General features: G+C 42.6%; 43 protein-coding genes, 1 other RNA gene and 2 pseudogenes. 32 read left to right on the top strand and 14 right to left on the bottom strand.

All coding sequences use genetic code 11. The features are described from left to right. Positions 1–128 precede the first annotated feature (128 nt). From L1272_RS15395 to L1272_RS15365, 7 genes and pseudogenes are all read left to right on the top strand, one after another. Positions 129–260: pseudogene (locus L1272_RS15395) on the top strand (envelope stress response membrane protein PspC); the annotation flags it as partial. Positions 261–322: 62 nt separating this feature from the next. Then, positions 323–1735: a YcjX family protein gene (locus L1272_RS15390; protein ID WP_235373796.1), complete on the top strand. Its 1413-nt coding sequence runs from the start codon at positions 323–325 to the stop codon at positions 1733–1735. Continuing rightward, the gene (locus L1272_RS15385; RefSeq protein ID WP_235373795.1) at positions 1732–2766 is read left to right on the top strand and encodes a TIGR01620 family protein; all 1035 of its coding nucleotides are present in this window, start codon (positions 1732–1734) and stop codon (positions 2764–2766) included. Before L1272_RS15390 ends, L1272_RS15385 begins: the two co-directional genes overlap by 4 nt. A gap of 134 nt (positions 2767–2900) precedes the next feature. Next, positions 2901–4082: a methionine gamma-lyase gene (gene megL, locus L1272_RS15380; RefSeq protein ID WP_235373794.1), complete on the top strand. Its 1182-nt coding sequence runs from the start codon at positions 2901–2903 to the stop codon at positions 4080–4082. Positions 4083–4308: 226 nt separating this feature from the next. Next, on the top strand, positions 4309–5106 hold the full coding sequence (gene phhA / locus L1272_RS15375; RefSeq protein WP_054553132.1) for a phenylalanine 4-monooxygenase: 798 nt from the start codon (positions 4309–4311) through the stop codon (positions 5104–5106). Between the two features lie 9 nt (positions 5107–5115). After that, the gene (locus L1272_RS15370) at positions 5116–5460 is read left to right on the top strand and encodes a 4a-hydroxytetrahydrobiopterin dehydratase (RefSeq protein ID WP_235373793.1); all 345 of its coding nucleotides are present in this window, start codon (positions 5116–5118) and stop codon (positions 5458–5460) included. Between the two features lie 120 nt (positions 5461–5580). Further along, complete coding sequence (locus L1272_RS15365) at positions 5581–6150, top strand: hypothetical protein (RefSeq protein WP_235373792.1); 570 nt, start codon at positions 5581–5583, stop codon at positions 6148–6150. 211 nt (positions 6151–6361) lie between these two features. Here the strand turns inward: L1272_RS15365 and L1272_RS15355 are convergent, their stop codons facing one another. After that, complete coding sequence (locus L1272_RS15355; protein ID WP_138617117.1) at positions 6362–6604, bottom strand: type II toxin-antitoxin system Phd/YefM family antitoxin; 243 nt, start codon at positions 6602–6604, stop codon at positions 6362–6364. Between the two features lie 145 nt (positions 6605–6749). Here L1272_RS15355 and L1272_RS15350 point away from each other — a divergent pair, with 145 nt between their 5' ends. Together L1272_RS15350 and L1272_RS15345 are read left to right on the top strand one after the other, a co-directional pair. Next, positions 6750–7097 (top strand): hypothetical protein, encoded by a 348-nt coding sequence (locus L1272_RS15350; RefSeq protein WP_166341574.1) that lies wholly within the window; start codon positions 6750–6752, stop codon positions 7095–7097. A gap of 105 nt (positions 7098–7202) precedes the next feature. After that, complete coding sequence (locus L1272_RS15345) at positions 7203–7601, top strand: hypothetical protein (RefSeq protein WP_138617122.1); 399 nt, start codon at positions 7203–7205, stop codon at positions 7599–7601. 124 nt (positions 7602–7725) lie between these two features. Here L1272_RS15345 and L1272_RS15340 read toward each other — a convergent pair whose 3' ends face one another. The 5 genes from L1272_RS15340 to map all read right to left on the bottom strand — a co-directional run bounded on the left by L1272_RS15340 (position 7726) and on the right by map (position 16479). Beyond that, complete coding sequence (locus L1272_RS15340; protein ID WP_235373798.1) at positions 7726–8802, bottom strand: efflux RND transporter periplasmic adaptor subunit; 1077 nt, start codon at positions 8800–8802, stop codon at positions 7726–7728. Between the two features lie 11 nt (positions 8803–8813). Then, positions 8814–11924, bottom strand: a complete 3111-nt coding sequence (locus tag L1272_RS15335) for an efflux RND transporter permease subunit (RefSeq protein ID WP_235373791.1) — start codon at positions 11922–11924, stop codon at positions 8814–8816. A gap of 277 nt (positions 11925–12201) precedes the next feature. After that, positions 12202–13029, bottom strand: coding sequence for a 2,3,4,5-tetrahydropyridine-2,6-dicarboxylate N-succinyltransferase (gene dapD / locus L1272_RS15330; RefSeq protein ID WP_054553126.1), 828 nt, complete (start codon positions 13027–13029; stop codon positions 12202–12204). A 9-nt stretch (positions 13030–13038) separates the two neighbouring features. After that, complete coding sequence (gene glnD, locus L1272_RS15325) at positions 13039–15657, bottom strand: [protein-PII] uridylyltransferase (RefSeq protein ID WP_062566881.1); 2619 nt, start codon at positions 15655–15657, stop codon at positions 13039–13041. Positions 15658–15669: 12 nt separating this feature from the next. Next, on the bottom strand, positions 15670–16479 hold the full coding sequence (gene map / locus L1272_RS15320) for a type I methionyl aminopeptidase (protein WP_258536709.1): 810 nt from the start codon (positions 16477–16479) through the stop codon (positions 15670–15672). Positions 16480–16726: 247 nt separating this feature from the next. Here map and rpsB point away from each other — a divergent pair, with 247 nt between their 5' ends. The 14 genes from rpsB (at position 16727) to L1272_RS15250 (ending at position 30078) form a co-directional block, all read left to right on the top strand. Then, a complete protein-coding gene (rpsB, locus tag L1272_RS15315) occupies positions 16727–17455 on the top strand; it encodes a 30S ribosomal protein S2 (protein WP_054553123.1) in 729 nt (242 codons plus the stop codon). A gap of 103 nt (positions 17456–17558) precedes the next feature. Continuing rightward, positions 17559–18410: a translation elongation factor Ts gene (gene tsf / locus L1272_RS15310; RefSeq protein ID WP_062566883.1), complete on the top strand. Its 852-nt coding sequence runs from the start codon at positions 17559–17561 to the stop codon at positions 18408–18410. A 151-nt stretch (positions 18411–18561) separates the two neighbouring features. Continuing rightward, positions 18562–19311: a UMP kinase gene (pyrH, locus tag L1272_RS15305; RefSeq protein ID WP_054553317.1), complete on the top strand. Its 750-nt coding sequence runs from the start codon at positions 18562–18564 to the stop codon at positions 19309–19311. 14 nt (positions 19312–19325) lie between these two features. Next, complete coding sequence (frr, locus tag L1272_RS15300; protein ID WP_054553121.1) at positions 19326–19883, top strand: ribosome recycling factor; 558 nt, start codon at positions 19326–19328, stop codon at positions 19881–19883. Positions 19884–19987: 104 nt separating this feature from the next. Further along, positions 19988–20767 (top strand): isoprenyl transferase, encoded by a 780-nt coding sequence (locus L1272_RS15295; protein WP_054553120.1) that lies wholly within the window; start codon positions 19988–19990, stop codon positions 20765–20767. A gap of 22 nt (positions 20768–20789) precedes the next feature. Beyond that, the gene (locus L1272_RS15290) at positions 20790–21656 is read left to right on the top strand and encodes a phosphatidate cytidylyltransferase (RefSeq protein ID WP_138599318.1); all 867 of its coding nucleotides are present in this window, start codon (positions 20790–20792) and stop codon (positions 21654–21656) included. Beyond that, on the top strand, positions 21653–22852 hold the full coding sequence (gene ispC, locus L1272_RS15285; RefSeq protein ID WP_235373790.1) for a 1-deoxy-D-xylulose-5-phosphate reductoisomerase: 1200 nt from the start codon (positions 21653–21655) through the stop codon (positions 22850–22852). The genes L1272_RS15290 and ispC overlap by 4 nt, the downstream gene beginning before the upstream one ends. Position 22853: 1 nt before the next feature. Next, entirely contained in the window at positions 22854–24206 is a 1353-nt protein-coding gene (gene rseP, locus L1272_RS15280) for a sigma E protease regulator RseP (protein ID WP_054553117.1), read from the top strand. Positions 24207–24311: 105 nt separating this feature from the next. Beyond that, positions 24312–26783, top strand: a complete 2472-nt coding sequence (gene bamA, locus L1272_RS15275) for an outer membrane protein assembly factor BamA (protein WP_054553116.1) — start codon at positions 24312–24314, stop codon at positions 26781–26783. Positions 26784–26795: 12 nt separating this feature from the next. Then, positions 26796–27314 carry an OmpH family outer membrane protein gene (locus tag L1272_RS15270; protein ID WP_054553115.1) on the top strand — a complete coding sequence of 173 codons (519 nt, stop codon included), beginning with the start codon at positions 26796–26798 and terminating at the stop codon, positions 27312–27314. A 9-nt stretch (positions 27315–27323) separates the two neighbouring features. After that, on the top strand, positions 27324–28364 hold the full coding sequence (gene lpxD, locus L1272_RS15265; protein WP_235373789.1) for a UDP-3-O-(3-hydroxymyristoyl)glucosamine N-acyltransferase: 1041 nt from the start codon (positions 27324–27326) through the stop codon (positions 28362–28364). Positions 28365–28374: 10 nt separating this feature from the next. After that, a complete protein-coding gene (gene fabZ, locus L1272_RS15260) occupies positions 28375–28827 on the top strand; it encodes a 3-hydroxyacyl-ACP dehydratase FabZ (RefSeq protein ID WP_054553113.1) in 453 nt (150 codons plus the stop codon). A gap of 2 nt (positions 28828–28829) precedes the next feature. Beyond that, positions 28830–29600 carry an acyl-ACP--UDP-N-acetylglucosamine O-acyltransferase gene (gene lpxA, locus L1272_RS15255; protein WP_054553112.1) on the top strand — a complete coding sequence of 257 codons (771 nt, stop codon included), beginning with the start codon at positions 28830–28832 and terminating at the stop codon, positions 29598–29600. A gap of 109 nt (positions 29601–29709) precedes the next feature. Further along, entirely contained in the window at positions 29710–30078 is a 369-nt protein-coding gene (locus L1272_RS15250; protein ID WP_054553111.1) for a septal ring lytic transglycosylase RlpA family protein, read from the top strand. On the opposite strand, the gene cydC is transcribed toward L1272_RS15250, so the two are convergent. Genes cydC through L1272_RS15225 form a run of 5 tightly spaced genes read right to left on the bottom strand, consistent with a single transcriptional unit; the run spans position 30075 to position 36465 of the window. After that, the gene (gene cydC, locus L1272_RS15245) at positions 30075–31835 is read right to left on the bottom strand and encodes a thiol reductant ABC exporter subunit CydC (protein ID WP_235373788.1); all 1761 of its coding nucleotides are present in this window, start codon (positions 31833–31835) and stop codon (positions 30075–30077) included. The two genes, L1272_RS15250 and cydC, sit on opposite strands and share 4 nt — an antisense overlap. Next, entirely contained in the window at positions 31828–33588 is a 1761-nt protein-coding gene (gene cydD, locus L1272_RS15240) for a thiol reductant ABC exporter subunit CydD (protein WP_235373787.1), read from the bottom strand. Before cydD ends, cydC begins: the two co-directional genes overlap by 8 nt. Beyond that, on the bottom strand, positions 33578–33730 hold the full coding sequence (gene cydX / locus L1272_RS15235; RefSeq protein WP_054553108.1) for a cytochrome bd-I oxidase subunit CydX: 153 nt from the start codon (positions 33728–33730) through the stop codon (positions 33578–33580). The genes cydD and cydX overlap by 11 nt, the downstream gene beginning before the upstream one ends. 12 nt (positions 33731–33742) lie before the next feature. Next, positions 33743–34882: a cytochrome d ubiquinol oxidase subunit II gene (cydB, locus tag L1272_RS15230; protein ID WP_268841507.1), complete on the bottom strand. Its 1140-nt coding sequence runs from the start codon at positions 34880–34882 to the stop codon at positions 33743–33745. Then, complete coding sequence (locus L1272_RS15225) at positions 34879–36465, bottom strand: cytochrome ubiquinol oxidase subunit I (RefSeq protein ID WP_054553106.1); 1587 nt, start codon at positions 36463–36465, stop codon at positions 34879–34881. Before L1272_RS15225 ends, cydB begins: the two co-directional genes overlap by 4 nt. 421 nt (positions 36466–36886) lie before the next feature. On the opposite strand from L1272_RS15225, the gene lpxB reads away from it, so the two are divergent. The 6 genes and pseudogenes from lpxB to L1272_RS15195 all read left to right on the top strand — a co-directional run bounded on the left by lpxB (position 36887) and on the right by L1272_RS15195 (position 44841). Then, the gene (gene lpxB, locus L1272_RS15220) at positions 36887–38044 is read left to right on the top strand and encodes a lipid-A-disaccharide synthase (protein WP_054553105.1); all 1158 of its coding nucleotides are present in this window, start codon (positions 36887–36889) and stop codon (positions 38042–38044) included. Further along, positions 38034–38639, top strand: coding sequence for a ribonuclease HII (rnhB, locus tag L1272_RS15215; RefSeq protein WP_235373786.1), 606 nt, complete (start codon positions 38034–38036; stop codon positions 38637–38639). The genes lpxB and rnhB overlap by 11 nt, the downstream gene beginning before the upstream one ends. Beyond that, entirely contained in the window at positions 38639–42130 is a 3492-nt protein-coding gene (dnaE, locus tag L1272_RS15210; protein ID WP_054553103.1) for a DNA polymerase III subunit alpha, read from the top strand. Before rnhB ends, dnaE begins: the two co-directional genes overlap by 1 nt. 16 nt (positions 42131–42146) lie before the next feature. Continuing rightward, positions 42147–43103: an acetyl-CoA carboxylase carboxyl transferase subunit alpha gene (accA, locus tag L1272_RS15205; RefSeq protein WP_054553102.1), complete on the top strand. Its 957-nt coding sequence runs from the start codon at positions 42147–42149 to the stop codon at positions 43101–43103. 91 nt (positions 43104–43194) lie between these two features. Then, positions 43195–44504: pseudogene (tilS, locus tag L1272_RS15200) on the top strand (tRNA lysidine(34) synthetase TilS). Next, positions 44497–44841, top strand: a complete 345-nt coding sequence (locus L1272_RS15195) for a hypothetical protein (protein ID WP_166341542.1) — start codon at positions 44497–44499, stop codon at positions 44839–44841. Before tilS ends, L1272_RS15195 begins: the two are co-directional and overlap by 8 nt. Before the next feature lie 25 nt (positions 44842–44866). Here L1272_RS15195 and L1272_RS15190 read toward each other — a convergent pair whose 3' ends face one another. Further along, on the bottom strand, positions 44867–45763 hold the full coding sequence (locus L1272_RS15190) for a GGDEF domain-containing protein (protein WP_235373785.1): 897 nt from the start codon (positions 45761–45763) through the stop codon (positions 44867–44869). A gap of 138 nt (positions 45764–45901) precedes the next feature. Between L1272_RS15190 and L1272_RS15185 the strand changes: the two genes are divergently transcribed. Then, the gene (locus L1272_RS15185) at positions 45902–47875 is read left to right on the top strand and encodes a monovalent cation:proton antiporter family protein (RefSeq protein WP_054553098.1); all 1974 of its coding nucleotides are present in this window, start codon (positions 45902–45904) and stop codon (positions 47873–47875) included. A gap of 7 nt (positions 47876–47882) precedes the next feature. On the opposite strand, the gene L1272_RS15180 is transcribed toward L1272_RS15185, so the two are convergent. Further along, on the bottom strand, positions 47883–49028 hold the full coding sequence (locus L1272_RS15180) for a patatin-like phospholipase family protein (protein WP_138599329.1): 1146 nt from the start codon (positions 49026–49028) through the stop codon (positions 47883–47885). Positions 49029–49162: 134 nt separating this feature from the next. On the opposite strand from L1272_RS15180, the gene L1272_RS15175 reads away from it, so the two are divergent. Together L1272_RS15175 and ffs are read left to right on the top strand one after the other, a co-directional pair. After that, positions 49163–50032, top strand: coding sequence for a DUF3014 domain-containing protein (locus L1272_RS15175; RefSeq protein WP_138599330.1), 870 nt, complete (start codon positions 49163–49165; stop codon positions 50030–50032). 136 nt (positions 50033–50168) lie between these two features. Beyond that, positions 50169–50265: signal recognition particle sRNA small type (gene ffs / locus L1272_RS15170), an RNA gene on the top strand. A 422-nt stretch (positions 50266–50687) separates the two neighbouring features. Here ffs and L1272_RS15165 read toward each other — a convergent pair. Beyond that, positions 50688–51662 (bottom strand): transposase, encoded by a 975-nt coding sequence (locus L1272_RS15165; protein ID WP_235373784.1) that lies wholly within the window; start codon positions 51660–51662, stop codon positions 50688–50690. Positions 51663–52159: the final 497 nt, after the last annotated feature.

Below are 52159 nucleotides of genomic sequence, written 5' to 3'. Positions count from 1 at the left end.
CCATGGCGCTTTTTAAACAAGATACATCTAAGTCAGCTAGTATGGCGAGGAAAAAGAAAATGGCAGGGCTAGACGATGATTACCGCTCAACCCTGTTAGAGTCTGGGATTAAAATGCGCTAGCCGTGAGGGGAACCACCTCGCCGTGCATTGCAAGACTTAAAAGATCGTCTTGCTCGAGTTGATGGTCGTTTACAAGAGATGGAACGCTATGTCACATCAACAGAATTTACGGTTAGCCGTGAAATCAACAAACTTTAAAGGATATATACGCACCTTGTTTGCATCGTGATACCCAGCGCAAATAAGGTGCTAGACACTTTATGAGCCAATCATTTGCAAAGAACACCTTTAATTCGTTAAAAAATAAAGCGGAAAAAGCCCTTCACCGTAGTTTAGATCAACACGTGAAGTTAGCCGTTACAGGCTTAAGTGGCAGCGGTAAAACCGCTTTTATTACCGCCTTGGTTAAACATTTAACCAGCCAAGCTGACGATAAAAACTTACCTTTTTTTGATGTGATGCGCGAAAAGCGTCATATCGCCACAAAAATAGTGCCGCAGCAAGCACTGACAATACCGACATTTGAATACACAAATGCATTATCAGCGTTGTTACCTGTTGAAGTTGAGCCAGCTTGGCCTGCCTCTACCGAGCGTATAAATACGCTACGTTTGGCAATTAAGTACCAAAGTAACTCGGGGCTACGCGGTCACTTTGCACCGCAATCAACGCTCTATTTAGACATTATTGATTACCCAGGTGAATGGCTACTTGATTTGCCAATGCTAGAGCAATCATTTGCTGATTGGTGTGAGTCACAATACTCACTCTTGCAGCAAGCAGCACGCAACGAAAAAGCGAAGCCATTTTTAACAGCCCTTGCTGAACTTGATTTATCCGCAAGTGTTGATGAGAGCAAACTTGCTGATGTCGCTGCGCTTTATCAGCAGTTATTAGTGGGCCTTAAAAAAGACACCAAACTTGCCATGCTGCAACCTGGTCGCATGCTGATGCCAGGCGAGCTTAAAGGAGCGCCGCTACTGCAGTTTTTCCCAGTTGCGAATGTGCCTGACGACATAACCGAAGGGTCGAATCTCGCGCATCTTAAAAAGCGCTATAAAGCCTATGTAAAAGAGGTTGTAAAACCTTTTTACGAGCAGCATTTTCGTCATTTTGACCGACAAATTGTGCTGGTGGATGTGCTCAGTGCCTTGAATGAAGGCAGCGAAACCTTACATGAGCAAAGCCGTGTTATTAACCAATTGTTGGCCCATTTTAATTATGGTGAAGCAAGTTTCTTTAAACGTTTGTTTAAACCAAATATCGACAAGCTACTGTTTGCGGCCAATAAGTCAGATCATATTAGTGCGCAATATCATAAAGATTTAGCGCTATTGCTTGATTCAATCGTGCATGATCAAACGAATCATTTAAAGTTCGAAGGCGTGCAAATCGAAACTATGGCAATGTCATCTATCTGCGCAACAGAGCCGCGCCAAGTGGCTGAGAAAGGCCAGCAGTTAGCTTGTATTTATGGCAAGCCTTTAGGCGAGCAAGAATGGCTGACGTATTTACCGCCGCAGCCACCGTCACGCCTGCTCAACAAACAAGAGTGGCCAAAACAGGGCTTTGAGTTCTTATCGTTTTCGCCACTGCCATGCCCTGATAAACGGTTAAAGCATATTCGTTTAGATCATGTCATGCAGTACCTGATGGGAGATAAACTAACATGAGTGAGCAACCAAAGGAGATGAACTTTCAGGCTGGTCGCCGTATTTCAAGCTCTGCAAGAAACGAAGCTCCTACAGAGGAGTTAACTGTTGCTAAAGTCATAGAAAACGCCGAATTTATCGACACTGAAGAAGATCAGCAAGATAGCATTGAGCTTGAGCCCGTGTATAAAAAGTCTAAATGGCAAACCCTAAAAGGGGTGTTTGTTGTTAGCTTTTTAATTTTGGTGCTACTTGAGTTTGCGATGTCATTGTTTGTGACGTTCCAGCAATCAATTATTTTAGGTTCGGTGTATTTAACGGCTGTTCTCAGTGGTGTGCTACTGATTGCCCGTGTTATTTGGCGCGAGTACCGCATGCTAAGAAGTTTAAAGCGTAATCAATTGCATCGTACCGAGGCCGACCGCTTACTCAATAGCGAGCAAGTAGGTGAAGCATTACCATGGCTAGAAAAGCTTAATAAACACCAAACGCTTACTGGGTTTGAAGAGTTTAAGCAGCAAATAGCAAGTCACCATACCGATAAAGAAATCATGACCTTATACGCCGATAGCTTATTGGTCAGCCAAGATCAGCAAGCGAAAAAACTGATTAACCGTTTTGCCACTGAGTCTGGCTTATTGGTTGCGCTAAGCCCTCTGGCTTTAGTTGATATGATGGCGGTGCTATGGCGTGGCACTAAGCTCATTGAACAAATTGGCCGTATTTACGGTATTGGTTTTGGTTATGCAAGCCGTATTAAATTGTATCGCTTATTAGTGAAACAAGTACTGTTTGTTGGTAGTGCAGAGTTAGTCTCAGATTTAGCAGCAACGGCACTAAGCGCTGAATTACTGGGAAAATTGTCGGGCCGTGCAGCGCAAGGGCTAAGTGCCGGTATTTTTACCGCACGTATAGGGTATAAAGCGATGGAGCTTAGCCGCCCGTTACCTCGCTTAGAGCATAAGCGTAGCTTGCTGAAAGAAACCGCTAATAGTATTGCTCGTAAAATTGCCTCACGTACGAGCGACAAAGAGAGCGAAAATACAAAATGACAACTTTTGTGTACAGTTAATAAAAACAGCTGAGTGATATTTAGCCATCTGAGCATCCGGCATGCTTGTGCATTGTGGGTATCTACGTTTTATTTATGAGTATGAAGTACTGATAATAAAAACGAGAACACACAATGACTAAGCATCACTTGCATACACAATGTATTCATGGTCCAGAAAAACCAAATGACCCTCACGGCGCACTGAGTGCGCCGCTTTACCAAACCTCTACCTTCTCTTTTGCTAATGCAGCCCAAGGTGCAGCCCGATTTGCTGGTGAAGAGCAGGGCTTTATTTATACCCGTTTAGGTAATCCGACAACCCAAGAGCTAGAACAAAAAGTGGCTCAGTTAGAAAACTGTGAAGCAGCGGCCGCCACAGCGACCGGTATGGGTGCGGTTTCTGCGTCTGTGCTTAGCTTTTTACAACAAGGTGACCACCTAGTCGCATCAAGCGCGTTATACGGTTGTACCTTTGCATTTTTTGCTCATATGTTGCCGCGCTTTGGTATCGAAGTTACTTTTGTTGATATGACTAACGAAGCTGAACTTCGCGGCGCGGTAAAAGCCAATTCAAAAATGATTTTTGCAGAAACGCCAATTAATCCGACCATGGCGGTGCTTGATCTAAGCTTGATTGCCAATGTTGCCAAACAGCATCAACTGATAAGCGTTATCGACAATACCTTCTTAACGCCTCTGCTACAGCAACCTACCTCGTTTGGTATTGATATTGTGGTACACAGTGCAACTAAATACCTAAATGGCCATGGTGATGTGGTAGCAGGACTTGTGTGTGGCACAGAGGAGCATATCAACCTGATAAAAATGACGGTGCTAAAAGATATTGGTGCAACGATTAGCCCTCATGATGCATGGTTAATTAATCGCGGTTTAAAAACCCTTGCTGTACGCATGGAGCGCCACTGTGCGAGTGCCCAAGTAGTTGCTGAATATTTAGAGCAACACCCGTTAGTAAGCCAAGTTTATTACCCTGGGCTTAAATCACACCCGGGTCATCAATTTATTGGCTCGCAGATGAAAGCCGCTGGTGGTGTTATTGCATTTGAAATAAAAGGCAGCCTTGAAGATGGCGAAACATTTATAAATAACACCCAGCTTTGCACGCTTGCTGTGAGTTTAGGGGATGCTGAAACCCTCATTCAACATCCTGCATCGATGACACATTCGCCTTATACACCTGAAGAAAGGGCAGCAGCAGGGATCAGTGATGGCTTAATTCGATTATCAGTTGGTCTAGAAGATGTTAACGATATTATTAACGATCTTAAAACTGCATTTACATTCATTGGTTAGGTTGTAATAAAAAGTTTGCGATTGCATTTGCTTTTAGCCCTTTAAAAACATGGTGTGTAAACTTTTCGATCTTTTGGTGTAATTTTATGTTTACGTTAAGGCTGTTTTTGCAAACCTTAGAAACAGCCTTAACTATTAAAATTTCGCTTACTTTTACATAGTATCGGCTTAACAAGTTAATGAGATTCTGATCAATGCTGATCAAGATTTAACGAAGAAGGTTATTATGGCTAAAGCAAGTAATTACACCTCCAAGCAACCTGATGAAAATGGGGTTATCCATTGGAGCGAAGAAGAAAATAAAATATGGTCTGAGCTAGTTGCTCGCCAACTCGCTTGCATAGAAGGTAAAGCCTGTGATGAATATTTAGCAGGTCTTAAGAAAATTAATTTACCAACAGATCGTATTCCACAACTTAGTGAACTCAACGAAGTGTTACTCGAAACAACGGGCTGGCAAGTTGCGCCTGTTCCGGCACTGATCGATTTTGATGAGTTCTTTCGATTACTAGCAAACAAGCAGTTCCCAGTAGCGACTTTTATTCGCAGCCGTGAAGAGTTTGACTACTTACAAGAGCCAGATATTTTCCACGAGATTTTTGGCCATTGTGCCATGCTTACCAACCCAGCATTTGCTGAGTTTACACACAAATATGGTCAGTTAGGTTATGCCGCTGAAAAGAAAGATCGTGTTTATTTAGCACGCCTTTACTGGTTTACTGTTGAATTTGGTTTAATGCAAACAGAACAAGGTCTGCGTATTTATGGTGGTGGTATTTTATCAAGCCCAGGCGAAACACAATACGTGTACTCAGATAAGCCAGAAATCAATGCGATGAACGTGCTTGATGTATTACGTACTCCTTATCGTATTGATATTATGCAGCCTGTGTACTACACCATTAACTCAATCAATGACTTATTTGATATTTCACAAATGGATATCATGTCGCTGGTGAGTAAAGCAAAAGAATTAGGGCTACATGAGCCAAAGTTTCCTCCTAAAGAAAAATTAGCAAGTTAAGGATTTATAATGTCTTCATTAAGCACACAAAAGTGTGAAGCGTGTCGTGCGGATGCGCCTAAAGTATCTGATGCTGAATTAGCAGAATTGATCAAAATGATCCCAGACTGGGTTCCTGAAGTGCGCGACGGCATTATGCAATTAGGGCGTGTTTACAAGTTTAAAAACTTCAAGCAAGCACTTGAGTTCACTAATAAAGTGGGCGATATGGCTGAAGAAGAAGGTCACCACCCAGGTCTGTTAACCGAGTGGGGCAAAGTAACTGTTACTTGGTGGAGCCACTCTATCAAAGGGTTACACAAAAATGATTTTATCTGTGCTGCTAAAACAGACGATGTATTCGCTGCACTGTAAGTTTTAAGTTCTGCCCAGAACGATAAAAGGCGTAACCTCAGGTTGCGCCTTTTTGCTTTTTTAGAGTCCAAGAATTAACATTAGGCTCTTATCTATGCGAGAACACTAGAAAAGTAAATAATGAAAAACAAAGCGCTTATTCTGCCATTCCTACTCATTTTACTGCCCTTAATTGATAGCTTGTTTATCCCGCAAACATTTGGCATTCAATGGCACAGCCCTAAACTTATGTACCAAATAGGCGTAGCGCTGATGATTGTAAAGCTCACTATGGTTGCCATTGGGCTTTGGTTATTACTCAAAGCAAAGCGCCTTTATATGGAAGCCAGTAAATCGACCCGTATTCTTAAATTTTCAGTCTTTTTACTCGGCGGCTTACAGGTGGTGATAATGACAGCAATATGTTTTTGGTATTTAGTGGCGGGCACGCAAGCGAAGTATTTTATGCTGCAAGACAACATTGCTGTATTTACCGCTGATTATGGCGTATTTGCCCCGGTACATCATGAGTTCTCATTTATATGCTTTGATGCCAACGGTTTTTACCACATGCAACCCATAGCCCAGCTACCTTGGCTCGGAACCTTTACCTTTACTAGCCAAGATTCACGCTTGATCATTCAACATAAGAACCAAAGCGGCGCGAATACACAAGAAATTTCATTAAAAGGGTTTGGCTGTTTGCAGTGAGAGGTGTTGGCTTTGTGGAAGGTGGTGCAATTATAAGTGGTTTTCAGGAAGCTGAGATTGGTTTAGTACGGCAACAATCATTATAAAACCATCTTCTTTAATAAAATAAGCAGTGTGTTTACCAATAGGAAAGTAAAAACCATTTGGATAAATGTCATTACAGCTACGCCTAATTTCTGGATTTTTTGTAACTTATCTTTTGCAAAGTGTTTTATAAAGTATCCAAGAAGTCTTTACCATCAACTACATTACCTTGAGCTAAGTCTCTTGTTGCGTTTTCAAAGCAATGCTTAATATAGTCAACTTTCATAGCTTCTAATTCTTCATAATCCCTTATAGACATGACCACTACGACGTCCTCGTTGTTTTTACTAATTTTAATAGGCTCACGCTGGGCGTTTAAATGTAGTTCACCAAAATTACGTTTTGCATCATTTGCTGTTAGTGTATTCATGGCTGAGCTCTAAAATAAAGTGATAGGGGAATTATAGTAAAAAGCATGAAATGGTCGAAATAATTAAATCGCGCGATTAGTTTGGGTTCTGTAGTTTTACTTACAAGGCACTGATTATAAGGCACGTAACATATATAAAAGAATTATGAAATTTATATTAGATGACATAGTAATCGAGCATATTGAAAACTCTGATCCTATTTCAATAAAAGTAGGAAAGGTTGGCTGTAGCCATGGTTATATTGACTTAGAAGTAAATATGCTATCTATCTCTCAAGCAAATGAAGCACTTACAACAGGTGGAAGGCCAAAAAGTTTAAAATTTGGTTCAGCCCTCAAAGGATGTAAGTTTAAATTTAGTAAGCAAGAGACAAAATTTTACACAGGTTCAATGCTTTGGTGGTGTTTGCCACTAAGCTTTCGCTGGGAACCTCTTTATTGCTATAAAATAAAAGAGGTTATTAGAATGATTTACTATTTTAAAGCATTATAAGGCGAGTATTTTAAACGCGAATCGTAGCTGTAAACTTAGTTCTGCGTTAGTGTATCTAGTTGGTCATTTCTAAATCATAATTGTGACATAACATATGGAGACAAATTGAACAGTTTAAGGATAGTAAAATACACTTTAGTCATGCTGGTTTTGAATACCGTATTAAGTACCTTTATCACTCTAATAATTGGAAGTGATAACTTAGCTTCACTCTCATTCGGTAAATATTTTACATACCAGTTATTACCATCTTATTTATTGAGCGCAGCTATTTATACCGTTATGGCTAAGCGCAATGTTGTAAAAGCTTGGAATTATGCCCTAAGTGTATATTTACTGAGCTTTATAGTGGAAACAGTAATTGTATCGATACTATTACAAACGTTATTTATCCCACCTTTATGGTTTGTAGAAGTGCCTTTGAGTATAGCCTTTGCGATTGTTGGTACTGTCATCGGAATTAAATTAGGTACTCAGGATAGTAAGGAAGTCGAAGGGCCCTGATCTTGCTTTTTTGCTTCCTAGAAAGTCCAAAACAAGCGCAACTCTTAATAATCATTACTACCCTTTATCATAACTGCCAGCTCTTAAAATATTTAATAGCTGGCAGTCATCTCAAGCCTTGCAGTTATTGCTTTACCTGAACTTCGACTTCTTGCCCGGTTTGTAGTTGCTCGGCGCCGCGTACTGCCACTTTATCGCCCGCATTTAAAGTGATGTTAGAAGTCGGGGTGACTTCAACAAGCTTGTCTTTACCATTACCGACTTTTACGGGAATTTGCAGGGCTTTGTTGTCGTTGTCGATTTTGACGATATGGGTGCCTTTTTTGCGTAAGATCAGCGCATCGCGATTCACCAGTAGTACATCCCCTTTGCTTTTTAGTGGCACGGCTACATCAACCAGTTGGCCAATTGCCCATGTTTGCTCAGCATCATTTGCTAGTAAAGCACGTACTTCTACGGTTTGTGAACGCGGATCGGTTGATGGGATCACCGCTGTTACGGTGGCTGTTGTCATATCAGGGGCTGATAAGTCGCCAGCTTTAATTGGTAACTCTATGCCTTTGTGTAAAAACTTTAAGTATTTAACAGGTACATACAAACGCACTTCTAAGTTATTAATATCGAGCAGAGTGATCAGTTCATCTGCGCGATTTATTTCGCGACCAGCGCGTTTAAAACGCTCGCTGATCACGCCATCAAATGGAGCGCGAACGGTTGCACGCGAAAGCTGATCGTCTATCACTTTTAATTCAACCTTAGCCAGTGCGATATCAGATAACGCAAGGTCATGCTTATTTTGCATATCATCGACTTGGCTTGCTGCAGCACTGCTGGCTTTGGCGAGTTTTTGTAAACGAGCGAGCTCTTGTTGATATAAGCGTAGGTTTATTTTGGCGCGATTGAGCATTTCTTGCTGGCGTGCTTTTTCCAGTTCAAGCGGTAAGGTGTCCATACGAACTAGGGTATCGCCACCTTTAACCAGAGTACCTGGCTCAACAACATATAATAAACGGCCGCTAACACCCGCCGTTAGGGTTACATCGTCTTTGCCATACAAAGTGGCGCTAACTTCAATTTCGCTTGTCAGTGGAGCTTGTGTGACGGTTTCTACCGTAACAGGTACGACTGCAAAGGCGTTAAATGCGATAAGACTGAATAGCGCACAAAAGCGAGCGGTTAATTTACGAAAAGGTGTGTTCATTGTTTTAATACTCATTGATTCGATACCAAGCTTAAAGGCGTTTTTTCTGGTTGCTGTTTGTTATTAACAGGCGGCAGTTGTCTGCCAAGTTGCAATAAACTTGGCATTAATATCAGGGTGAATAGGGCGCTAATGGCCATGCCGCCGACGATCACAGTGGCAAGGCCACGGTAAATTTCTGATCCTACCCCCGGCATTAGCATAAGTGGCAGCATGCCAAATAAGCTGGTTAAGGTACTTAAGTAAACGGGTCTTGCGCGCAGTAGCACAGCTTGGCGAACGGCGTCTTCTCGATTGAGTCCTGCGGCCATCGCAACACGGGCTTGGTCAACCAACAAAATGGCATTATTTACCACCAGACCCAGCAAGATAATAAAGCCAATCATGGTCAGTAAGTCGAGCGATTGGAAGGTAAATAAGTTAAGTACGAATAGGGCCAGTACACCGCCTGCAATTGCCAATGGCATGACAAGTAAAACTAATGCGCTGTCTTTGGCTGACTTAAACAATGCGGTCATTAGCAAGAATAAAATAAACAGAGCCAAGATAAAGTTGATTGTCATTTCTTGCATGGCCGAATTCATCTTTTGTGCGTTACCCGCCAAAATCGCACCAGAGCTGTCAGGCAAGCTTGCACGAACTTTTGGCATAACTTGCTCAGAGAGAATAGTTTGCGCTTGTTGCAAGCTCATGTCTGCTGGTGGCGTGACAACAATACTCACGGTACGGCGGCCATTAACACGTCTAAGCTGTGTTGGCCCCACGGTGCGCTCAATATTGGCAAGCTCACCTAAAGTTTGAATACCTGATTGCGGGGTTACAATAGGCAGTGCTTTAAGCTCCTCTGGAGTTTGCCACGGTATGCCGCGCAAAATCACGTTCATGCGTTCGTTGCCATCAAAGTATTCATTAACAAATAACCCACCTGTATAGGCTTGCACTGCTTGAGATACATCACGACGAGTTAGCCCTGCTTGGGTTATACGACGGTCATTGGGTGTGAGCCTAAGTTCTGGCTCTGCCATATCGAGTCGTGGTTGTGGCCTTGCAGTGGCATTCGGCATTGCTTCGGTGACAGCTTGCAGCGCCACATTAGCACCGGCTATTAGCTCGTCCATATTCGGACCCGTTAAATCGATATTGATATTACGACCATCACCGCCATTAGCAACTTGGATCATCGACCCTCGAAAGAAGAATACTTGGGTGTCGGGTAAATCAATGAAGATTTCTTCTCGGGCTACCTTCATTAGTTCTTCAACACGTTGCGGATCGGCAGAATAAATAAAACCGCCAGCGTTCGAACCAAAAGCATAAAAGTTAAAATCTTTTATCCCCGGCTCTTTTTCACCTGTGTAATAAGGCATTAAGCGCTTTTTAATACGCATCAGCAGTTCTTCTTCCATAAACTGCACATTGCCGCCAGGCGGGGTGTTCAAGTTAAAGAAAAAGCCATCGGTTGGTGCGCGCGGCATAAAATCAGTTTTCGGGAGCATGGTCATGGTCGCGACGAGTGAGCCACCCAATAACGACACTATCCATACTATTTGTTTAACGCGGGTATTGGTAAGCGCCATGATGAAGTTAGTTAGCTTATACCAATATTTACTATAAGGATCCGCTTTGAGCTCTTTGTCTGGCCAAAAGTGGTTAGCTAACGGGATTAGTGTAATTGCGCAAATCATAGAGGCAATTACAGCAATAGATAAGGTGAGCGCCAAGTCAGAGAATAACTGCCCCTCAATACCTGCCATAAATAAAATTGGCAAGAAGATAGCAACGCTGGTGGTGGTTGACGCAAATAAAGCGCCAGTTACTTGAGCTGCGCCTTTTAGCGCGGCTTTTTTACTATCAAAGCCTTCGCTTCTGAGCCTTGCGATGTTTTCTTGCACTATGATGGCGGCATCAAGTACTAAGCCAACAGCAAAGGCAAGGCCCGCCAATGAAATAACATTTAAGCTACGGTCAAAAATATTCAACGTTAAAAACGCGACTAACAAAGAGACAGGAATCGTCGCTGCAATCACAAATGTGGCCTTTAAGCCTCTAAAGAACAGCCACAAGATTAAACACGACAGCAGAACACCTAGGCCTAAGTTACTTTTAACCAACGACAAAGCATTACGAATATGCACTGAGGCATCAAAACTTAATTCAATCGATAAGCCATTCTCAGCCAGCGGCCCTTCGTTTAGCTCTTTAATAGCAAGGTTAATGTTGTCGAGTAGGGCAACGGTATTGGCTTCGTTAGCGCGCGAAATACGAATGTAATACGCAGGTTTACCATTTCGACCACTCATTCCTAAACGGTCAGAAAAAGTGCGCTCTACACTTGCGATATCGCCAAGGTAAATAGGTCTATCGCCTGAATAGCCAACGCGCATTTGTGCCATGCTTGATAAATCATATTGCCCCGTAAAGCGCACGGTATATTGACGGCGGCCAACATTGGCAAGGCCACCAGAGGTATCGCGTGAGCTGGCTAATACGTTACTGATTTGGTCAAGGCTGACGCCAAGAGCGGCGGCTTTGTGAGGGTCAAAAGTAATACGTAATTCTTTTGGTCGCTCACTGGCTAAATCAACGCGGGCAACACCAGGAATACGTGCCAAACGGGGCTCAACAAATTCATCGATTTGTTTTTGGAACTGTGCCATGTCTAAATCAAGGCTGTCGCTGTTAAAATCTTTTGGGGTGACCAGTAACGTAGCTGCGGCTTCGCCATTATTGCCGCCAGCAAAAACCACAGGATCAAATGCATCTAACGGCAGAGGCGGCGCTTGGTTAAGGCTAGTTAACACATCAAGCATGGCCTGTTGCATGTTTTGCCCAACAGCAAAAGTTAACGTGATAGAGCCATTGCCACGGTTAATGTAAGTATTAACCTCTAAGGCACCCGGGGTGTTTTTTACTGCGTTCTCGAGCGGCTCAATGATCACCGATTCAATCTCTTCAGGTGCAGCTTGGCGCCAGCCAGAGAAAATAGTGATCTGCGGTTGCTCGATATCTGGTGTGAGCTGAATTGGCAGCTTAAAAATACTCAACATGCCAAACAACATAATCAACACCAAGATGACAATAACACTCGCAGGGTTTTTCAGCGAACTACGTGTCAGGTTCATTGTGTGTGTTCCAAAATCAGTTTGTGTGCATTGTAGTGCGATGTAAAAAAAGTGCCAGTGAGGTAAATGAAATGTATGTCAGAAGTAACGCTGAATAGCCGTAATTAAGCGATAAAGTGTGTATTTGAAATAAGATGTAACAATTTAGCTGAGGCGCTTTAAGTTAAAAGCCTTAAGTCCTAAGTTTTAAGCTCTAAGTACAAAAAAGCGCGAAACTAGTTAGCATCGCGCTTCTTATATCTAAAATTTAAAGCTGACGGCTTAAAGCTCCGCTTTATTATTCATCAATCGAGCGAAGTAGGGCATTAATACCTACTTTTTCGCGAGTTTGCTGATCAACTTTTTTCACTATGATGGCAGCATATAGGCTGTGCGAACCATCTTTTGACGGTAAAGAACCTGGAACAACAACCGCACCGGCTGGTACTCGGCCGTAATGGATTTCGCCAGTTTCACGGTCATAGATACGTGTGCTTTGGCTGATGTAAACACCCATTGAGATAACAGCGCCTTCTTCAACTACAACGCCTTCAACAATCTCAGAACGTGCGCCAATAAAGCAGTTGTCTTCAATAATAGTTGGGTTAGCTTGTAGTGGTTCAAGCACACCACCAATGCCTACACCGCCAGATAAGTGAACGTTTTTACCAATTTGTGCACATGAGCCAACCGTTGCCCATGTATCAACCATGGTACCTTCATCAACGTAGGCGCCAATGTTGACATAAGATGGCATAAGCACCACGTTTTTACCTACGAAGCTGCCTTTACGTGCCACAGCATTAGGCACAACACGCATGCCGCCTTGTTGGAATTGCTCTGGTGTATAGTCGCTAAATTTAAGGGGTACTTTGTCGTAAAACTGATTAACACCATCGCTCATTGGTTGGTTATCACGAATACGGAAAGACAGTAGCACCGCTTTTTTTAACCATTGATGTACAACCCACTCACCACTGATTTTTTCAGCAACACGTGCAGCGCCGCTATCAAGTAATTCAAGCGCGTCGATAATAGCTTGTTTTACTTCACTTGATACCGTGCTTGGGCTGATGCTATCGCGGTTGTCCCAGGCGTTTTCGATCATGGTTTTTAAATCTGACATAAGATCCTCTTATTCGGTTTCTGCGTTGAGTTTTTTACGCAATGCTTGATGAATTTTAGCCTGTTCTTCGTCTGTTAATGCTTGGTATTCGTTATTTGATACCACGAAGAAATCTTCTGCACGTTCACCAACTGTGGTGATCCGTGCGGCATGAATATGTAATAAGTGCGCTTGAAATACTTCCGCAATTTTTGTTAATAGACCCGGAATATCCACCGCTTGAATTTCAATTAAGCTGCGGTCTTTACGGGCATGCGGTCTAAGCACAATTTTTGGTTTGATATTAAAGTCTTTGAAGCGCTGAGAGCGATTCTTTTTAAGGCGAATTTTCTTTTTCGGGTCGCTAATTGCAAGATCTAAAGCACGTTTAATGCCTTGCGAACGGTTACTCGCAATCGGGTCACCATTGACCTCTAAAATAACAAAGCTAAATAGCACGTAGCCATCTTTTGTGGTCAGTACCTGCGCATGTTGAATTTGCGCTTTTTTCGAACCAATCACACTAACTAAACGTGAGAATAAACTGCCCGAGTAAGGGCTATAAGCAAAAACTTGTGTACCACCATGCATTGCGGTGTTAGACACGGCAACGCTAGGCTGGCTTAAATCGTCACAGCTTAGTAGGTGCTCTGTGTGCCACGAAATCTGTTGCTCACTAAAAGCGGTAAAGTAATTGGCTTTAAAGCGACTCCAAATTAAGTCGATTTGATCTTCGTTACAACCGTGGTTCAGTAAGCGCTGCTTGGCTTGCTGTTTTTTATCACGTATTTGGTCACGTTGGTCCATTGGGTTTTCAAGCCCTAAACGAAGCGCGCGCTGGGTGTGTAAATACAGCTCACGTAGTAGGGTATTTTTCCAATCGTTCCATAGGTTATCGTTAGTTGCGCGAATATCGGCTAACGTTAAGCAGTACAAGTAATCAAGCTGACGCTCATTTTTCACTTTACTTGCAAAGTCTTTAATCACATCTGGGTCATTAATATCTTTGCGCTGCGCTGTAACCGACATAAGTAAGTGATTAGCCACTAACCACGAAATAAGCTTGCCATCTGAGGCTGGGAAGCGGTGTAGCTTAGCAAACGCGATTGCATCAACTGAGCCAAGCTCAGAGTGATCGCCACCACGGCCTTTAGCAATATCATGGAAAATACCGGCTAAATAAAGTAACTCAGGCTTGTCCATGCGAGTGACAATTTCACTACATAACGGAAATTCGCTGACTTTTGATTTATCAAAGTACTTATAAATATTGTTGATGAGTTTATGGGTATGTTCATCCACGGTGTAGGCATGAAATAAATCAAACTGCATTTGCCCAAAAATATTACGCCACTGTGGTAAGTAGGCAGCGATAATGCCGTGTTTGTGCATCAGCGTAAATGCGCGCCCCATACCGTTAGGATGTTTGATTAAACGCAAAAATGCTTCGCGACAGGCGGCGTAGTCTTGTAAATCACCCAATAAACGACGGCGAACTTGGCGCATTGTACGTATGGTACTTGGGTAAATATGGGTGATTTCTGGGTTATCAGCAATATGCTCGAACAACACAAATAGCTGATCACGGCGGAAGAACACCGACGGATTCTTAACACGAATTTGATGGCCAATACGCTCAAAGTTACGGTCAAGTTCAATCACAGGTAACTCACCGGCACCCGGTAAAATACTTTGCTCAAAGTATGAAAGCAGCATTTGGTTAAGCTCACGTACGCGGCTCATGATCCTAAATAAGCGTTTCATCATGCGCTCGACCGAGGCCTTTCCATCACTACCAAAGCCGAGAATTTCTGCGGCATGAGGTTGATGATCGAACAATAAGCGGTTTTCAGAGCGACCCGCAGCGATGTGTAGCGCAAAACGAATGTTCCAAAGGTTTTCTAAACACTCAGACAGCTCTTGGTATTCTTCGTGAGTAAGATAGCCGTGATTTATGAGTTCTTGTAATGTTTCGGCTCTAAAGTGCTTTTTAGCAACCCAAATAATGGTCTGTAAGTCTCGCAGGCCACCTGGGTTCTCTTTGATGTTAGGCTCAAGGTTATAAGCCGTACCATGGCATTTTTTATGGCGTAAGCTTTGTTCTTGTACTTTTGCCAAAAAGAATTCGTCTGAGCGCCAAATAGGCGTATCTATTAAATGATTTTTTAATTTTTCGAATTCGATATGGTTACCGAAAATTAATCGGCTTTCGAGTAAGCTGGTGGCAAATGTCACATCTTCGCGTTTTTGTTCTAATGCTTGTTCTATAGTGCGAACGCTGTGACCAATTTCTAAATTTAGATCCCAAAGCATGGTAACGAACTGGCCAATTTTTTCGCACACGGCTTCACTTGGCTGCTCGCTTACCAGCAACATAAAGTCGATATCGGAATAGGGGTGTAGTTCGCCACGACCATAACCACCCACAGCAATCAGGGCAAGATCACTTTCGTGAGCAAGGTCGTAATCGTGAAACAGTTTAATTAATAAGCGGTCGATAAACTCAGCGCGGGCATTAATTAAGTTGCTAACGGGTTGTTTTGAGAATTCGTTCTGTAGCCATTTATAAAAATAACTAGAACAGTCGCGATAATCGCTAAGTTGCTCAGCTTGGCTGAGCAACTTTTTTACTTTATTGGGTAATGCCACTGGGGCTGGCTCCTAGTGTTCGATGATCCTATCAATAGTATCATCTGATCGGAGCGTTAAAATTTCAACACCATTTTCAGTCACTAACAGTGTATGTTCCCACTGTGCAGACAATGAACGGTCTTTTGTTACTACAGTCCAGTTGTCTTTAAGTAGCTTACATTGGCGTTTACCAGCATTAACCATAGGCTCGATTGTTAAGCACATACCTGCTTTTAATACTTCGCCAGTACCTGCTTTACCATAGTGCATTACTTGAGGTTCTTCGTGGAACTCAGCACCAATGCCGTGACCACAATATTCACGAACGATAGAATAGCTAAAGCTTTCTGCGTATTTTTGAATTGCAGCACCAATATCACCCAAGCGTACGCCTGGTTTTACCATTTTAATTGCAAGGTATAGGCTTTCTTGTGTGATATCAGCAAGGCGCTTGCCTTGAATGTTAGGTGTACCAACGTGGAACATCTTAGATGTATCACCGTGATAGCCATCTTTGATCACAGTTACGTCGATATTGACGCTATCGCCTTCTTTAAGTGGTTTGTCATTTGGAATACCGTGACAAATTACATGGTTCACTGAGGTGCAAATTGATTTTGGGAAACCGTGATAATTAAGCGGTGCTGGAATAGCATCTTGAACATTAACAATATAATCATGACAAATTGTATTTAGTTCATCTGTGGTTACACCTGGCACCACATGCGGTTCTATCATTTCTAGTACCTCGGCGGCTAAGCGCCCGGCAACACGCATTTTTTCGATTTCTTCAGGGGTCTTGATCACAGCACTCATTGAGGCTCCAAAGTTGTTTTTCAGGTCAGTTTTTAGTGCACAAATTTTGCACTAGACGTTGAGTTTTCGATTTTAATATGGTATAAAGCGCGCCGTCTTTTTACAAATAAATTCTTAACTGATTTTTTGTATTTAAGGCAAACACAATTTTATTTTAACACACACACGTATCGTCACATACACTTGGGTGCACTTAAGTTACAAATTAACTACGGTGTTGGTGCTATGGGATATGTGGAGGCCTAACCCTAAATTATAGAGGATTATACAAATGGCAAACGTTTCAATGCGCGATATGCTTCAAGCTGGTGTTCACTTTGGTCACCAGGCACGTTACTGGAACCCTAAGATGAAGCCTTTCATCTTCGGCGCTCGTAACCGTGTTCATATCATCAACCTAGAGCAAACTGTACCAATGTTCAACGAAGCACTTAAGTTCTTATCGAACGCAGCTTCTAACAAAGGTAAAGTACTTTTCGTTGGTACTAAGCGCGCAGCAAGCGAAGCAGTTAAAGAAGCAGCTCTTCAAAGCGAGCAGTTCTACGTAAACCACCGTTGGTTAGGTGGTATGTTGACTAACTGGAAAACAGTTCGTCAATCAATCAAGCGTCTTAAAGACCTTGAAGCGCAAAGCCAAGACGGCACTTTCGAGAAATTAACTAAGAAAGAAGCGTTAATGCTTACTCGTGAAATGGAAAAGCTTGAAAAGAGCCTTGGTGGTATCAAAGACATGGGCGGTCTTCCAGACGCGCTTTTCGTTATCGATGCAGACCACGAGCACATCGCTATCCGTGAAGCTAACAACCTAGGTATTCCAGTTGTTGCTATCGTTGATACTAACTCTAACCCAGACGGTGTTGATTACATCGTACCTGGTAACGACGATGCGATCCGTGCTATCCAACTTTACACAGGCGCTGTATCAGCTGCGATCACTGAAGGTCGTGAGAACAACATCGTTGCTCAAGCTGAGAAAGACGACTTCGTAGAAGCTGAGTAATTAGCTGTCATCAAGTCTTCATCTAATTAAGATGAAGACTTGTTATTCTTGTTAAGCGGCCTATACCGCTTCCCTATAACAGAATTCAATTGAGGATATTCTAATGGCTGTAACTGCTGCCCTAGTTAAAGAATTACGCGAGCGTACTGGCGCTGGCATGATGGATTGTAAAAAAGCGTTAACTGAAACTAACGGTGACATCGAGTTAGCGATCGAAAACATGCGTAAGAGCGGTGCTGCAAAGGCTGCTAAAAAAGCAGGTAACATCGCTGCTGAAGGTACAATCTTAATCAAAGAAGGTAACGGTTTCGCTGCACTTCTTGAAGTTAACTGTCAAACTGACTTCGTTGCTAAAGACGCTAACTTCCTTGGTTTCGCGAACCAAGTTCTTGACGCTGCTGCAGAATCTAAAGCAGACATCGAAGCACTTAAAGCACAATTCGAAGAAACTCGTGTTGCGCTAGTTGCTAAAATCGGTGAAAACATCAATGTTCGTCGCGTTGAGTACATCGACGGTGACAAGCTTTCTTCTTACCGCCACGGCGACCGTATCGGTGTTGTTGTAGTTGGTGAAGCTGACGAAGAAACACTTAAGCAAGTTGCTATGCACGTAGCTGCGTCTAAGCCTGAGTTCGTAAACCCAGAAGACGTACCAGCTGACGTTGTTGAAAAAGAAAAAGCAGTTCAAATCGATATCGCGATGAACGAAGGCAAGCCTGCTGAAATCGCTGAGAAAATGGTTATCGGTCGTATGAAGAAATTCACTGGTGAGATCTCTCTTACTGGTCAAGCTTTCATCATGGAACCTAAAAAATCAGTTGGCGAAATTCTTAAAGAGAAAGGCGCAACTGTTTCTAACTTCATCCGTTTAGAAGTTGGTGAAGGTATCGAGCGTAAAGAAGAAGACTTCGCTGCTGAAGTAGCTGCTCAAATCGCTGCTGCAAAAGGCGAGTAATTTTCTAACTTAGTGACGTAGGGCAATAAGATGAAATTAATCTGCTATTAGCTTTTGCGTCACTGATGAAAATTCTTTAAAATAACCGCGTTTTATGTGTAACCATAGCGCGGTTATTTTTTATCTCATTACTAAGGCTGGCCCAAATATTATGACTATCAATCGTAAACCTATTTTTAGACGTGTTCTTCTTAAACTTAGCGGTGAAGCATTAATGGGAGACGAAGGCTTCGGCATCGACCCAAAAGTACTTGACCGTATGGCTCAAGAAATTAAAGAACTTGTAGAGCTCGACGTAGAAGTAGGTTTAGTTATCGGTGGCGGTAACTTCTTGCGTGGTGGTTCATTAGCAGAAGCGGGTATGAACCGCGTAGTTGGCGACCACATGGGTATGCTTGCGACTGTAATGAATGGTTTAGCAATGCGTGATGCACTGCACCGTGCATTTGTAAATTGTCGTTTAATGTCTGCTATCCCACTGAACGGTGTGTGTGATGCTTACAACTGGGCAGAAGCTATCAGCCTATTAAAATCTGGCCGCGTTGTAATTTTCTCAGCGGGTACAGGTAACCCATTCTTCACGACTGACTCAGCAGCGTGTTTACGTGGTATTGAAATTGAAGCAGATACTGTAATCAAAGCGACTAAAGTGGATGGTGTTTACTCTGATGACCCAGTGAAAAACCCAGACGCTACACTATATCGCCACTTAAGCTACAATGAAATCATTGATAAAGAGCTTAAGGTTATGGATTTAGCTGCATTTACGCTGGCGCGTGACCACAACATGCCATTAAGCGTATTTAACATGAATAAATCAGGCGCGCTTAAGCGTGTTATTATGGGCGAAGATGAAGGAACGCTTATCTCTTCACAAGCCTCAGATGAAACTAGCAAATAGATTAGGATTGAACCGTGATTAACGATATCAAAAAAGATGCGTCAGAACGTATGCAAAAAAGTGTTGCGGCACTAGGCAGTCAATTATCTAAAATTCGCACAGGCCGTGCGCACCCAGCATTACTTGACGGTATTCAAGTGTCTTACTACGGTGCTGACACGCCATTAAACCAAGTTGCTAACGTAACAATTGAAGACTCTCGTACACTTGCAATTAGCGTGTTCGATAAGTCACTAGCGCAAGCAGTAGAAAAAGCGATCATGGCTTCAGATTTAGGTTTAAACCCAATGTCTGCAGGTACTGTTATTCGTGTTCCACTTCCTCCACTTACAGAAGAGCGTCGTAAAGACCTTATCAAAATCGTACGTGGCGAAGTTGAAAGCGGTCGTGTTGCTGTACGTAACATCCGTCGTGATGCAAATGGCGACATTAAGAGCTTATTGAAAGAAAAAGATATTTCTGAAGATGAAGCACGGCAAGCAGAAGACGAGATCCAAAAGCTTACTGATAAGTTCATCAAAGAGATGGACGCACAACTAGCTGCAAAAGAAGCTGAGTTAATGGAAATCTAATCGCTGCTGTTTATCTTTCAGACACTGATTCTGTAAGTAAACAGGCGTAACTAAATTTATTAGTTTTGAAACGCCGTCTAGGGTATACTAGACGGCGTTTTTTTATGGAATACTCGATATTTATGGTTCTTAACGCTGATAAAATTTCCCAGCAAAGTTTGCCTAAGCATGTCGCTATAATCATGGATGGCAACGGACGTTGGGCACAAGCGAAAAATCGCCCACGTGTTTATGGGCACAAAAAGGGCGTTGATGCGGTTCGTCAATCAGTGCAATTTTGTACTCGCTTAGGTATACAGTCGTTAACACTATTCGCATTTAGTAGCGAAAATTGGCGACGTCCAGAAGACGAAGTAAATACGCTCATGGAGCTATTTTTATTTGTACTGGGCAAAGAAGTTAAAAAACTTCATAAAAATAATGTAAAGCTAAACATAATTGGTGATTTATCACGCTTTTCAGAAGGTTTGCGCAATAAAGTTGATGCAGCCCATGAATTAACTCGTAATAATACGGGTCTACAGTTAAACGTGGCAGCTAATTATGGTGGACGTTGGGATATTACTAACGCCGCAACAACGCTTGCGAAAAAAGTCGCAGCCGGTGAAATGGCCGCAGAAGATATTACTGAAGAGCTAATGGCTGAACAAATGAGTATGGCCGACCAAGGTGAGCTTGATTTAATGATCCGCACCGGTGGAGATTTACGCATCAGTAATTTCCTTTTATGGCAAGCGGCTTATGCTGAGCTTTACTTTACCGATACGCTTTGGCCAGACTTCAATGAAGCTGCATTTGCTGACGCTATCGCATGTTACGTTGCCAGAGAGCGACGATTTGGTTGTACAGGCGAACAAATAAAACAATTACTCGCCGAGACCTAATTACTAGTTGAAGGTACACACATTGCTAAAACAACGAATTTTAACCTCGCTCGTGTTGGCACCACTTGCACTTATTTTGGTTTTTTATACCCCATTAACACTATTTAGTTATATCGCCGCTGGTATTGTTTTGCTCGGTGCGTGGGAATGGTCTGCATTTATGGGCCTATGCGATAAAGTTAAACGTTTTGGATTTGTTGCAGCAACGGCTGCATTTTTGGCATTACTTAACTGGCATTGGCCCATTGAATCACTTTGGCAAAATGGTCAATTAGTGGGTGATGCAAACTACCTATTTACCTTGTCATTTGCATGGTGGATTGTGGCAACTTATTTAGTTTGGCGCTACCCAGCTATGGCAAAGGCTTGGAATGAAGGCATTGTAATGCGTGCCATTGCAGGCTTTTTAACGCTAGTGCCACTTTGGCTTGCACTAAATACACTACGTAGCGCAGGGTATGGTGAATCTACTCACTTTGGTTCAATGTTAATTTTAGTTGTACTTGGTATTGTATGGAGCGCTGATATTGGTGCTTACTTTACTGGTAAAAACTTAGGTAAACGTAAACTAATGCCAAAGGTAAGTCCTAATAAAACGATTGAAGGTTTATTAGGTGGTGTAGTAGCTTCGGTTGTTTTTGTTTTAGCATTTTGTTACTTCACTAATGTTGATATGAGTGTTTGGCCAATCTATGCCGTGATGACTGCATTTATCGCGTTATTCTCAGCCGTAGGCGATTTACTCGAAAGTATGTTTAAACGAGAAGTTGGCTTGAAAGACAGCGGTTCATGTTTACCTGGTCACGGCGGTATTTTAGACCGTATCGATAGCTTAACCGCAGCTGCGCCAATCTTTGTACTTTGTTACGCGTGGACACTGAGTTTATGAGCAAAGTTGAGCAACTTGTCGTACTGGGCGCAACTGGTTCAATCGGTTTAAGCACCTTAGACGTTGTTTCTAGAAACCCAGAGCGTTTCGCGGTTTTTGCTCTAGCGGCGGGGAAAAATACCGAGCAAATGGCTGAGTTGTGTATCGCACATCAGCCTAAATTTGCTGTAATGGCTGATCAACAAGCCGCTAGCGCGCTTTCAAACTTACTCACTAATAGCGAATGTAACACTCAGGTATTAGCAGGTGTTGATGCGATGTGTGAGCTTGCTGCACATACAGATGTTGATGCAGTGATGTCGGCGATAGTAGGTGCAGCAGGTCTGTTACCGACTTTAAGTGCAGTTGAAGCTGGCAAAAAGGTCTTGCTCGCTAATAAAGAGTCGCTCGTTATGTCAGGTCAGTTGTTTATTGATAAAGTAAAACAACATGGCGCCACTTTACTGCCTATCGACAGCGAACATAATGCGATTTTCCAATGTATGCCAGCATCGCTACAAAATACATCTGGCTTACTTGCTGACAATGGCGTGAGCAAAATCTTGCTGACTGGTTCTGGCGGTCCCTTCTTAAAGCGTGATTTAGCGACATTATCATCAGTGACTGTTGCAGAAGCGGTGGCACACCCTAATTGGTCGATGGGACAAAAGATTTCTGTTGATTCAGCCACTATGATGAATAAAGGCCTAGAGTTTATAGAAGCCAAGTGGTTGTTTAACTGCTGTGCCAGTGATATTGAAGTGGTGATCCACCCACAAAGTATTATTCACTCTATGGTGCAATATCAAGATGGCTCAGTGCTTGCGCAAATGGGCAATCCAGATATGCGCACACCAATAGCGCATGCTTTAGCTTTTCCTGAGCGTGTCGATGCGGGTGTAAAACCGCTCGATTTTTCACAAATGGCAGATTTTACTTTCACTAAACCAGATTGTGCCCGTTACCCTAATTTAAAACTTGCCATTGATGCGTGTGAAATGGGGCAAGGTGCAACCACCACAGTAAATGCGGCGAATGAAATTGCCGTTGCTGCCTTTTTAAATGGTCAAATCGGCTTTACAGATATTTATCGAATTAACGCTGAAACGCTCAACGCAACACAAAACATCAACGTGCAAACTCTCGATGAGATTTTAGCTTGCGACCAAGCTGCACGTGTAAAAGCGACTGAGTTTGTAAAAAGAGGCATCAACTAGCATGTTTGATTTTTTCTGGAATCTTGGCTCATTTATTCTCGCCTTAGGTATTTTAGTGACTGTGCATGAATATGGTCATTTCTGGGTTGCGCGAAAAGCGGGCGTGAAAGTGCTACGTTTTTCAATTGGCTTTGGTAAGCCGTTGATCAAGTGGTACGACAAACAGCAAACCGAATATGTGGTTGCTGCAATCCCACTAGGTGGTTATGTCAAAATGCTTGATGAGCGTGTTGACGAAGTGCCGCCAGAGCAGCGTCATTTATCATTTAATGCTAAATCAGTAAAAGCACGTATTGCGATTGTGGCTGCAGGCCCGATGGCAAACTTTTTATTCGCTATTTTTGCACTTGCTGTGATGTATATGGTGGGGGTGCAGTCATTAAAACCTGTGGTGGGTGAGGTGACTCAAGGCAGCCGTGCCGCTGCTGCTAAGATTGAGCCAAACCAGCAAATTATTAAAATTGGTGAAGACGACATTAACACTTGGCAAGATGCCACATTCTCACTTATGAGTCGCTTAGGTGAGCAAAGTGTTGTGGTAACGCTTCGTGATCAAAATTATCAAAAACATGTGCGTACTCTTAATTTAGATGGTTGGAAATTAGATCAACAAGACGTTCCGCCATTAACCTCGATAGGTATTGTACCGTTTCGCCCTAAAGCACTTTTAGAAGTAGCCATGATCAGTAAAGGCTCGGCGGCAGAAGCTGCAGGTTTACAGGTTAACGACAAAATACTTGCTGTAAATGGTGAAAATATCAGCAGTTGGAGCAAGTTAGTTTCATTAATTCAGCAATCACCTAACAAATCCTTACAATTTAGTGTACAAAGGCAAGATAGTATAAAAGAACTGACAGTAACGCCACAAAGCAGAACCAATGATACAGGCGTTGCTCAGGGCTTTTTAGGTGTGTCTCCGGTGGTCGAGCCATGGCCAGAAAACTATATTGAAACTAGACATTATGGCCCCGTCGATAGTATTGTGCTGGGCATACAAGAAACATGGCGTTTAATTACCCTTAGTTTTGACATGATTGGTAATTTAATTACTGGTCAGGTGTCGGTTAAAAATTTAAGTGGTCCGGTGGGCATTGCAGTTGGCGCGGGAACTAGCGTAAGCTATGGCTTGGTTGCCTTTTTAAGCTTTTTAGCATTAATTAGTGTAAACCTTGGTGTATTTAACTTATTGCCGCTGCCAGTGCTAGATGGTGGGCACTTAATGTATTACATAATTGAACTTTTTCGCAAAAAGCCGGTCTCTGAGAAGACGCAAGAATTTGGTTTTAAAGTGGGGGCCTTGCTGCTTCTATTTTTAACATGTTTCGCTTTGTTCAATGATGTATCGCGTTTATAACAAATAAGCGAAAAATTCCAATTTGAACACGATTGTAAAACACCAAAAAGTTTATTTAAAAAGGTGTTGAGCGGTAATACAGTTGTAAAGGATAAAGATAACAAAATGGCTATAAAAAAACATTTGGCAGTTTCAAGTTTATTAGGCGCTAGCTTTGCAGCCCTAGGCCAAAACTCCTTTATTGTAGAAGATTTAAAAGTTGAAGGTTTACAGCGTGTTGCACTGGGTGCTGCGTTAACGCATATTCCGATCAATGTGGGCGATAATATTGATGAGTACACAATTTCAAGAACCATAAAGGCTCTCTATCGTTCTGGTCACTTTGACAATATTAAAGCATTACGTGATGGCAACAGTGTTATCTTCCGAGTGACTGAGCGCCCAACGATCAGTATGATCGAATTTGATGGCAATAAAGATATCAAAGATGAGCAGCTAAATGAGTCGCTAGACCAGCAGGATATCCGTACTGGTGAGCCGCTTGATAAAACAGTTCTTGATAACATTGAAAAAGGTCTAGTTGAATTCTTCCACAGTATTGGTAAGTACAATGCAAAGGTAGAAGTTAGTATCACTAAGTTACCTCGAAATCGTGTAAAACTATTATTTGAATTTGATGAAGGTGATGCTGCATCAATTCGTCAAATCAATCTCGTTGGTAACGAACTTTTCTCTGATGAAGAGCTGCTTAAATTAGCTGAGTCACAGCAAGATTTGCCGTGGTGGAAGTTCATGTCGAGCGACCGTTATCAAAAGCAAACCATTGAAGGCGATTTAGAGAAAATTCGCAGTTACTACCTAGACCGTGGTTACCTGCGCTTTAATATCGATTCAACACAAGTATCTGTAAGCCCTGAGCGTGACTCTGTTTATGTAACAGCAAATATCACCGAAGGCGTTAAATACAAAGTGAAAGGCTTTGACTTTATTGGTGACTTGTTAGGTCGTGAAGAACTCATCAGAAGTGTTATCCCGCTGAAAACAGGTGAGCTTTATAATGGCTCTGTTGTGACCTCTTCAGAAGAGTTTATCAAAAGCTACTTAGCGCGTTTTGGTTATGCTAATGCTGAAGTGCGTACCATCCCAGAAATTGATGATGAAAATAAAGAAGTTCAATTAACGCTATCGGTTAATCCGGGTAAGCGTGTTTATGTTCGTCGTATCATTGTGGGTGGTAACCAAAATACCTCTGATGAAGTAGTGCGCCGTGAAATGACACAGCTTGAAGGTGCGTGGTTGTCCAATCAAAGCCTTGAGCGCTCTAAACTGCAAATTCAGCGTTTACCCTACATGGAAAGCGTTGATTTTAATGTGGTGCCAGTACCAGGTGTAGATGACCAAGTTGATGTAGATTTTACTGTGAAAGAACAATCTGCAGGTAGCTTTAACGCAGGCCTTGCCTATGGTTCTTACTTAGGTCTGCAATTTAACATTGGTGTCAGTGAATCAAACTTCTTAGGGACCGGTAACCAAATTGGTTTCAACATCAATACCTCACGTGGTTCTGAGCGTATTAGTGTGTCTTATACTGACCCTTACTTTACGCCTGATGGTGTATCGCAAGGTAGTAGCATTTTCTACAGTAACTACGATGCGAGTAAGTTTAGCCTAATCGACTATAAATCGAAGAGCTATGGTATTGGTACTAACATTGGTTTCCCAATCGATGCAGTAAACCGTATTAACTTTGGTGTTCGTTGGGTACAAGAAGAACTGTCAGATATTGCTGAGTACGAGCAAACACGTGTTATTCGTGAAACCTTCTTAGATCCAAATAACCCAGATGCAGGTTTTGACTTTACTAAGTACGAGCTAAGTGCAGGTTGGTCACGCGTTACTGTGAACCGTGGTTTATTCCCAACAGCAGGTTCGCGCCAATCTCTTAACTTAACTGCAACAACGCCAAACTCTGATTTACAGTACTTTAAGCTAAATTACGATTCACGTTTTTATTGGCCAATCAGTAATGACCATAGCTGGGTATTCTCAACGCGTGCGGCGCTTGCATATGGTAATGGTTATGGTACAACCAATGGTTATGACCAAACACTACCGTTCCAAGAGTTCTTCAGAATAACTGAAATGGAACTACGTGGTTTTGATCGAAATACGATTTTACCACGTGCTGTATCACGTGTTCCGCAAACTATCCCTGGCACGCCATCACATGATGGTGCACCGACAGGTAGCATTGGTGGTGCATCAGAGTTTGACCAGCTTTACACAGCAGGCCGAATTGGTGGTAACGCCAAAGCGGTCGCAGGGATGGAGCTTATTGTTCCAACACCTTTCTTAGATGAAGAAAACACTAGCTCTGTACGTACCAGCTTCTTCGTAGATGCAGCAAACGTATGGGATACAGAGTTTAATATTGACCGTTATCAAAACCTGTCAACAGATGAGCGTGCTAAATTGGATGATTACTCAGATCCGATGCGCTTTAGGGTTTCAACCGGTCTTTCTCTACAATGGATCTCTCCGATGGGTCCAATGCTGATCAGTTTTGCGTATCCATTGCAAAAAGAAGAAGATGACGATACGAAGACCATCAGCTTTAACATTAGTAATACATTCTAAAGGAGTTTTTTCGTGAATAAATCAATTAAATCAACAGCTTTTGCACTACTTGCTACTTTATCTATGGGCCTATCTACTAACGCATTTGCCCACAAAGTAGGTATTGTTGATATGCAAGAAATCTACAAACAAATCCCACAAATGGCGAAAGTAGAGCAAACTTTAGAAGCTGAATTCTCTGAGCGTCGTCAAGAGCTAGAAAAACTTCAAGGTGATATTCGTTTTGAAGCTGAAAAGTTCAAGCGTGAAGCGACAACGATGAGCGACAAGCAAAAAGAAGAATTACGTACTAAGATTCAAGGTATGCAGCAACAACTTGCTGAAAAAGGTCGTCCTTTAGAGCAAGAAATCAAAATGCGTCAAAACCAAGAGCTAGCTAAAGTTCAAAAGCTAATCTTAGATGCAATCGAAGAAGTAGCGAAAGCTGGCAAATTCGATGAAGTTAAAGTTAAAGAAACAACGATTTATGTTAACCCTAAAACTGTCGATGACTTATCAAGCAAAGTTGTTGAAAAAGTAAGTAAGCAATAGAAATCATATATGCAAAACTACACGCTTTCGCAGATAGCGGATCTTCTGGGCGCTGACCTTCAAGGTGACGGCGCTACAGAGATTAAAAAAATATCTACACTTGCAAATGCCCAACATGGGCATATTGCATTTTTAGCGAACAAGAAATATCGCTCGCAATTAGATGATACTCAAGCAAGTGCGGTGATTTTATCATCAGCAGACGCTGAGTACTTTTCGGGTAATAAGCTCATTGTTGCTAACCCTTATGTTTGTTACGCCAAGCTTGCTCAGCTAATGGACACCACACCGCGCTCAGCAGTGACGGGTATTCACCCTAGTGCAGTCATTCATGATTCAGCTTCGATTGGTAATAATGTCGCGATCGCCGCCAATGTGGTGATTGAAGCGGGTGCTGTTATTGCTGACAATGTGCAGATTGGTCCAAACTGTTTCATTGGTGAGCATGCAAAAATTGGTCAAAGCACTAAGCTTTGGGCAAATGTAAGCATTTACCATGAAGTTGAGATTGGCTGCGACTGTTTATTCCAAGCGAATACAGTCGTGGGCAGCGATGGTTTTGGTTACGCTAATGAGCGTGGGGAATGGGTGAAAATACCGCAACTTGGCCGAGTAATCATCGGTGATAAGGTTGAGGTAGGCGCGTCTACTACGATTGACCGTGGTGCATTAGACGATACGATCATCCATAGTAATGTAATTATCGATAATCAATGTCAAATAGCGCATAATGTCGAGATCGGCTCAGGCACAGCGGTTGCCGGTTGCACGGTTTTTGCCGGAAGCGTCGAGATCGGTAGGAATTGTCAGATTGGTGGTATGGTTGCAATTAATGGTCACCTTAGCGTATGCGATGGTGCTATAATCACCGGCATGAGTATGGTGACGAAAGCAATCACAGAGCCTGGAATCTATTCATCAGGATTACCTCATCAAACTAACAAAGAATGGCGCCGAAGTATTGCCCACATCCGCAATCTTGGCGATATGAAAGACCGCATTAAAGCTCTTGAGTCACTGACTAAGTCACTCAATATTGAAGACAAATAAGGATGCTATTTTGGCAAATGAATTAAATAGTCTTGATATCCAAGATATTTTAAGTTTACTTCCGCATCGTTACCCGATGCTACTTGTTGACCGTGTTCTAGATTACACGCCAGGCGAGTCGTTACATGCGATTAAAAATGTAACAGTGAACGAACCTATTTTTACGGGTCATTTTCCTAATCAACCTATCTTTCCAGGTGTGTTGATTTTAGAAGCAATGGCCCAAGCAACTGGCTTACTTGGCTTTAAGACAGTTGAAAATCGTAGCGATAACGAACTATATTTATTCGCTGCGATTGATAATGCGCGATTTAAACAGCCAGTATTACCTGGCGATACTATGCATTTACATGTAGAGTTTTTAAAAGAGCGCCGCAATATATGGAAGTTTGCAGCAGAAGCAAAAGTTGACGGCAAAGTAGTGTGTACTGCCGAAATCATGTGTGCGAGAAGAGAGTTTTAATAGTGATCCATCCTACGGCGATAATCGAACCAGGTGCAAAACTTGGAAATAACGTATCAGTTGGCCCTTATAGCTACATCGGTAACGATGTAACTATTGGTGATAACTGTATCATCGAATCTCATGTGGTTGTAAAAGGCCCATCGACGATTGGTTCTGGTAACCATATTTTCCAATTTGCTTCGGTCGGTGAAGCGTGCCAAGACAAAAAGTACGCGAATGAGCCTACAACCTTGATCATTGGTGACAACAACGTGATCCGTGAGTGTGCGACCATTCACCGTGGTACGATTCAAGACCAAGGTGTAACAAAAATTGGTAGCAACAACTTATTTATGGCTTACACACACGTTGCGCATGATGCAGTAGTGGGCGATAACGTTATTTTTGCTAATAATGCCTCTGTTGCTGGCCACGTACACGTAGGTGACTGGGTGATCCTTGCTGGTAATTCAGGTGTTCACCAGTTCTGTAAAATTGGTTCACATGCCTTTGTTGGTATGTACTCAGGTGTTAATAAAGATGTGCCACCATTTGTAACGACCATTGGCACGCCGGCAGGCCCTGTAGCAATCAATACTGAAGGCATGAAACGCCGTGGTTTTGAAAGCGATGAAATCATGGCAACACGCCGTGCATATAAAACGCTTTACCGTAAGAGCTTAGGTGTTGAAGAAGCAATCGCTGAGCTAAGTGAAGATGCTGCGAAGTATCCAGCTGTTCAGTTGATGATAGACTTCGTGAAAAGCTCTGAGCGCGGAATTATTCGCTAATCAAAAGCTAATTACTAAAAGCCACCTTAAGGTGGCTTTTTTGTTTTTATAGTTCAGGTTTTGCTAAGTCAGTGCTTGTTATCTTCACGACAAAAAAGGATCTAGTAATATGAATAAACTCATCATCTTTGCATTGTTAAGCTTAATAATAAGTGGTTGTAGTAGTGCGCCTTCAGTATCAAAAGGAGCAATAGAAAAAGGCAAAGCCAGTTATTACGCTGATAAATATCATGGCCGAATGACAGCAAGTGGTGAGGTGTTTAATCAACAGGCATGGAGCGCGGCTCATCAAACGCTTGGCTTTGGCAGCAGAGTGAGGGTCACCAATATTAGTAACAATAAAAGTGTGATTGTTACCATTAATGACCGCGGCCCATTTATCCGCGGTCGTATTATCGATTTATCAAAAAAGGCGTTTTCACAAATTGCCTCAGTCAAGCAAGGTGTGATTGATGTTACTGTTGAGCAGCTCGATTAAAAACGGGTAATAAGCTCTACGTAGTCGGCTTCATTAGCCATCAATTCAGCATGACTTGCAAAGGCTCTTACTTGTCCTTGTTCTAACCAAATAACCTTATCAACACGACTTAGCATTGCTGGGTCGTGGGTAATGGTCAACATGGTTTTATCTGCCCATATTTTCTCAAGTGTAGTCAGCAAGTTTTGCTTAGTGTGGTTATCTAGACTCTCTGTTGGCTCATCAAGAATGATTAAATTACCTTGCCTTAATAGGGCTTGAGCTATGGCAATACGACGTGACTGACCATGAGAAAGCTTTCTGCCTGCGGTTCCTAAGCGGGTATTAAGGCCGGCTTTTAAGTTCTTAAGCCAATAGCCAAGTTCAGCGTTTTCACAGGCTTCAATAAGCATCTCATCTGTCGCATCAAAAGCTGCATAGCGTAGATTTTCACGTAGCGTGCCATCAAAAATATGATGCTGCTGGGCAACTATCGTTAGCTGCTTAAAGCGTGTTGCAGTGCTCAAGCTTTCAAGTTCAAAGTTATCTTGCTTGGTGGTGAGCTTTAATGAGCCTGATTGCAACGGCCAAAGGCCAGTGAGTAAGTTAACTAGAGTGGTTTTTCCACTGCCACTGGCACCGACTAGGGCAACTTTACTGCCGGGTGTAATCGCAAAATTGATATTTCTAAGGGCTTTACTTTTTGCCCCCAAGTATTGGTAATTGACCTCGCTTAGCTCAAGACCAAGCCCTGATTTGTCAGCTAATTGGTTTGCTAGCTGATCATCTAAGTTGTTTGGCTTTTCGGCTAAGCTGTTGTGTTTATCTTCAAGATCAAACAGTCGCTTTGCGGCACTTAAAGTAAGCGGCAATTCAATAAATGCCGTAGGCAGAGTGAGCACGGTTTCAAAGTTTGCTAATACAAATAACGCGAGCATCGCCAGTTCAACGTTTTTCATAGTCCCTATTGCAACCAGTGGAATTATCATAAATACACTTGCTAGCATGGTGAGTTGTATCACCAAAGTGTTTAAGCCATTACTATTTGCTATGGCCTTGTGACGATTGTAGAGCTGGCTGTTGTATTGTTTACTGAGTGAATCACAATGCGCTAATTGCGCCGCATGTGCTTGATAGACAGCAAGCTCTCTAGCACCTGATAACGTATCGGCAAGTTCAGATCTTAACTCGGCTGAGAGCTGGGTTTCGTTATCCGCTTGTTGGTGAAGCTTATGGCTTAACAATGTGGGAAGCAGTACGCCAATAATTATCAGTGAAGTAAAGCACACTAATGCAACGTCAGCTTTATACATGGCCATGAAGGCCATTACTATAGGAATGCTGAAAAGGGCGACAATAATAGGCAGCAGTACATTTAGGTAAAACTTATCCAGCGCATCGACATCATTCTGTAGCCGGTTAAATAAATCGCTACTACGACTCATTGCTAAGTCAACGTTGTTCAGTTGGCTCAAAGTCTTGAACATGTTTACGCGAATTTCGCTCAGTAATAAAAAGGTAGCATTATGAGTTATCATCCGCTCACCGTAACGAGACGCTGTGCGCACGATAGCTAAAAAGCGGATCACTCCAGCTGGGGTAAAGTAATTCATCTGCACACCAGCAATGCCCGCCGCTGCCATGGCTGCTAAAAACCACCCCGATATAGCGAGCAAGCCTACATTAGCAAGTACCGTTAAGCTTGCTAAAAAAGCCCCTAAAAGCAGCATGCCAGTATGAGGTTTGCACAGTTTTAATAGACGTATAAAGTTATGCATGGGCGTCACCTTGGCTTACCAGTTTAGCAAATAGGCCAGCTTGCTCAGTCAGTTGCTGGTACTGACCAGATTCAACAATGTGACCTTGTTGCATAACGTAAATCTTATCGGCGTGTTTAACCGTATTCAGTCGGTGAGCAATAACCAGCACTAAGTGATCTTTTGCATACTCGCGGATCGCTTGATTGATTAAATGCTCGGTTTGGCTGTCTAAGTGAGCGGTAGGCTCATCTAGCATTAGCACAGGGGCATTCTTCAAAAATGCACGAGCAAGGGCAATACGTTGTTTTTGCCCACCAGAGAGGCCTTCTCCTTGCTCACCGAGCAAGGTATCAAAGCCATCAGGTAGTGCAGTAATAAACTCAAGTGCGCCAGCTTTACTTGCTGCTTCATCGAGCTCTGCTTGGCTTGCATCGGGTTTAGCTAAACGCAGGTTCTCTGCAACGCTCCGATAAAATAACGTGGCTTGCTGTGGGATCCACGCCAGCTGTGCTTGCCAATCAGCTAATGCAGTATCACTCAGTGGTTGCTCGTTAATGCTAATGGCATTATTGGCCTGATGATGAAAACCCAATAGGCAATCAAACAAGGTACTTTTACCCGAGCCACTTTCACCCACAAAGGCAATTAAGCCTGAGCTTGGCAGGGTTAAGTTGATATCAGTTACCCCTTCGTTTGTTTCAGGGTAATGAAAGGTAAGCGCATTCAGCTGTATATGCTTTATTGGTAACTCAAGTTTAGATGACCCTACATGTTCATCTGAGTCGCTTTGATTGATTATGTCGACCATATCAGCAGCGGCACTGATCCCTTCAAGTTTTGCGTGATAATGAGTGCCCATTTGTCGAAGTGGTAAGTAAAACTCAGGGGCCAGTAGTAACACCACAAATCCAGTGGCAAAATCGAGGGTACCAAAAAATAATCTAAAGCCAATGATCACGGCAACAAGTGCCACACTAATGGTGGCTAAAAACTCAAGGGCGAAAGACGATAAAAAGGCGACTTTCAATACACCCATGGTTGCTCCACGATAATCATCAGAAATCTGACTGATGCTATTTAGCTCACGCTTGGTTGCATTAAAGAGCTTGAGTTGAGTCAGGCCTTGTAATCGGTCAAAAAAGTAATTACCAAGTACCGCAAGTTGTTGCCAGCGATCTTGGTTTAACTGCTCCGCTTTATGGCCCACTAAAATCATAAAAAAGGGGATAAGCGGGGCTGTTAAAAGGAATATGAGGCCTGCTTTGTAATCGGTTGGAAAAATCACCACTAATATCGCTATTGGAATAAGCGCACTATAAGCCACACTTGGAATGTAATTAGCGTAATATTGATGCAGTGCTTCAACCCCATTATGTAAGGTGTTAAGTGTTGCGCCATGACCTTTTTGTTCACTGTAGGCTGGCCCAAGTTTGCTGAGCTTTTCTAGCAATGTATTTCGCATCACGTTTTTTATTTTTAACGCGGCGCGGTTACTTACGCGTTCACTTAGGGCAACCAACAAAGCACGAACTAAAATTAGCCCAGCCAGCGGCCATAATAATGGGCTTACGGCTTGCAAGTTTGCTTGTTCAAACATGACTTGATGAGCCGCGTTTGCAAGAAGATAACAAGAGGCAATCATTAATAGGGCGTTGAGTGTGCCCAAACTAATGCTTAATTTAAGAAGCCCTGAAGCGGACTGACTATATTGCTTTAAAAAAGCGCGCAGCGTTTGTTGCTGCGCGCGATTTGGTCGGGGTTTAGTTGTCATCGGTGTTTTTGAGTCTCGCGTAAAGCTCTAGCTCATCATCAGCAATCGAATCTTTATGTTGGTGAAATTCGTACCACATTACGTTGATCACCCCAAGGGTACAGGCTAATAGAACACCTAAAATCCAGGCAAAATACCACATAATTAAATCTCCTTAGTAGCTACCGTGCGTGTTGTTTTCGATTTCACTAATGGTTACTTTGCGCCACATCTTCACATAGCACCACGTTGTGTAAATAAGGATAAGTGGTACAAAAATAACCGCTGCAATAAACATCACGTTGAGAGTCATATGGCTCGAAACCGCATCCCACATAGTTAAACTAATATTTGGGTTGTTACTCGAAGGCATAATGAACGGGAACATTGACATACCCGCAGTTAAAATTACGCCTGCAAGCATTAGGCTTGACGCTGCCAATGCCATTGCCGGTTTTTGTAATTTAGATAACACAATCGCCAGTGCCGCCATCACGAATGCAAGGGCAGGGAACAGCATGGTTAATGGCATTTTTGTATAGTTATCAAGCCATGCACCTGGTGCCTGCGTGACTGTTTTACCAAGCGGGTTTGCAAAGCCTTGAGTATCGCCCATGCTAACGATTTTATAACCGTCAATTTGCGATACCCACACACCTGCCAAGGCAAACAACACAATAAACGCCATCAGCGCATATTGACCGTATTGTGCTGAGCGTTTTGCAACCTCTGCATCCGTACGAAGTTGTAGCCACATTCCTGCATGACCAACCAACATCAGTACGCTTACTAAGCCAACAACAATGGCAAATGGGTTTAATAACGCAAAGAATGAACCTTGATAACTGACACGCAGTAGGTCGTCGATATGATAAGGCACGCCCAGTAATAAGTTACCAAATGCCACACCAAATACTAAAGCAGGAATAAAACTGCCTGCAAATAAGCCCCAATCCCAGTTGTTTCGCCAGCGTGGTGAGTCTATTTTTGAGCGGTAATCAAAACCAAGCGGTCTGAAAAATAACGCAAATAACACCAGCATCATAGCAAAGTAAAAGCCAGAGAACGCGGCCGCGTATACCATAGGCCAAGCCGCAAATAGTGCACCCCCAGCGGTGATGAACCAAACTTGGTTACCATCCCAGTGAGCACCTATGGTGTTAATTACAGTACGGCGCTCCACATCGGTTTTACCAACTAGGCGAAGCAAAATTGCCACACCCATGTCCATACCATCGGTCACTGCAAAGCCAATCAGTAATACACCAATTAACAGCCACCAGATTAGTTTTAGTGTTTCGTAATCAAAAATCATGACTGAGCTCCTTGGCTTGCAAGTGAATCTGCTTTAGCAAGTTCATGGTGATATTTACCAGTATGAAGCGAGCTTGGACCTTGTTTAATAAAGCGCAGCATTAACCAGCCTTCTACAGCAGCAAGCCCTGTGTAAAAGATAATGAAGCCAGTAATGCTGATAAGTAAATCGTTTACCGTCAGAGATGAGGTTGCCAAGAAGGTTGGTAGAATCTCTGAAATAGCCCATGGTTGGCGGCCATATTCAGCAACAATCCAACCAAATTCAATGGCAATCCACGGCAGTGGAATACTCCATACCGCAGCCCATAATAACCAGCGCTTTTGCTCAATAATGCGGTGCGCGTTGTAATAAAATGCAAGCACGAATACGCCTAGCATGATCACACCGCAACCGACCATAATTCTGAAGGACCAAAACATAGGGCCAACTTTAGGAAACGAATCTTTCACTGCTTTTTGAATGTGCTCTTCTGTGGCATCTACCACGTTAGGCGTATAGCGTTTTAGTAGTAAACCATAGCCAAGGTCGTCTTTTAAGCTATCGAATTTTGCAATGTTTTCTGGAGTGTCTTCACCACCTCGAAGCTTCTCTAAGTATTCGTATGCAACCATGCCATTACGAATTCGTACTTCGTGTTGCTTTTCTAGATCTTTAATACCCGTTACCTGTTCATCAATAGAGCGAGTAGCAATAATGCCCAGTGCATAAGGTATTTTAACAGCAGCGTGGGTGACTTGCTCTTCTGAATCAGGAATACCGACCAGAGTGAATGCAGCAGGGGCTTCTTCGGTGTGCCACTCAGCTTCAATGGTTGCGAGTTTAACTTTTTGTACCTCGCCAACTTCGTAGCCAGATTCATCACCAAGTAAAATAACACAAAGGATAGACGCTAAACCAAACCCAGAAGCAACCGAAAACGAGCGTTTAGCAAAAGCAAGATCGCGACCTTTTAGGATGTACCAGCTACTAATGCCCAGTACAAACATAGATGCTGCAACATACCCTGCCGAAACGGTATGAATAAACTTAACTTGTGCGACGGGATTGAATACCAGTTCAGCAAAGCTGGTCATTTCCATGCGCATGGTTTGATAATTAAACTCAGCCCCTACAGGGTTTTGCATCCAACCATTGGCAATCAAAATCCATAAAGCTGATAGGTTAGTACCTAGAGCCATAAGGAAAGTTGCAGCTAAATGCTGACGTTTTGTTAGTCGCTCCCAACCTAAAAAGAACATACCGACAAAGGTTGACTCTAAAAAGAATGCCATTAAGCCTTCAATCGCTAGCGGTGCGCCAAAAATATCGCCCACATAGTGAGAGTAGTAAGACCAGTTGGTACCAAACTCGAACTCCATGGTTAGACCTGTCGCCACACCAATCGCAAAGTTAATACCAAATAACTTACCCCAGAATTTAGTCATATCACGATAAATTTCGCGACCAGTCATCACGTAAACGGATTCCATGATCACCAAAATCCACGTCATACCTAAAGTAAGGGGAACAAATAGGAAGTGAAAGAGGGCAGTGATTGCAAACTGCAATCGCGATAGATCCACAAATGTTTCATCTATCATTGTTTAGCTCCTTGTTAGCGAGTGCGGTAGACACGACAAATTATTGGTTTTAAAGTTTCAGTAATTATTGAAACTTTGTGAATATTAACCTTGTATCCATTTTAGTCAATAGAAAAATAAGAAAATAAGATTAAATAATTGTTCATCATTTCTACAGACTAGAGATTAAAGCCTAACTTTTCAATCGATTAATTACCTTATCAAAAACTTTTAGCCAGTTTTTATAGAACAAAAAGATTACTCACTTATAGGTATTCTCTCGGCTAAAAAATTAATTGTTTACTTTCTTAGCTGGTTACCTAGGTTAATGAATAAGCACTTATTTAAATTCTAGTATTAATTACTCGTGTGACATTTATCCGACTGCTAAAACACGGTAAACTCATTTTTATTAGTGCCAAAAGTTGCGAATTATCAACGAATGAAAGAACAAACAAAGCCGTTACGTATTGCCTTGGTGGCAGGTGAGTTATCAGGTGATATTTTAGGTGAAGGGCTAGTAAAAGCACTTAAACGCCGTTTTCCAGATGCCATATTTGAGGGGATTGCAGGCCCGCGTATGCAAGCGGCTGGCTGTAAAACATTATTCGATATGGACGAATTATCTGTAATGGGCTTAGTTGAAGTACTTGGCCGATTACCGCGCCTACTAAAAATACGCAAACAATTGGTGCAGCATTTTATCGATAACCCACCAGATGTATTTATTGGTATAGATGCCCCTGACTTTAACTTACGTGTTGAAAAGCCGCTAAAAGAGGCGGGTATTAAAACAGTACAATATGTTAGCCCGTCAGTGTGGGCGTGGCGCGAAAAACGCATTCATAAAATCAGTGCCGCCACTAACTTAGTGTTGGCATTATTGCCGTTCGAAAAAGCCTTTTATGATAAGCACGATGTACCTTGTACGTTTGTGGGTCATACTCTGGCTGATGATATTGCTCTTGAGCACGACCAAACCGAGGCTCGTAATCAACTTGGATTGGCACAAACTGATAAAGTGCTTGCATTACTACCTGGTAGTCGAGGTTCTGAAGTAGGTCTTTTAAGCGAAACTTACATTGAAACAGCGGCGAAATTACAAGCGCAAAATCCTGATCTTAAAATTGTGGTGCCGTTAGTCAATGAAAAACGAAAAGCACAGTTTTGTGAGATTTTAGAAAAAACAGCCCCTGATCTAAAACTGCAATTATTGGATGGTCAGTCAAATCTTGCAATGCAAGCCGCTGATGCCATTTTGCTTGCCTCAGGAACCGCAACACTTGAAGGTATGCTGTATAAAAAGCCGATGGTTGTGGGTTATAAAATTAAGCCATTGAGTTACTGGATTTTCAAAACCTTATTCACGTTTAACATTAAGTATTTCTCGTTGCCTAATTTATTAGCCGATGAAGAACTCGTCCCAGAGTACCTACAAACTGAGTGTAATGTTGAAAACCTATCGGCTGCGCTAACTCCTATGCTTAATACCGATAACAGCGAACTAAAGGCGCGCTTTTTAGCCATACATAAAAACATTAGATTAAATGCCAATGAACAAGCTGCAGCAGCAGTCGCGGAGTTACTAAATGCAAATTGAACGACCGAATGTTAATTATATTGCTGGTGTAGATGAAGTTGGCCGTGGTCCATTGGTCGGTGATGTTGTAACTGCTGCGGTAATACTGGACCCAAATAAACCCATTGCCGGGTTAGCCGATTCTAAAAAGTTATCAGACAAAAAACGTCAATTATTAGCGTCAGAAATAAAAGAAAAAGCCCTGTGCTATGCCATTGGGCGTTGTAGCCCAACTGAGATTGATGAGCTAAATATTTTACATGCCACCATGCTCGCGATGAGTCGCGCGGTTGAAGGCTTAAGTGTAAAGCCAGAGTTTGTTTTTATTGATGGTAACCGTGTGCCTAGTCAATTAACTGTGCCAGCACAGGCGGTAGTAAAAGGCGATAGCCTAGTCGAAGAGATTTCAGCGGCTTCTATTTTAGCGAAAGTTGCCCGTGACGAAGAAATGATTGAGCTTGATAAGCGTTATCCTAACTATGGCTTTGCAGGTCATAAGGGCTATCCAACTAAAGCGCACTTTGCGGCACTCGAACAATACGGGGCAATTGCAGAGCATCGTAAGAGCTTTAAACCTGTTCAGCGCATTTTGGCGTTAAAAGGAGAGCAACTGTAATGCCTGCGCCGCAATTTGTTCACTTACGTGTTCACTCAGATTTCTCAATGGTGGATGGCCTCGCTAAAACTAAGCCAATTGTCGCTAAAGCAGAAGAGCTGCAAATGCCTGCGTTGGCTATCACAGATCAGATGAACTTATGTGGTTTGGTGCGTTTTTATGGTGCTGCCCATGGCGCTGGGATTAAGCCTATTGTCGGCGCAGATTTTTGGCTCAGAAGCCCTGAATTTGAAGATGAACCTAGCCGAATTACCATCTTAGCGAAAGATAACGAAGGCTATAAAAACCTCACCTTATTGATCTCTAAAGCGTACCAACGCGGACATTTATTTCATCGGCCTGTGGTTGACCGTGAATGGCTGGTGGAGCACAAAAGTGGCCTAATTTTATTATCTGGCGCTAAAGATGGCGACTTAGGTAAAGCATTATTAAAAGGTAACCCTGGGCTTATAGAATCGGTCGTTAGCTTTTATAAGCAACATTTTAGCGATCATTATTACATTGAGCTTATTCGTACGGAACGTGCTTTAGAAGAAGACTATTTACACCTAGCTGTTGAGCTTGCCGCAAAAGAGCAGTTACCTGTAGTGGCAACTAACGAAGTAGTATTTTTAAAGCCAGAAAACTTTGAAGCCCATGAAATCCGCGTTGCAATCCATGACGGTTACACCTTAGAAGATAAACGTAGACCAAAACGTTTTTCTGAGCAGCAATACCTTAAAACGGCTGAGCAAATGGCTGAGCTATTTAGCGATATTCCTGAAGCGCTAGAAAACACTGTTGAAATTGCTAAGCGCTGTAATGTGACCGTGCAGCTCGGGACTTACTTCTTACCAGATTACCCAACCGGTTCGCTAAAAATTGAAGACTTCTTGGTTAAGGTCTCTGAAGATGGTCTTGAAGAGCGTTTACAGTTTTTATTCCCAGATGAGCAAGAGCGAAAAGAAAAACGTGGCGAGTATGATGAGCGTCTGAAAATAGAGCTCGACGTAATCAACCAAATGGGTTTCCCAGGTTACTTCTTGATCGTAATGGAGTTCATTCAGTGGAGTAAAGATAACAATATTCCGGTAGGTCCAGGGCGTGGTTCTGGTGCAGGTTCATTGGTTGCTTATGCACTGAAGATCACCGACCTCGATCCACTCGAATTTGACTTACTATTCGAACGTTTCTTGAACCCAGAACGTATCTCAATGCCCGATTTCGACGTCGATTTCTGTATGGATAGGCGTGATGAGGTAATTGATCACGTAGCGGCACTTTATGGTCGTGACGCGGTATCTCAGATCATTACCTTTGGTACCATGGCTGCAAAAGCGGTTATCCGTGACGTAGGCCGTGTACTTGGTCACCCTTACGGCTTTGTTGATCGTATTTCTAAACTAGTACCGGGCGATCCGGGCATGACCTTGGCTAAAGCGTTTGATGTTGAGCCGCGTTTACAAGAAGCCTACGACGGTGATGAAGAGGTCAAAGAGCTTATTGATATGTGTCGCATCCTTGAAGGCTGTACACGTAACGCCGGTAAGCACGCTGGTGGTGTTGTAATATCACCCACCACAATCACTGACTTTGCCGCTCTTTATTGTGATGATGAGGGTAAATTCCCGGTAACACAATTTGATAAAAACGACGTCGAGACGGCGGGTTTAGTAAAGTTTGACTTCTTAGGTCTTAGAACACTTACCATCTTGCAGTGGGCACTTGATATGACTAACGAGCGCTTAGCTCGTGAGGGTAAAAAGCCCGTTGATATCAACGCTATTCCACTTGATGATAAGCCAAGTATTGAGTTACTGCTACGCGCCGAAACCACCGCGGTATTCCAGCTCGAATCTCGTGGTATGAAAGACCTTATTCGTCGTCTAAAGCCCGACTGCTTCGAAGATATGATCGCACTGGTAGCACTATTTCGCCCTGGTCCATTGCAATCAGGCATGGTAGATAACTTTATCGACCGTAAGCATGGCCGCGAAGAGTTATCTTACCCAGATGCGCAGTGGCAACACGATAGCTTGCAACCAATCCTTGAGCCAACCTACGGTATCATTCTTTATCAAGAACAAGTAATGCAAATTGCCCAGGTACTGGCTGGTTATACGCTAGGTGGCGCTGATATGCTGCGTCGTGCGATGGGTAAGAAAAAGCCTGAGGAGATGGCAAAGCAACGTTCAACCTTCGAAGAAGGCGCTGTTAAAAACGGAGTTGACGGCGAACTTGCAATGAAAATCTTCGACTTGGTAGAGAAGTTCGCAGGTTATGGCTTCAATAAATCTCACTCAGCTGCTTATGCCTTAGTATCGTACCAAACGCTGTGGATGAAAACCCACTACCCAGCAGAGTTTATGGCTGCGGTAATGTCGGCAGATATGGATAACACCGATAAAATTGTTACCTTGGTAGATGAATGTGAAAACATGAAACTGACCTTGTTACCGCCAGATGTCAATGCCGGTGAGTACAAGTTTACGGTTAATCTACAAGGTGAAATTGTTTACGGTATTGGTGCCATTAAAGGGGTTGGTGAGGCACCGGTTGAAGCTATTTTAGAAGCTCGTAGCGAAGGTGGCCCGTTTAAGGACTTATTTGATTTTTGTGCCCGTGTTGACTTAAAGCGTTTAAACAAGCGTGTTGTTGAAAAGCTTATTTATGCCGGAGCGCTCGATCAACTTGGCCCAGATAAAACCCAGCCTGGCCGTGCAACCTTACTCGCAAGCTTAAAAGATGCCATGCGGGCGGCCGATCAGCATCATAAGGCTGAGTCACTAGGGCAGGCCGATTTATTCGGTTTACTTGCTACAGAGCCAGATGAAGTTGAACAAGCATTTATTAAAGCCACAGATTTAACCGACAATGAGTGGCTAGACGGTGAGAAAGAAACTTTAGGTCTGTATTTAACTGGTCACCCAATTAATCAGTATCGTAAAGAGTTAAAGCATTATACATCAGGAAGGCTGGTCGATTTACAACCCACTAACCGCGATGTCCAGTCAACGGCTGCAGGCTTAGTGATCTCAGCTCGTACCTTGATAAACAAAAAGGGAAATCGATGGGGTCTTGTAACTTTAGATGACAAGAGTGCCCGTATTGATGTACGCTTATTCCCAGAACAGTTTGAAATGTACCAAGATTTGCTGCAAGTAAACAATATCTTGGTAATATCTGGACAGGTCAGCTTTGATAACTTCTCTGGTGGCATTACAATGACCGCTAGAGACATATGCACCATCGCACAGGCGCGAGAAAAACGTATAAAAGCGATTAAAATGACCTTGAATATGGTGCAGATCGAGGCGAACTTCTTCGATAATTTACAAAAAGTGCTGGAACCTTATAAGTTTGGTACTTGTCCTATTAAAGTATTCTATCAACGTCCGGATGCGTTGGCTGAGATTACTTTAGGAACCGAATGGTGTGTTACGCCGAGTGATGACTTAATTCACAAGTTATCGCTGATGGCGGCGCAAGATGTAGAACTAGAATTTAACTAATTAGGTAGTTTAGAGCATGAGCCTCAATTATCTTGATTTTGAGCTTCCAATCGCTGAATTAGAAGCAAAAATTGAAGAATTACAAAATGTAAGCCGCGCTGGCGAATTAGACCTTGGATTAGAAGAGGAAGTCAGTCGATTAAAAGAGAAAAGTGCTGAAATGAAAGAGAAAATTTTCTCTGAATTAGGTGCTTGGCAGGTTTCTCAGTTAGCCCGTCATCCGTTGCGTCCTTATACTCGTGATTACATCGAGCGCATTTTCACGGAATTTGACGAACTAGCAGGCGACCGTACTTTTGCTAACGACCCAGCTATTTTAGGTGGTGTTGCACGTTTTGAAGGTCAACCAGTGATGGTTATTGGCCAACAAAAAGGGCGTGACACGGCTGAAAAAATTAAACGCAACTTTGGTATGCCAAAGCCAGAAGGTTACCGTAAAGCATTACGCTTAATGGAAATGGCTGAGCGTTTCAAAATGCCAATCATGACATTTATCGACACCCCAGGTGCATACCCAGGTGTTGGCGCTGAAGAGCGTGGTCAAAGTGAAGCAATTGCGCGTAACCTTAAAGTTATGGCTGCGTTAAAAGTACCCACTATTTGTACTGTTATCGGTGAAGGTGGTTCTGGTGGTGCATTAGCTATTGGTGTGGGCGACCGCGTTAACATGTTGCAATACAGCACTTACTCTGTAATTTCGCCAGAAGGTTGTGCATCAATCTTATGGAAAAGTGCAGACAAGGCACCATTAGCTGCAGAAGCCATGGGTGTAACAGCTGCACGTGTTAAAGAGCTTGATTTAATTAACAACGTCATTGATGAGCCGCTAGGTGGTGCACATCGTAATTACGATGCGATGGCGCGTAACCTTAAAAACCAACTTAAGCGTGACCTAGCTGACTTACAAGGCCTTTCACTAGATGAAATGCTTGATCAGCGTTACAAACGTTTAATGTCGTTTGGCTATTGCTAAACACAGCTTAAAATTGAAAAAAGCCGCTTTTGCGGCTTTTTTTGTTTTATAATGCCGATAACACAGACGCTTGTATACTCATTGGTTTTTAATGCAAACATCAGATTTATACCACCATTTTTTAGCACAATTGCAGCCTTTGCTGAACGCTCAGCAAACTTGCTTTAGCGTTGCCTTATCTGGCGGTGTAGATTCGGTTGTGTTGTTACATTTAATGAAGCAAGCTCAACAGCAGCACTCTGAACTTAAAATTGAAGCTGTGTATGTTAATCATGGTTTGAGCAAGTATGCTGATGAGTGGCAAGGGTTTTGCCAATCGCTATGTGAAGAGTTCGACGTGGCATTTAAAGCTGTGCTGGTTGAAATTCATCAGCGCTCGCGTACATCACTTGAGGCACAAGCAAGAGAGGCTCGGTACCAAGCACTCGACGAAACTGTATGTTAGGTAGTGTAATACTGCTTGGTCAGCACTTAAATGATCAACTTGAGACCTTCTTACTTCGTCTAAAGCGTGGCTCTGGCTTGCAGGGTTTAGCATCGATGCCACAAACGCGATTGTTAGCGTCTGGGCGAGTATGTTTTAGACCGCTGATTAATATCACTCGTGAGCAAATTGAACAATTTGCCGATGAATTTGCTATTACTCATATCACCGATGATTCAAATGTTGATGAGCGCTTTGACCGCAATTTTTTACGTCATCAGGTTCTGCCTATTTTAACGAAGCGTTTTCAAGGGTTTGAAAAAAGCGCAGCGCGCAGTATTCGGCTTTTACAGCAACAGCAATCACTGCTCGATGAATATACGCAAAGTGACCTTGCGCATTGCCAAAATTCGCAGGGTGGCTTAAGTTGTCAGGCAATTTCGCCCTTTAGCCAGCCCAGACAAGCAAACCTTGTCCGTGCGTGGCTAAACCAGTTTACCCATCAACTACCTTCTGAGAATCAGCTACAGCAAATTATTGAGCAAGGTTTAACGGCAAAAGCCGATGCCCAGCTAAAAATTTGTTTGCAAAGCGGTGATGTTCGTCGGCATCAGCAGCATTGGTACTTTGTGAAGGAGCAGGCAATACCTGAGGCGATGGATATAACTTTGCAGGGCATTGAACTGACAGATGGCCGAAAACTAATAGTGAAAGCGGGCAAGGGCATTAGAAAACCAAAGCAGGATGAGCAAGTAAGGGTTGAGTTTAATAAGCCACAAGCACGTATCAAACCTTTATATAAACCCGGCTCAAACACCTTAAAACATTGGTTTAAAGATGCCAAAGTAGCTCCTTGGTTACGTGCGCAGACACCACTAATTTTTTATAACGATCAACTTGTGCAAGTTGTTGGCTACTTTGTTAGTGAACAGCACAGTGTTGAAGATGGAATTCTTTGGGAGACACTCTATGAGTGAACAACCTCATGTTGGTTTATCACTAGTTAATAAAGCACCACTTGGCTTTGCGTTGTCGGTGCTAGTGGCTGTAATTGCTGGTTTTGCTTATACAGAGCTGACAATAAATACACTTTTTTATGCGCTAGCTGGCGGCCTAGTATGCTCATTATTGCTGCTAGGTTACTGGTCAGGCAAAGGCGGTATTTTCTTTATATTGGGCGTGCTTACGCCGCTGGCATTAGTGATGGTATCGCCCCTTACCACCATGGCTGCCTTGCTTTACTTATTAAGCGGCTTCTTCGCTGGTTTTTGGTTAGTATTATTTGGTTATAAACTTATAAACAAAAAAGCCTAGCGGGGGATGCTAGGCTTTTACTCAATTAGTAAGCTCTTGCGCAGTTTCTTCCTGCTGCTTTTGCCTTATAAAGGCCCTTGTCAGCACGGGCAAACACTTCGTTTTCGCAGTCTTGGTTATTGGCGAGTGTATAACCAATACTTGATGTAACATCATATTGAGCCATCAATCCTGAGCTAGCAACTAAGCTCATAATGCGATCGGCAATCACTTTATTAGTGGTAAATTCAGGATCGTCAATTAGCAATGCAAACTCATCTCCACCAAAGCGGAAAATTGAGTCGGTACCGCGAACACTACTGCGTAATACATTGGCAAATTCTTGCAGCACATCATCGCCAATTTTATGACCAAAGTTATCGTTTACTTGTTTAAAGTTATCTAAATCAAGCAACATTAAGCTAAATGGGCGATGTTGACGGCGGCAACGTTCTAGCTTTTGTGCCAAGCTGTCATTAAATTGACTACGGTTATTTAAGCCTGTTAGCGCATCTTTAGTCGCTAAACGTAATACGCGGGTGTACATAAGCGCATTACGTAATGGGTAAACGAGGGCTGTATGGAGCTGCTTTAATTTTGCTTCAATCGCTTTACCCATAGGGAACTGACTAAAGTAAATTAGCTGCCCTAAGCGTTCACTTTCGATATCTAAATCAAAAGAGTACGGTGTTTGGCTGGTATCGCTGCCTGCGCTTTGTGACACTCCGAGTGCAGATTGGAACTGTAAGCCAGATAAATTGATTAGTTGCTTTGCGTGCTCGGCAAAAATAGTCAAAATTTCTTCGATTGATAACGTGGTTTGTAACTTTGCGACCAAATCGTGTGGACTATTTGTTTCATTTATTCGGTAATGCTCTGCCGAAAACGGCAGAAACTCGCCTCGCGCAGACACCCGCTGCGTCAAAATATGGACATTTTCCATGATAATTCTCCCCCCGGAGTGTTTAGATACCCCCATGTAGCGAGATTTGTGCCATATTTTTAAACTGGCCGAAAAACAGATGGTTGCTATATTTAAAAGAGAAACCAGTTTTGTCACCAAGTCTAGGGAGTTGATTGCTTGCAAAATGTGCTGATCCAAGTGTTTGGCTTGCTCGTCGCTGCCGTATTATTTGTTTGGTTTTTCAAGCGAATTGGTTTACCACCCATTCTTGCTTATCTTGCGACAGGTGTACTGGCAGGGAGTCATGGTATTGGCTGGATGGCGCAAAGCCATGAAATGCACTTTGTTGCTGAGCTCGGCATTGTGTTTTTACTGTTTAGCTTAGGGCTTGAGTTTTCATTGCCGCGTTTAATGGCAATGCGCAATATTGTATTTGGCCTTGGCTCCTTACAGGTCGTGGTGACCAGCATAGTGTTTATGCTAATTTTACTGCTGCTTGAGCACAGCCTTTTAAACAGTTTTACTATTGCTAGTTTAATGGCGCTGTCTTCAACAGCGGTGGTGGTGAAGCTACTTAAAGAATCTGGAGATTTAAACCAGCGCCGCGGCCAGTTGGCAATAGGGGTGTTGCTGTTTCAAGATATTGCTGTTGTCCCTCTGCTCATTGTTTACCCCTTGCTAGCCCAAAGTGGCTCTGAAGAAATTGCCGGTGCATTGGCTTTTGCACTTACTAAAGGTGCTTTAGTGTGTATTTTATTGTTCGGCATAGGTAAATGGATTTTGCCTAAAGTGTTTAGCGAAATAGCGCTGGTAAGAACCGATGAGCTATTTATGCTAACGACTTTATTGGTTGCCTTGTTTGCCGCAGGCTTGACTTACCTATTTGGTTTATCGATGGCGTTAGGCGCATTTTTAGCCGGCATGATGCTGGGTGAAAGTCACTATCGTCACCAACTTGAAGCCGATATTAGACCATTTCGCGATATATTAATGGGGCTATTCTTTGTGACTGTTGGTATGCAGCTAGATGTGCTTTATGTACTTAATAGTTGGTACTGGATCATCGCGGTATTAATTGGCTTATTGCTATTTAAAATTGCGGTGCTTGCTATTTCTGCGCAAGTGATGGGGGAGCGTAAGCAAGATGCGGTATCAGCGGGTATTATGCTTTGGCAAATGGGAGAATTTGGCTTTGTATTAATTGCACTTGCTTCGCAGCATTTGCTGATAAGCTCAGAGCAAGCTTCGTTTTTAATTGCAGTTGGCGTGCTTTCGATGGCGCTAACGCCTTACTTAATTGAAAAAACACCGCTTATTCTCAAAAAACTTGGCCTTTTAAGCCATGCAGGACAGTACTGGCAACAGCCCGCGACAAGTAGCCCTTTGTATCAAAATCATGTCGTTATTTGTGGTTTCTCCCGTGTTGGGCAAACTGTTGCGCGCTTTTTAAAGCCAGAAGCAATTGAATACGTCGCTGTCGAAAGTAACCCTATCTTATTGCAAGAAGCGAAAGCGGCTGGTGAACCGGTTATATTTGGCCATGTGAATCAAAAAGATATTTTAAAATCAGCGGGCGTTGAGCGTGCAAGGTTGGTGATTATTACCTTTACCGATTTTGAGCAAACGCAAATAGTTGTTGATGCCATCAAACAAATAGCACCTGATGTAAAGATATTGGTACGAATGCGCGATGATACCGAAATGGAAACGCTTAAAGAACTCGGTGTTACTGAGGTGGTACCAGAAACCCTTGAAGCAAGTTTAATGTTAGTTTCGCATGTACTTTATATGTCTGGTGTGCCGATGACACGGATCATACGCCGTGTTAGTAAAGAGCGGCGCAATCGTTATAAATTTTTAAATGGCTTTTTCACGGGTGATAAACTTGATGGCGAAGAGGCAAGTTCAGATAGGCTTGAGTATTTACATGTTATAGCTCTGCCAGAGCATGCTTATGCGGTTAATCAGAAAATTAGTGAGCTTAAGCTTGAGCAGCGCCGTGTGTCGGTTAGAGCGCTGCGCCGACAAGACCGTGAAATTGACGCACCTTCATCACAAACTATTTTATTGGCAGGTGATATTTTAGTGTTGCAAGGTAAGCCTCGCCGAGTAGAGCGGGTAGAACGGTTTTTACTCGACGGTATGGAGTAGCTATTAGCTACTCCAGCTCTAAGAATTTACGAATTTCAGGTAGCTTTTTAAGGCCATCTTGGTAGCCAATTTCAATGAGCTTTTGGGTATAACGTTTTTCAAACAGTAAGTAGCTCGTTAAACTCGATTGCGAACGTTTCTTCACGCCTATCATGCGTAGTAACACTTTGATTGCCATAGGCATGTCATCATAAAACTGAGCTGCGATTGCATTAAAGTTTTGCGATGGATTGATCACGCAAGTTTCAATTTGTTTAAGCTCTTGGTGTTTGTCACGGGCAGGTAATAGGCTCAGCGTGCGATTGATACGTTGTAAACGCTCTAAATCAGACTGTAGCGTGTCGGTAAAGACGCTATCGAGTAAGTGGCCTGCAATATTCGAAAGGCCAGGGTAATGAGGCTGATAACCCGGCGGATGCAATTCTTTTGGTTCATCAACACCAATAATAAAGATTTTTTCAGCACCTAAATGAACCGACGGACTCAGTGGCGAAAGTTGGTGAATAGAGCCGTCGCCGAAATAGTGGTTATACACATTCACACTTGGGAACACCATAGGTATGGCACTCGACGCCATTAAGTGCTCAACATTTATGCGGGTTGCCTGTCCTTCACGTTTTGCTCTGCGCCACGGCTTTTGTGTAAGTGACTGAAAAAATGCCACAGAGTCACCTGTGGTATAGCTCGAAGCAGTAATCGATACTGCATCTAGGTAATTTTTATGCAGGTTTCGTTCGATACGTGATAAATCGAGTATTTCGTGCAACAGTTTTCGCAGCGGCTTATTGTTCAGCAAACTCGCTGGTGGGTGATTTATATGTTCAGATTGAAAACTTGTAAGCATGTTGCGGGTAATATGCAAAAACACACTTAAAAAGTCGCTTTTATAAACCTGAGAAGTCGAAAAGTTTTTCCACACCCATTCAAGTTTTTTGCATGCTAAATGTGCACAGGATGCATAACATGCTAATGCAGCGGAATTAATTGCGCCAGCTGATGTCCCATTAATAATAGTAAAGGGCAGCGGTGCTGTACGAGGCATGCTTTGAGTTATCGCTTTAAGCACACCAACTTGATAAGCCGCTCGCGCGCCACCACCTGTTAGTAATAAAGCGATTTTAGAGTGTTGTGTTTTTTTTAACTTACTGCTCATGGTTGCATTTAAATAGTTGTGCGTCTTTACTTTATTTATCAACTGTAAGTCTTTAAGCTAGAAGAAGCAAAGATTAGCTCAAGGCTAAATGGTTTTTTCGTATTTTTATCTGTTTTATTTTTAAGGGAGTGTCTATGTCAGAGCATTCGTCAGAACCTGAAGTACAAAAGGGTTCATCAAATAACAACCTGATTTTTGCGGTGGTTGTGCTTATCCTTGTTGCGGGTGTGGCAGCGTTTATTTTATTGAAGCCTGAAGATAAACCAGTGCAAGTTGTTGAAGATATTGTTAGCGAACAAGCGCCAGTTGTTGAGTATCAAGAGCCAGAGCCTGACCCAGAACCTGAAGTGACAGAGCCTGAGCCAGAGCCCGTTGTTGTAGATACTGCACCAGAGCGCACTCCAGAGCCAGTTCCAGAAGTTGAGCCACTACCAACGTTAAATGAAAGCGATGAAGTGGTTGTTGCTCGTATGGATGAGTTACTAAGCGACCAAGTGATGAGCTTAATGGTGACTGATGATCTTATTCGCCGTGGTGTTGTGTACGTTGATAACATCGCAAAAGGTAAAGTGGCAGTTAGCCATGCACCTGTAGAACGCCCTAAAGAGTCGTTTAAAGTTATTGAGGGCGATATCTTAACAATCGACCCAAATAGCTATGAGCGCTATACACCTTACGTAAAACTATTTACTAGCTTAAGCGCTGCTCAAGTTATTCGTATGTATGATGAATATAAACCCCTTATCAGTGAAGCTTATGCAGAAATTGGTTACGAAGGTGATGCATTCACAGGCACGTTAGAAGAGGCGATTGATGTACTGCTTGATACGCCAGAGCCAAAAGGTGATATGCCACTCGTTCGTAACTCAGTTACGTATCAATATGCTTACTCTGAGTGGGAAAACTTACCCGATGCGCAAAAACAATTGCTGCGTATGGGCCCAGAAAATATGAAGAAAGTGAAAGCTGCGCTGCGCAATATTAAAGCTGAACTTGAAAAGTAAGCGATAACCCCCTTAATGACAGTGCGATTGTATGCCAAGTATGCAATCGCACTTTCTTTTTCGAATACCCCTTGAATAACTGGCTAAAAGTAGAGATAATCCCTCCCGCGCCAAACAAGGCCCTCAATGGTAGTCTTATTGGTCCTCTCGCAACACTAGCAGGTGAACCTGGTCAGGCCCGGAAGGGAGCAGCCACAGCGTGTGATGTGTGTGCCGAGATGCGGCTGGTAAGACTGCCACCCAAAATTCTATTTGGGTGACTTATTTCATTTAAATTCCTTTTAAATTTTTTAGAACCAATCTTTTATTCTTGTATTAATCTAACTTTCTTTGAGCTTTTTATTTCTTAAGTTATCTAGACATCCACTTTAAGGTTATCTAGGCACCCAAATTAGACAATATAAATTCAGGCTCAATTTTGATGATTTGATTGAAGATGACACAGCTGGTTAGGTACAGGTAATAAAGTTATTCGGACACCCACTTTTGTAGGTATTTTAATAACTAATTTTAAAGCCGACTTGCTTAGTCGTTCTAAATTAATTTACAGATAAATGTTATGTTTAGGTGATTCTGTAGACATTGTCTGATTAGCGCCTGATTTGGGCAAGCTTAGCTCAAAGGCAGACCACTTTAAACATTTTCGAGTTTCGGTTTAGGCAAATAGTGCACGACTAGTGCTAATAGAGCTTCTTCGTTTTCGTTTCATGTGATTTGCATAAGCAGTTATAGCTTGCTCTTTACCAGCCGTATTTTTAAACGAGCGAGTAAAGGAAGTGGTGAGTGTAAGCCAGTTGTCAGTACAAATATCTAGTCTTTCAAGTATTGGTAACGCATTTTCTGGGATGTTCCCAGGCTTATTTTCTCGTATTGAGCGGCCTGTCCAATCTACAAGTTGCAGATATGTCTTGAGCTCAAATGGTAGTCCCTTAGGCGTATGTTTACGTGGTTTACCTGCAAAGCGCATAAGTGATTTCGGTTGCTTATTATTTTGAGCTGCATTAATTCTAGATTTAATACTGGTGTAGTCAGATTGCTCAGGTAAATCAGCCGCTTTTGATCTAACAGGATTTAAATCTACATAAGCAAGGCAAGCTGCAAGAGCTGCTTCATCAAGTAAAGCTTGTGATTTAAAGCGACCTTCCCAAAAGCGTCCTTTGCACTCATCTTCTTGATTTGCTTTTCGTGCAATACTCTCATTAAGAACGCGCATAAACCAACTAATACTTCTGAGCCGTTCTCGATATAAATTTACTCTGGCATTAACCGCAGCGAGCTCGGTTTGTGTTAGCAATTCGCCATTTAAGAATCGTTGGCAAAGGAATGTGCTTTTGAATAATTTGTGCCATCTAATCAGAATCGCTTTATTATTCAAACGATTTGCTTTTGCTATATCAATATGAAGTACTAGATGAGTATGGTTACTCATAACTGCGTAAGCACAAACATCAATACAAAATATACGACCAAGTTGAAGTAGTTTCTTTTCAACCCAATCGCGCCTGTGTTCATATGAACGACCAGTTAGTGGGTCTTGCCCGCACAAAAAAGCGCGACGAACACAACGTGAAATACAATGATAGTAAGGCGTGTTTGAAACGCTAATTAAGTTTCTACGAGGGGTTGCCATGCTCTTCTCCTCCATGAGTTGAACACAATAAGCTTAGCTGTAATTCTAAAGAGTGAGAAACAGAAAGTAGTTTATTCACTTTTTCGTTAAACAATTGACAATTTGTTTCGCAAGTAATCTTAGGTTGATTATACTTTAAAAACTAGTAGGTTAACTCGAAATCATAAATGTTGACTTGCCAGAATCCCAACATATAAGTTTCTTTATTTCTAGCTCTTTTAGTATGTTGAGTAGTTCGGTTTCAGAAAGACAGCAGTTCTGTTTTAGGTTATCTATAGAAATTTCTTTATTAGAGTTGTTAACTTTTGAGGCTAACATAATACGATAAATTAATTTTGACTTGCGATTCATAATGCACTCCCCACATTTGCCCCCTGTGTCAGGATAGTTGTCGCCTCAGTTTTTCATAGCATTAAACAGGAGGCGGAAGTTAGGTATGAGTGAGACATTATCCAGAAGAACATAAAAAGGCAGTGGTTAGTAAGTTGATTGAAAGC

Source organism: Pseudoalteromonas sp. PAST1 (genome assembly GCF_021532515.1).
Lineage (GTDB): Bacteria > Pseudomonadota > Gammaproteobacteria > Enterobacterales > Alteromonadaceae > Pseudoalteromonas > Pseudoalteromonas simplex.
This window is presented reverse-complemented; position numbering and strand designations above follow the sequence as displayed.

Excerpts from the sequence above, each read along its gene's own strand:
- L1272_RS15390 (WP_235373796.1), top strand. The coding sequence starts at position 323 with ATGAGCCAATCATTTGCAAAGAACACCTTTAATTCGTTAAAAAATAAA.
- L1272_RS15385 (WP_235373795.1), top strand. The coding sequence starts at position 1,732 with ATGAGTGAGCAACCAAAGGAGATGAACTTTCAGGCTGGTCGCCGTATT.
- megL (WP_235373794.1), top strand. The coding sequence starts at position 2,901 with ATGACTAAGCATCACTTGCATACACAATGTATTCATGGTCCAGAAAAA.
- phhA (WP_054553132.1), top strand. The coding sequence starts at position 4,309 with ATGGCTAAAGCAAGTAATTACACCTCCAAGCAACCTGATGAAAATGGG.
- L1272_RS15370 (WP_235373793.1), top strand. The coding sequence starts at position 5,116 with ATGTCTTCATTAAGCACACAAAAGTGTGAAGCGTGTCGTGCGGATGCG.
- L1272_RS15365 (WP_235373792.1), top strand. The coding sequence starts at position 5,581 with ATGAAAAACAAAGCGCTTATTCTGCCATTCCTACTCATTTTACTGCCC.
- L1272_RS15355 (WP_138617117.1), bottom strand. The coding sequence starts at position 6,604 with ATGAATACACTAACAGCAAATGATGCAAAACGTAATTTTGGTGAACTA.
- L1272_RS15350 (WP_166341574.1), top strand. The coding sequence starts at position 6,750 with ATGAAATTTATATTAGATGACATAGTAATCGAGCATATTGAAAACTCT.
- L1272_RS15340 (WP_235373798.1), bottom strand. The coding sequence starts at position 8,802 with ATGAACACACCTTTTCGTAAATTAACCGCTCGCTTTTGTGCGCTATTC.
- L1272_RS15335 (WP_235373791.1), bottom strand. The coding sequence starts at position 11,924 with ATGAACCTGACACGTAGTTCGCTGAAAAACCCTGCGAGTGTTATTGTC.
- dapD (WP_054553126.1), bottom strand. The coding sequence starts at position 13,029 with ATGTCAGATTTAAAAACCATGATCGAAAACGCCTGGGACAACCGCGAT.
- rpsB (WP_054553123.1), top strand. The coding sequence starts at position 16,727 with ATGGCAAACGTTTCAATGCGCGATATGCTTCAAGCTGGTGTTCACTTT.
- tsf (WP_062566883.1), top strand. The coding sequence starts at position 17,559 with ATGGCTGTAACTGCTGCCCTAGTTAAAGAATTACGCGAGCGTACTGGC.
- pyrH (WP_054553317.1), top strand. The coding sequence starts at position 18,562 with ATGACTATCAATCGTAAACCTATTTTTAGACGTGTTCTTCTTAAACTT.
- L1272_RS15295 (WP_054553120.1), top strand. The coding sequence starts at position 19,988 with ATGGAATACTCGATATTTATGGTTCTTAACGCTGATAAAATTTCCCAG.
- ispC (WP_235373790.1), top strand. The coding sequence starts at position 21,653 with ATGAGCAAAGTTGAGCAACTTGTCGTACTGGGCGCAACTGGTTCAATC.
- rseP (WP_054553117.1), top strand. The coding sequence starts at position 22,854 with ATGTTTGATTTTTTCTGGAATCTTGGCTCATTTATTCTCGCCTTAGGT.
- bamA (WP_054553116.1), top strand. The coding sequence starts at position 24,312 with ATGGCTATAAAAAAACATTTGGCAGTTTCAAGTTTATTAGGCGCTAGC.
- lpxD (WP_235373789.1), top strand. The coding sequence starts at position 27,324 with ATGCAAAACTACACGCTTTCGCAGATAGCGGATCTTCTGGGCGCTGAC.
- L1272_RS15250 (WP_054553111.1), top strand. The coding sequence starts at position 29,710 with ATGAATAAACTCATCATCTTTGCATTGTTAAGCTTAATAATAAGTGGT.
- cydC (WP_235373788.1), bottom strand. The coding sequence starts at position 31,835 with ATGCATAACTTTATACGTCTATTAAAACTGTGCAAACCTCATACTGGC.
- cydD (WP_235373787.1), bottom strand. The coding sequence starts at position 33,588 with ATGACAACTAAACCCCGACCAAATCGCGCGCAGCAACAAACGCTGCGC.
- cydX (WP_054553108.1), bottom strand. The coding sequence starts at position 33,730 with ATGTGGTATTTTGCCTGGATTTTAGGTGTTCTATTAGCCTGTACCCTT.
- cydB (WP_268841507.1), bottom strand. The coding sequence starts at position 34,882 with ATGATTTTTGATTACGAAACACTAAAACTAATCTGGTGGCTGTTAATT.
- L1272_RS15225 (WP_054553106.1), bottom strand. The coding sequence starts at position 36,465 with ATGATAGATGAAACATTTGTGGATCTATCGCGATTGCAGTTTGCAATC.
- lpxB (WP_054553105.1), top strand. The coding sequence starts at position 36,887 with ATGAAAGAACAAACAAAGCCGTTACGTATTGCCTTGGTGGCAGGTGAG.
- rnhB (WP_235373786.1), top strand. The coding sequence starts at position 38,034 with ATGCAAATTGAACGACCGAATGTTAATTATATTGCTGGTGTAGATGAA.
- dnaE (WP_054553103.1), top strand. The coding sequence starts at position 38,639 with ATGCCTGCGCCGCAATTTGTTCACTTACGTGTTCACTCAGATTTCTCA.
- accA (WP_054553102.1), top strand. The coding sequence starts at position 42,147 with ATGAGCCTCAATTATCTTGATTTTGAGCTTCCAATCGCTGAATTAGAA.
- L1272_RS15195 (WP_166341542.1), top strand. The coding sequence starts at position 44,497 with ATGAGTGAACAACCTCATGTTGGTTTATCACTAGTTAATAAAGCACCA.
- L1272_RS15190 (WP_235373785.1), bottom strand. The coding sequence starts at position 45,763 with ATGGAAAATGTCCATATTTTGACGCAGCGGGTGTCTGCGCGAGGCGAG.
- L1272_RS15180 (WP_138599329.1), bottom strand. The coding sequence starts at position 49,028 with ATGAGCAGTAAGTTAAAAAAAACACAACACTCTAAAATCGCTTTATTA.
- L1272_RS15175 (WP_138599330.1), top strand. The coding sequence starts at position 49,163 with ATGTCAGAGCATTCGTCAGAACCTGAAGTACAAAAGGGTTCATCAAAT.
- L1272_RS15165 (WP_235373784.1), bottom strand. The coding sequence starts at position 51,662 with ATGGCAACCCCTCGTAGAAACTTAATTAGCGTTTCAAACACGCCTTAC.